The sequence below is a fragment of the Psychroserpens algicola genome (assembly GCF_014526325.1).
GTDB lineage: Bacteria > Bacteroidota > Bacteroidia > Flavobacteriales > Flavobacteriaceae > Psychroserpens > Psychroserpens algicola.
In genome coordinates, this window is sequence record NZ_JACNMJ010000003.1 from 1 (window position 1) to 57671 (window position 57671).

54 protein-coding genes and 2 tRNA genes (1 of these 56 running past the window's edge) are annotated in these 57671 nt (G+C 32.3%); 40 read left to right on the forward strand and 16 right to left on the reverse strand.

The features are described 5' to 3' along the window. From H7350_RS17165 to H7350_RS08620, 8 genes are all read left to right on the forward strand, one after another. The coding region (locus tag H7350_RS17165) for a T9SS type B sorting domain-containing protein (RefSeq protein ID WP_204345722.1) at window positions 1–127 on the forward strand (127 nt) is incomplete at its 5' end. 904 nt (window positions 128–1031) lie between these two features. Then, window positions 1032–1520, forward strand: a complete 489-nt coding sequence (locus tag H7350_RS08590) for a helix-turn-helix domain-containing protein (protein WP_204345504.1) — start codon at window positions 1032–1034, stop codon at window positions 1518–1520. A 104-nt stretch (window positions 1521–1624) separates the two neighbouring features. Next, window positions 1625–2521, forward strand: coding sequence for a hypothetical protein (locus H7350_RS08595; RefSeq protein ID WP_204345505.1), 897 nt, complete (start codon window positions 1625–1627; stop codon window positions 2519–2521). 28 nt (window positions 2522–2549) lie between these two features. Then, complete coding sequence (locus tag H7350_RS08600; protein WP_235989306.1) at window positions 2550–3026, forward strand: hypothetical protein; 477 nt, start codon at window positions 2550–2552, stop codon at window positions 3024–3026. A gap of 162 nt (window positions 3027–3188) precedes the next feature. Further along, window positions 3189–3821, forward strand: a complete 633-nt coding sequence (locus tag H7350_RS08605; RefSeq protein ID WP_204345506.1) for a hypothetical protein — start codon at window positions 3189–3191, stop codon at window positions 3819–3821. Between the two features lie 140 nt (window positions 3822–3961). Next, window positions 3962–4522 carry a porin family protein gene (locus tag H7350_RS08610; RefSeq protein WP_204345507.1) on the forward strand — a complete coding sequence of 187 codons (561 nt, stop codon included), beginning with the start codon at window positions 3962–3964 and terminating at the stop codon, window positions 4520–4522. Window positions 4523–4615: 93 nt separating this feature from the next. Next, entirely contained in the window at window positions 4616–5695 is a 1080-nt protein-coding gene (locus H7350_RS08615) for a serine hydrolase domain-containing protein (RefSeq protein ID WP_204345508.1), read from the forward strand. Window positions 5696–5758: 63 nt separating this feature from the next. Then, window positions 5759–7129: a serine hydrolase domain-containing protein gene (locus H7350_RS08620; RefSeq protein WP_204345509.1), complete on the forward strand. Its 1371-nt coding sequence runs from the start codon at window positions 5759–5761 to the stop codon at window positions 7127–7129. A gap of 204 nt (window positions 7130–7333) precedes the next feature. Here H7350_RS08620 and H7350_RS08625 read toward each other — a convergent pair whose 3' ends face one another. Further along, window positions 7334–8854, reverse strand: a complete 1521-nt coding sequence (locus tag H7350_RS08625; RefSeq protein ID WP_204345510.1) for an OmpP1/FadL family transporter — start codon at window positions 8852–8854, stop codon at window positions 7334–7336. A 32-nt stretch (window positions 8855–8886) separates the two neighbouring features. Next, window positions 8887–9936, reverse strand: a complete 1050-nt coding sequence (locus H7350_RS08630) for a hypothetical protein (RefSeq protein ID WP_204345511.1) — start codon at window positions 9934–9936, stop codon at window positions 8887–8889. A gap of 100 nt (window positions 9937–10036) precedes the next feature. Here H7350_RS08630 and proS point away from each other — a divergent pair, with 100 nt between their 5' ends. From proS to rpsT, 3 genes are all read left to right on the forward strand, one after another. Continuing rightward, window positions 10037–11515: a proline--tRNA ligase gene (gene proS, locus H7350_RS08635; protein WP_204345512.1), complete on the forward strand. Its 1479-nt coding sequence runs from the start codon at window positions 10037–10039 to the stop codon at window positions 11513–11515. 133 nt (window positions 11516–11648) lie between these two features. Then, window positions 11649–11720 (forward strand) — tRNA-Glu (locus H7350_RS08640). A gap of 28 nt (window positions 11721–11748) precedes the next feature. Then, on the forward strand, window positions 11749–12003 hold the full coding sequence (gene rpsT / locus H7350_RS08645; protein WP_204345513.1) for a 30S ribosomal protein S20: 255 nt from the start codon (window positions 11749–11751) through the stop codon (window positions 12001–12003). Window positions 12004–12149: 146 nt separating this feature from the next. Here rpsT and rho read toward each other — a convergent pair whose 3' ends face one another. After that, the gene (gene rho, locus H7350_RS08650; protein ID WP_204345514.1) at window positions 12150–13823 is read right to left on the reverse strand and encodes a transcription termination factor Rho; all 1674 of its coding nucleotides are present in this window, start codon (window positions 13821–13823) and stop codon (window positions 12150–12152) included. A 227-nt stretch (window positions 13824–14050) separates the two neighbouring features. On the opposite strand from rho, the gene H7350_RS08655 reads away from it, so the two are divergent. Beyond that, window positions 14051–14461 carry a DUF4293 domain-containing protein gene (locus tag H7350_RS08655; RefSeq protein WP_204345515.1) on the forward strand — a complete coding sequence of 137 codons (411 nt, stop codon included), beginning with the start codon at window positions 14051–14053 and terminating at the stop codon, window positions 14459–14461. Between the two features lie 76 nt (window positions 14462–14537). On the opposite strand, the gene H7350_RS08660 is transcribed toward H7350_RS08655, so the two are convergent. Beyond that, window positions 14538–15032: a metallophosphoesterase family protein gene (locus H7350_RS08660; protein ID WP_204345516.1), complete on the reverse strand. Its 495-nt coding sequence runs from the start codon at window positions 15030–15032 to the stop codon at window positions 14538–14540. 66 nt (window positions 15033–15098) lie between these two features. Between H7350_RS08660 and truA the strand changes: the two genes are divergently transcribed. Together truA and H7350_RS08670 are read left to right on the forward strand one after the other, a co-directional pair. Beyond that, entirely contained in the window at window positions 15099–15893 is a 795-nt protein-coding gene (truA, locus tag H7350_RS08665; protein ID WP_235989307.1) for a tRNA pseudouridine(38-40) synthase TruA, read from the forward strand. A gap of 8 nt (window positions 15894–15901) precedes the next feature. Beyond that, window positions 15902–17668 (forward strand): ABC transporter ATP-binding protein, encoded by a 1767-nt coding sequence (locus H7350_RS08670; protein ID WP_204345517.1) that lies wholly within the window; start codon window positions 15902–15904, stop codon window positions 17666–17668. A gap of 1 nt (window position 17669) precedes the next feature. On the opposite strand, the gene H7350_RS08675 is transcribed toward H7350_RS08670, so the two are convergent. Genes H7350_RS08675 through folP form a run of 5 tightly spaced genes read right to left on the reverse strand, consistent with a single transcriptional unit; the run spans window position 17670 to window position 21555 of the window. After that, window positions 17670–18470, reverse strand: coding sequence for a DUF3667 domain-containing protein (locus H7350_RS08675; protein ID WP_204345518.1), 801 nt, complete (start codon window positions 18468–18470; stop codon window positions 17670–17672). A 2-nt stretch (window positions 18471–18472) separates the two neighbouring features. After that, on the reverse strand, window positions 18473–19273 hold the full coding sequence (locus H7350_RS08680; protein ID WP_204345519.1) for a DUF3667 domain-containing protein: 801 nt from the start codon (window positions 19271–19273) through the stop codon (window positions 18473–18475). Further along, window positions 19274–20056 carry a diadenylate cyclase CdaA gene (gene cdaA / locus H7350_RS08685; RefSeq protein ID WP_204345520.1) on the reverse strand — a complete coding sequence of 261 codons (783 nt, stop codon included), beginning with the start codon at window positions 20054–20056 and terminating at the stop codon, window positions 19274–19276. 36 nt (window positions 20057–20092) lie between these two features. Next, complete coding sequence (locus tag H7350_RS08690; RefSeq protein ID WP_204345521.1) at window positions 20093–20782, reverse strand: hypothetical protein; 690 nt, start codon at window positions 20780–20782, stop codon at window positions 20093–20095. Beyond that, window positions 20779–21555: a dihydropteroate synthase gene (gene folP, locus H7350_RS08695; RefSeq protein ID WP_204345725.1), complete on the reverse strand. Its 777-nt coding sequence runs from the start codon at window positions 21553–21555 to the stop codon at window positions 20779–20781. The genes H7350_RS08690 and folP overlap by 4 nt, the downstream gene beginning before the upstream one ends. Before the next feature lie 130 nt (window positions 21556–21685). Between folP and H7350_RS08700 the strand changes: the two genes are divergently transcribed. From H7350_RS08700 to H7350_RS08755, 12 genes are all read left to right on the forward strand, one after another. Next, window positions 21686–22222, forward strand: a complete 537-nt coding sequence (locus H7350_RS08700; protein ID WP_204345522.1) for a DUF1599 domain-containing protein — start codon at window positions 21686–21688, stop codon at window positions 22220–22222. Window positions 22223–22273: 51 nt separating this feature from the next. Then, complete coding sequence (locus tag H7350_RS08705) at window positions 22274–23554, forward strand: DoxX family protein (RefSeq protein WP_204345523.1); 1281 nt, start codon at window positions 22274–22276, stop codon at window positions 23552–23554. 17 nt (window positions 23555–23571) lie between these two features. Then, the gene (locus H7350_RS08710; RefSeq protein WP_204345726.1) at window positions 23572–24648 is read left to right on the forward strand and encodes an ABC transporter permease; all 1077 of its coding nucleotides are present in this window, start codon (window positions 23572–23574) and stop codon (window positions 24646–24648) included. A gap of 2 nt (window positions 24649–24650) precedes the next feature. Next, on the forward strand, window positions 24651–25142 hold the full coding sequence (locus H7350_RS08715; protein ID WP_204345524.1) for a TlpA family protein disulfide reductase: 492 nt from the start codon (window positions 24651–24653) through the stop codon (window positions 25140–25142). 39 nt (window positions 25143–25181) lie between these two features. Beyond that, complete coding sequence (tpiA, locus tag H7350_RS08720) at window positions 25182–25931, forward strand: triose-phosphate isomerase (RefSeq protein WP_204345525.1); 750 nt, start codon at window positions 25182–25184, stop codon at window positions 25929–25931. Between the two features lie 129 nt (window positions 25932–26060). Beyond that, entirely contained in the window at window positions 26061–28226 is a 2166-nt protein-coding gene (locus H7350_RS08725; RefSeq protein ID WP_204345526.1) for a T9SS type A sorting domain-containing protein, read from the forward strand. A gap of 33 nt (window positions 28227–28259) precedes the next feature. Continuing rightward, window positions 28260–30215: a tetratricopeptide repeat-containing sensor histidine kinase gene (locus H7350_RS08730; protein ID WP_204345527.1), complete on the forward strand. Its 1956-nt coding sequence runs from the start codon at window positions 28260–28262 to the stop codon at window positions 30213–30215. After that, the gene (locus H7350_RS08735; RefSeq protein ID WP_204345528.1) at window positions 30208–30840 is read left to right on the forward strand and encodes a response regulator; all 633 of its coding nucleotides are present in this window, start codon (window positions 30208–30210) and stop codon (window positions 30838–30840) included. Before H7350_RS08730 ends, H7350_RS08735 begins: the two co-directional genes overlap by 8 nt. A gap of 48 nt (window positions 30841–30888) precedes the next feature. Then, the gene (locus H7350_RS08740) at window positions 30889–32013 is read left to right on the forward strand and encodes an AraC family transcriptional regulator (protein WP_204345529.1); all 1125 of its coding nucleotides are present in this window, start codon (window positions 30889–30891) and stop codon (window positions 32011–32013) included. Between the two features lie 90 nt (window positions 32014–32103). After that, window positions 32104–33702: a T9SS type A sorting domain-containing protein gene (locus H7350_RS08745; protein WP_204345530.1), complete on the forward strand. Its 1599-nt coding sequence runs from the start codon at window positions 32104–32106 to the stop codon at window positions 33700–33702. Between the two features lie 41 nt (window positions 33703–33743). Next, on the forward strand, window positions 33744–34580 hold the full coding sequence (prmA, locus tag H7350_RS08750) for a 50S ribosomal protein L11 methyltransferase (RefSeq protein ID WP_204345531.1): 837 nt from the start codon (window positions 33744–33746) through the stop codon (window positions 34578–34580). Between the two features lie 63 nt (window positions 34581–34643). After that, window positions 34644–34919 (forward strand): ATP-dependent Clp protease adaptor ClpS, encoded by a 276-nt coding sequence (locus H7350_RS08755; protein WP_204345532.1) that lies wholly within the window; start codon window positions 34644–34646, stop codon window positions 34917–34919. Window positions 34920–34959: 40 nt separating this feature from the next. Here H7350_RS08755 and H7350_RS08760 read toward each other — a convergent pair whose 3' ends face one another. The 5 genes from H7350_RS08760 to H7350_RS08780 all read right to left on the reverse strand — a co-directional run bounded on the left by H7350_RS08760 (window position 34960) and on the right by H7350_RS08780 (window position 38928). Continuing rightward, window positions 34960–36366: an MBL fold metallo-hydrolase gene (locus tag H7350_RS08760; protein ID WP_204345533.1), complete on the reverse strand. Its 1407-nt coding sequence runs from the start codon at window positions 36364–36366 to the stop codon at window positions 34960–34962. Window positions 36367–36451: 85 nt separating this feature from the next. Further along, window positions 36452–37258, reverse strand: coding sequence for a sulfite exporter TauE/SafE family protein (locus H7350_RS08765; protein ID WP_204345534.1), 807 nt, complete (start codon window positions 37256–37258; stop codon window positions 36452–36454). Next, window positions 37259–37666 (reverse strand): DUF6691 family protein, encoded by a 408-nt coding sequence (locus tag H7350_RS08770; protein ID WP_204345727.1) that lies wholly within the window; start codon window positions 37664–37666, stop codon window positions 37259–37261. 4 nt (window positions 37667–37670) lie between these two features. Further along, window positions 37671–38231, reverse strand: a complete 561-nt coding sequence (locus H7350_RS08775) for a YeeE/YedE family protein (protein WP_204345535.1) — start codon at window positions 38229–38231, stop codon at window positions 37671–37673. A gap of 61 nt (window positions 38232–38292) precedes the next feature. Further along, window positions 38293–38928, reverse strand: coding sequence for a Crp/Fnr family transcriptional regulator (locus H7350_RS08780; RefSeq protein WP_204345536.1), 636 nt, complete (start codon window positions 38926–38928; stop codon window positions 38293–38295). 85 nt (window positions 38929–39013) lie between these two features. Between H7350_RS08780 and H7350_RS08785 the strand changes: the two genes are divergently transcribed. Beyond that, a tRNA-Arg gene (locus tag H7350_RS08785) sits at window positions 39014–39087 on the forward strand. Between the two features lie 288 nt (window positions 39088–39375). Here H7350_RS08785 and H7350_RS08790 read toward each other — a convergent pair. After that, the gene (locus H7350_RS08790) at window positions 39376–39609 is read right to left on the reverse strand and encodes a helix-turn-helix domain-containing protein (RefSeq protein ID WP_204345537.1); all 234 of its coding nucleotides are present in this window, start codon (window positions 39607–39609) and stop codon (window positions 39376–39378) included. 97 nt (window positions 39610–39706) lie between these two features. On the opposite strand from H7350_RS08790, the gene H7350_RS08795 reads away from it, so the two are divergent. The 13 genes from H7350_RS08795 (at window position 39707) to H7350_RS08855 (ending at window position 56625) form a co-directional block, all read left to right on the forward strand. Continuing rightward, window positions 39707–40210 carry a ubiquitin family protein gene (locus tag H7350_RS08795; protein WP_204345538.1) on the forward strand — a complete coding sequence of 168 codons (504 nt, stop codon included), beginning with the start codon at window positions 39707–39709 and terminating at the stop codon, window positions 40208–40210. 6 nt (window positions 40211–40216) lie between these two features. Further along, the gene (locus H7350_RS08800; protein WP_204345539.1) at window positions 40217–40675 is read left to right on the forward strand and encodes a hypothetical protein; all 459 of its coding nucleotides are present in this window, start codon (window positions 40217–40219) and stop codon (window positions 40673–40675) included. 272 nt (window positions 40676–40947) lie between these two features. Next, the gene (locus H7350_RS08805) at window positions 40948–41205 is read left to right on the forward strand and encodes a hypothetical protein (RefSeq protein ID WP_204345540.1); all 258 of its coding nucleotides are present in this window, start codon (window positions 40948–40950) and stop codon (window positions 41203–41205) included. Between the two features lie 740 nt (window positions 41206–41945). Then, the gene (locus H7350_RS08810; RefSeq protein WP_204345541.1) at window positions 41946–42545 is read left to right on the forward strand and encodes a hypothetical protein; all 600 of its coding nucleotides are present in this window, start codon (window positions 41946–41948) and stop codon (window positions 42543–42545) included. Between the two features lie 27 nt (window positions 42546–42572). Then, window positions 42573–42836, forward strand: a complete 264-nt coding sequence (locus H7350_RS08815) for a hypothetical protein (protein ID WP_204345542.1) — start codon at window positions 42573–42575, stop codon at window positions 42834–42836. Continuing rightward, window positions 42833–43234 carry a GNAT family N-acetyltransferase gene (locus H7350_RS08820; RefSeq protein ID WP_204345543.1) on the forward strand — a complete coding sequence of 134 codons (402 nt, stop codon included), beginning with the start codon at window positions 42833–42835 and terminating at the stop codon, window positions 43232–43234. The genes H7350_RS08815 and H7350_RS08820 overlap by 4 nt, the downstream gene beginning before the upstream one ends. A gap of 179 nt (window positions 43235–43413) precedes the next feature. Continuing rightward, window positions 43414–46260: an N-6 DNA methylase gene (locus tag H7350_RS08825; protein ID WP_204345544.1), complete on the forward strand. Its 2847-nt coding sequence runs from the start codon at window positions 43414–43416 to the stop codon at window positions 46258–46260. Further along, window positions 46248–47630: a restriction endonuclease subunit S gene (locus H7350_RS08830; RefSeq protein ID WP_204345545.1), complete on the forward strand. Its 1383-nt coding sequence runs from the start codon at window positions 46248–46250 to the stop codon at window positions 47628–47630. The genes H7350_RS08825 and H7350_RS08830 overlap by 13 nt, the downstream gene beginning before the upstream one ends. 6 nt (window positions 47631–47636) lie before the next feature. Continuing rightward, a complete protein-coding gene (locus H7350_RS08835) occupies window positions 47637–47822 on the forward strand; it encodes a DNA modification system-associated small protein (RefSeq protein WP_081923463.1) in 186 nt (61 codons plus the stop codon). Then, window positions 47812–49800: a DNA sulfur modification protein DndD gene (gene dndD, locus H7350_RS08840; protein WP_204345546.1), complete on the forward strand. Its 1989-nt coding sequence runs from the start codon at window positions 47812–47814 to the stop codon at window positions 49798–49800. The genes H7350_RS08835 and dndD overlap by 11 nt, the downstream gene beginning before the upstream one ends. Window positions 49801–49810: 10 nt before the next feature. After that, window positions 49811–51337, forward strand: coding sequence for a DndE family protein (locus H7350_RS08845; RefSeq protein ID WP_204345547.1), 1527 nt, complete (start codon window positions 49811–49813; stop codon window positions 51335–51337). Window positions 51338–51342: 5 nt separating this feature from the next. Then, window positions 51343–53097 (forward strand): DUF262 domain-containing protein, encoded by a 1755-nt coding sequence (locus H7350_RS08850; RefSeq protein WP_204345548.1) that lies wholly within the window; start codon window positions 51343–51345, stop codon window positions 53095–53097. Between the two features lie 18 nt (window positions 53098–53115). Then, window positions 53116–56625, forward strand: coding sequence for a cold shock domain-containing protein (locus H7350_RS08855; protein ID WP_204345549.1), 3510 nt, complete (start codon window positions 53116–53118; stop codon window positions 56623–56625). Window positions 56626–56634: 9 nt separating this feature from the next. Here the strand turns inward: H7350_RS08855 and H7350_RS08860 are convergent, their stop codons facing one another. Continuing rightward, on the reverse strand, window positions 56635–57671 hold the 3' portion of the coding sequence (locus H7350_RS08860) for a hypothetical protein (RefSeq protein ID WP_204345550.1). Its footprint extends 151 nt past the window's final position; the window shows 1037 of its 1188 coding nt (coding positions 152–1188); its start codon lies off the right edge, out of view — the gene reads right to left on this strand; the stop codon is at window positions 56635–56637.

A 57671-nucleotide genomic window follows, 5' to 3' on the forward strand; every position in this document is an offset into this window, starting at 1 on the left:
TTGGAATGGTACCTATAATGGTAATGAGATGCCAACCAGCGATTATTGGTTTGTTGTAGAGTACAATGATCCTAATAATTTAGAAAATCGTAAAGAATTTAAAGCCCATTTTACCCTGAAAAGATAAGTTTGAAATTTTATAAGATATTAAAAAGCTATACAGAAATGTATAGCTTTTTTTATCCTTTTCATGAATTAATAAGGTCTTTTAAATTAGTAATTCTGAGTGAAATTTCTTTTACTAATAATTGTTTGCATCAATTGAGTTTCTTGAACAATTGAATATTTATAAGTTTTATATAATTAAAAATCACAATAAATATTTTAAAATATTATAATTTACTTAACTAGGTAGTAATTATACATAAATTATATTAGCGCTTGTATAAAATTAGGCTATTAGTCATTTAACTTTATACATACAACCAAGAATGAATCAAGCCATACTAGACATTGCAATGATAGCAAGTGTAATTATAGGATACTTTATAAGTATCTCATTAATTACAACTTCTTTTTATAAAAGTCGTGCCAATAACTACTTGTCGCTATCACTATTTTTAATATCTAGTTTGACTTTATTAGAATGGCTTAGTAGTACGTCATACTTTATTTTTGAAATCATAAGTAATTTAAAGTTTGAGTTTTTATTTGCGGCTACTTTATTTACTTATTTTTTAATTCAGCTTAAGCACAATCTTCTTAATCATCGTCGATATAAATGGATATATTTTCCTTTTATTATTTCTGTTATTCTTGAAGTATCTATGCTAATCTTAGATCTTTATGGCTCTGTTTATGATGCTCTAATATGGTTGTTCAAAGATTTTGTTGCCATTGGATTTAATGTATTTTTAATTTTTTGGGGTAGATATTTAATTCGGAATTCTAATACAATTTCAGATGATAAAAGGCGCTGGTTGGTAAGATTGAACTTTTTTATTTTGTGCATTATAATGATTTGGGTTCTTACTAGGATAGAGTTTTATATATTCAACTCATTATATAGCTTGTACGTCTTATGGATACTAATGTCTTTATTCTTATGGTGGATTTTGTATTATGGTATATTTAAGTTGCAAGTCATTGTTCAAAAAGAAGAAATACATGAGTATTTAGTGTCTAAAAAGACACATCATACTACTCAAATTAAAAAGAAAGTTAAAAGTACAACAACTTCTAAAATTATTACTCAATTATATAATTTAATGGAAGATGAGGAATTATACAAAAATCCGCTTTTGAGTAGATTAGATTTAGCAACTCGATTAGAGACAAGCGAAGGGTATTTATCCCAAATTATAAATCAGGAAATTAATAAAAGCGTTATCCAGTTTGTGAACGAATATCGAATCGAGACTGCCAAAAAACTATTGCATGATTCTGTATTTAATAAGTATTCAATTGAAGCTATAGGGATGGAAGCTGGTTTTAAATCTAAAAGCGCTTTTTATAACGCATTCAATGCTAGTTTAAAAATGTCTCCTGGAGCCTATAGAAAACTTCAAAAAACGTCCTGATTCGTATAATCCTATTGTTTTAGAACGTCTTCAGCACTAAAATAACTCTTTTATTTTTTTGACAACTATACTTTTGCATGGTATAAATCAAAAAACAAAAAATGATGAAAAGAGTATCCCACAAGATGATAATAATCAATTATTATCGTTCAATTTCAAAATTAATTCTAATTACTTTTCTTACAATTACTACATTCTCCTGTAGTAATGATGATGATCAACCACCTCATACAGATGGCATATCTCAAGAAATTAAAGACTTAATTTACTTCAGAGGAGATGAAAAAGCAGAGACAGTAATGATACTTATACCAGGTGGTCCTAGTACCGAATTTGCTACAGACTTTGTAGACGATTTTGCATCAGATCCTAATCAGGAAGGCATTATAACTGTAACTGTACATCAGGCACAAACATTAAACCCTGATATAGTAGTAGGAAATGATATCACATTAACACAGGCGAATTCATTGAATACAGAAAGTATAGAAATGCTTTCTGAAGTTATTACTTATTTTAAAGATGAAGGTAGAACTGTATATGTACTTGGATACTCGTTTGGTGCCTTTGTAACTCAAGACCTTATTGCAAAAAAAGGGATTAATAGCGCCGATAAATACCTTATTATCTCTGGTAGATTAGATATGAATGATATTATTTGGCAAGCTGCCGCAGAGGGAAAAAAGGGATATTTTGAAAACGGTGTTACTCCAGTTGTAGAACCTGAGCCAGATGTTAAAGAAAGAAACTTCAATAGAATATCTGCTGGTTTTGCAATGAATAAGTATACCCAACTTTTTAATACCATAGAGGATCTATCTAACATAACATATATCTATGGAGAAAATGACGAGGCGGTTGGTCGTCTTACCACTGACGAAGTACAGTTTCTGCAATCAAAAAACACAAATATAATTTCTGGACCTGGAAACCATACTACCACTTTCGAAGCTTTTATATTTCAAGGTTTAGAAGAAGCTTTCGGAATAGTATTACAATAACAAATAATAGCACTACAATTAAAAAAAAATGATAAAAATTAAATTAACAACACTACTCGTGTTTACATTTTTAGCAACTACTGTTTTTGCACAAGAAGAATTAAAGCAGCAGGAATTCGAGGTAAAAGTAATTACAAGCGTAGAATCTATTGTACCTGATGGTTTAGGTCGATCGCGTTTAATTTCTGCAAATGAAAAAAGAGACTATAAAAAATTTACGTCGACTCAGACAGAAGATGACAATACGAGAAATAAGTCTAAAAGAAAAGATATTAGGGTAAAGGATTTTGAAGAAACAAAACTATTAAACTTCTATAATGTCGCTGGCATACGATTCCAGAATATCGCAGCAAATGATGCTGTAATTTCCTCAAAATTAACTGCAATGATTTCTGAAGGCTGGGATTTACTATTCATAACAAGTGCTGTTGAAAGTGATGCAGGCGCAAATGACGGAAACGGTATTTTTATTACACGTTACATATTTAAAAGAAAATTGAATTAAACGCCCTCTATAATAACTCTGTGTGTTAGATAGCGGTTTTTATTACCAAAATGAAGGTCAATAGTTGTATTGATCTTTATGACTGGTTTGTAAAACCGCTATTTTTTTTCTTTACGCATTAGCTGTTAACTATATAGTTTTAGTGTTATAAACCTTATAAGAATGACCACAAACTTTAAATTAAAACTTCTACACGAGCTAAAAAGCAAGCCAAGGCATTTCTTACTCTTATTTGCATTTGTATTGACATTACAGTTTATACACGCTCAAGATACATTCATGGAAGTAGGTGTAGGAATTGGGAATGTTATTGGAAATAAAAACACTCGTGGGAAAGGTGAATTTCATCTCAATATCATGAAATCTTATCCATTTGGACAAATAGGATTAGACTTTTTAACTGGCGGAAATTTTATTCCAGGTTCAACAAATACAGGAGATGAAAATATTGAAATACTATCTTCAAATGACTTTAAATTTGGAGCCATTACATTTTTCTATAGACTGCCCATAAAAAAACACCTGTTCGTTGAACCAAGGTTTGGCTATTCATCATTATTTTCATTTGTGCATACAGATGATGAAACCAAAATAAATCAATCAAATTTTACCGCTGGAATTGGTATTGGTGGACACATCAATAACTTCACCTTATCCTTAAGATATCAATACCTAGGTGTTACTCCCAATTACGAAGGAACGGATAATACAATAACAGTCAAATCAAATTCTGAGTCTTTAGGATTATTGCTGTTCAGAATATCATATCGTTTCAATCTTAAAAAAATATTTTAAACGGAATGCCTATAAAAGGAATTAATAAAACGTCCTGATTCGTGTAATTCCACTGTTTCAGTACGTTTCCAATCTCAAATTTAACTTTTCGTTTTGTTTTGAAAATTACGTTTGCACCAATAAATCAAAAAATATAAAACATGAAAAAATTATTATTAGTTACTGTTATTACAGTTTTAGGATTAACAACCGTCAATGCTCAAGATATTAAATTTGGAGCGAAAGCAGGTTTAAACTTTGCCTTTATTACAGGAGACAATACAGAAGACCTTAAGCCCAATACAGATTTCCACATTGGTGTCATGGCAGAATGGAAAATCACAAACAAATTTTCCTTGCAACCCGAGATTATATATTCCGGACAAGGAGCTGATATAAACGTCGGATCTGAGGGCAGAGTTTCGCTCAACTATTTAAATGTTCCATTAATTGGAAAGTACTATGTTACAGAAAAATTGAGTTTAGAAGCAGGACCTCAAATAGGTTTTTTATTGTCTACTAAAGGCGGTACCTTAGATTATAAAGAACTATTAAAGCCAATAGATTATGGTGTTAATTTTGGATTAGGCTATAAGTTAGATAATGGCCTCAATTTTAACTTAAGATATAATCTAGGACTCTCTAATATTAACGATGTAGATGGTTTTACAGATAAAAATAGAAATGGAGTAGTTCAATTATCTGTTGGCTTCTTTTTCTAAAACTCAATATTCTAAAGCCCAAGTGAATTCACTTGGGTTTCTATTTTTTAAATATTCAAACTTTTACTTTAATCAATTAACAATATAAAAATCATGAAAAAAACGAATACAATCTTATTACTTCTAATAATGTCATTTACATTAATGACTCTTAGTTGTACTAATAGTGATGACGATGTAATAATTGATGATTTTTCTTCCCTTGATGTAGAACTTATGGCAAGAGACTTTTCAGGTGTTGTTTTAGTCGCTCAAAATGACGAGATCTTATTTAACAAAGCATATGGAAGAAAAAATAGTCAAGAAAATGGATTTAATGATATCAATACTGTTTTTGATATGTGTTCTATTACAAAACAATTGACTGCGGCTGGGATTTTAAAATTAGAGATGCAAAATGAGCTTACAGTTAATGATAGTTTATCAAAATACTTTGACGCTGTTCCTAACGACAAAGAGGACATAACAATACATCAGTTGCTCACACACTCTTCTGGTTTATTAAATGGAATAGGTGGAGATTATGACACTATTACAGAGGAAGAATTTTTAGAGCAAGTTTTTAATAGCGCATTAATTAGTCCAGTAGGTGAACAGTTTAACTATTCTAATGTAGGCTATAGCTTACTTGGTTTAATCATTGAAAAAGTTAGTGAAATGGATTATGAAAGCTTTTTAAATTCACAGATTTTTCAACCTTCAAACATGTACCATACTGGTTATGTAATTCCAGATTGGCAAGAAGATGAAGTGGCTAACGGTTATTTGAATAGCGTTGAAAATAATAAGCCAAATGAAGAGAATTGGAGTGACAACGGTCCATATCTCAATCTTAAAGCTAATGGAGGTATTCTAACACGAGCAAATGATTTATTACTCTGGAGCCAATCAATAATGAACAATACAGTACTAGATGAAGCAACTACATCTAAATATCTTTTTCCGCATTTTCAACCTACAAATATATATGATAGCTATGGATATGGCTGGGGAATTGAAAATCATGACTCCGAGAATAAGTTAGTGCTTCATGGAGGCGCGAGTGATTTGTTTTCATCAGATATGTGGATCTACCCAAACAAGGGAATTACAATAATCGTACTCAGTAATGAATTTGATCAATCTGTATACACAATTGCAAGAGAGATATCAAATTTTTTACTAGCGCAGTAAAAGTATCACCACCAGAAATGCTTAAATAAAGTAATAAAATCATATTTAAAATTTAAAAATAAAATGAAAACAACAAACACAATCATATTACTTCTAATGATGTCATTTTCATCTATGGCCTTTAGTTATACAAATAGCAGTGAACAAGAAACTGCTGATAAAAATACTCGTGATTCTTTAAAACAATATGTAGGTGAATATGTGCTTGAAGAAACAGGAATGATAATAGACATTTACACAAAAGTTAATGATACTAAATTATTTTTATTTGTAGACGGACAACCAGAATATGAATTAGTTGCAACTGGTGAACATAAATTTTCTTTTGAGGTATCAGACGATTATAAAATAGAATTTAAAAATCCTGAAAATGGTGTTTTTAATGAATTAGTTGCAACACAACCAGAAGGAATTTACACAGCGATTCGTAATGGTGAGTTGAAAATTTATGATTTAACTACCATTGATAAAAAACTTATGTCGAAAGGTTTTTCAGGAGTTATTTTAGTTGCTCAAAATGACAGCATTATATTTAATAAGGCCTATGGAAAAAAGAATAGTCAAGAAAATGGGCTTAATGACATAAATACCGTTTTTGATATTTGTTCAATTACAAAACAATTTACCGCAGCAGGAATACTAAAATTGTCCATGCAAAATAAAGTAGCTGTTAATGATAAAATATCAAAATACTTTGAAGGAGTTCCTGACGATAAAAAGAATATAACTATTCATCAGTTGCTTACACATTCTTCTGGTTTAACAGATGGAATAGGTGATGATTATGATGCTATTACAGAAGAAAAATTTCTAAAGAAAGTATTCAGAAGCAAACTGATAAGTCCAGTTGGTGAACAGTTTAATTATTCTAATATGGGATATAGCTTACTTGGCTTAATCATCGAAAAAGTTAGCGGAATGGATTATGAAACCTACTTAAATGAAACCATTTTTAAACCTTCAAAAATGTACCATACGGGTTATGTCATTCCTGATTGGAAAACTAATGAAGTCGCTAACGGTTTTTTAGATGGTACTGAAGCTAAAAAACCTAATGAAGAGAATTGGAGCGAAAAAGGTCCGTATCTCAATCTCAAAGGCAATGGAGGTCTTTTAACAAGGGCAAGTGACTTATTACTCTGGAGCCAAGCGATACAAGATCAAACAGTGCTTGATGAAGCAACAACCGATAAATATCTCTATCCTCATTTTGAATTCAATGATTTATATACGCACTATGGATATGGTTGGGGAATTGAAAATAATGATTCAGAGAATAAATTAGTGGTCCACGGTGGAGCAAGTAATCTCTTTGCTTCAGACCTATGGATCTATCCAAATAAAGGAATTACAATAATTATACTCAGTAATACGCAAGAGGAATATGTCTATTCTATTGCAAGAAGATTCTCAGATTTTTTACTCGCAAAATAAAGCTACACATAATACAATTATAAAAAGATAACTAAGTGACTTTTAAGTCTTGTGGTTGCTTGCAGAGTCATCAAAAAGCTCAGTAAGCTATAAATAGATTAACATTAAAGCAAAAAATTATTTTAAAATTGATTTTAATGGTATTATGGTATCAAAAAAAAATGCTGAACAATTTGTTCAGCATTTTTTGATGTGTAATAGGTGTTATAAATTAAAACCTAAGGTCAATGTAATGTTAGAGTTTCTTGTGTCTAATGTAGCGGCATCTGTAAGACCTACAGAAAATAGCTCATTATTAACAGTTCTTTCAGCTTGATCATAAGTTAAATCTAATCTGGTATTACCAAAGTCATAACCTAAACCTAGAGAATATCCTGTTAAATCTCCATAAAAAGAATCATCTTTATAAGGGCTTTCTTCAAATCTGTAACCACCTCTAAAGCTGAATTGTTTGTATTTATATTCTCCTCCAAATCTGTAAGTGTTTGCAATTTTAAAAAGGTCGTCCATTATGGCGTTTTGAGATGCAAAGAAGGCATCAGAAGTTGGGCGAAATTTCGTGTTTTTATAGTTTCTTCTCGAATAATCAAAACTTAATAAACCTCGATCACTAAATACATAAGCTAAACTTCCTGTAATCTTACCAGGAGATTGTAATCTGTATTCAGGAAAAATATTAATTACCTCCGGATTAACAAAGGTGTTGAATGAGCCATCATCATCAGTAGCAGATGTTGCAATATTTTGAGAGGTTTCTTCAAATATGGTGAACCAAGTTGGAGAATTATAAGTAAAACCAGCTCTAAACTCTTTAGTCAGTTTTAAAATTGCTCCTAGTTGAAAAGAGAAACCGTTACCAGTAGTAAGCAGGTTGTTTTCAAAGGCAACATCTGTAACAAGTGAGCCAGCATTAGAATTTGATTCTGTAAAGCGTGTAAAACGCTCATAATTTATAAAGTGACCATTTAAATTAAGTCCTAAATATAATTTGTCATTATATTGTGCAGCGGCATTAAATGTAAATTTTCCATTGTAACCTCTAGCGATATAATCATATTCCTGATTAAAAGTACCAGGTGCTATATTAGATGTGTATGTGGTGTTCTCATCTGTGTTATTTGTAGGTTCTAAAATAAATGATTCATAACCTAAGAAAGCCTGTTGGTTTCCAAAACCATAAAAACGTCCTATTTCTGCATATGCTTCAGATATTGATTCACCTGGAAAAGCAGATATTTCATCTAATCGTTGCCCTTGTGCATAAGCTAAAAAGTAATTGTCAATAGAGTTCGTGTTAGTTCCAGTTGCAAACCACTGATCGTCATAATTAGCGGTTTTGTCATAAGCAATACTCAAAACTAACTTTTTCCATGAAGAATTTTCATTGTTATTGGCAAATACAAAAGCTGCTCCACCTTGATGTAGGTCAACTTTCGAATCTGATGATGAACTCAAACCATTGAAATAAGAAATATCGTTATCAGTATTTAAACTCGATAAAGAAATAGAAGCATGACTTCTACTAAATACAGCAGATCCGGCGGGATTTATACTAACAGCCGACATATCGCCTCCAAGAGCTCCAAAAGCACCACTTAATGCTCTAAATCGAGCAGATCCTTGAATTTCATCTTGTGAAAACCTTAGGGCATCTGAAATGTCCTGAGCCATAATATTAGACATAGAGAGTACTGCTATGGCTAACAGCATAGTTAATTTTTTCATATTAATTTTTTTTGACTTAAACTGAATTTAGATTATCCTCTACCTCCTGAACGACGACTACCGCTTGATGATCTAGATCCTGACGACCTAGAACTTCCACTAGAACTTCTTACAGAAGAAGAACTTCTGCTAGAGCTACTAGAACTTCGTGCGGAAGAAGAGCTTCTACTTGATCTATTAGAACTTCTCATTGAAGATGAACTTGAGTTTCTTCGGCTTGTAGAAGGTCTAGAGAATGATGAATTATTTCTAGTTCTTGATCTGGTTGTTGTTGAACGAGATCTTGTTGTAGTTCTCGGTCTAGAAATAGTTGCATTATTTCTTCCAGATCTGAATGTAGAACTATTTCTGTTTCGTATAGATGTAGCACTTCTTCTTGAGCTAGATACATTACTACGTCTTGATGTCATAGAACTCCTGTTATAAGCAGCATTTGAAGCACCTCGTCGTCCATAATTATAAGCTAAAGTATTTCGGCTTCTGTTCCAATAATTAGCACCTCTGTAGAAATTATTATATCCATAACCATATCCGTAACCTGGAGGGCACCAAAAGCCAGTATTCCAGCCCCAGCCACCATAGCCCCAGCCAACATTCCATCCCCAATTGTTATAGCCCCAACCCCAAGGTCGGTTCCATCCCCAATTGTTCCAACCCCAATAAGCGTTGTACCATCCTACACCATAACCTCCCCAGCCACGATTAAACCAGCTGTTATCATATACATTGATTGTGATATTTTCATTGGAAGCTCCCCAACCAGCATAACCAGTATAGGCTTCTTCATCACTAATTTCATCATCATAAGCTCCTTCATAAGCATCAATATCTGTAAATATTGCATCCTCCTCATCAGAAATGCTACTGTATTGTAAAGATTTTTCAGTGAAATAATCTTTATAAACACTTTGATCTTCAGAAGGGGCGTTAGTTGCTTCTACATTGACAATAGCTTCATCGCTATAAATACCATCACTGTCATAACCAACATATTGGTATGATCCACAAGAAGCAAACAGAAATGTTAAGCTTAGTGCAACAAAAAATGGAAATTTCTTTTGTATGTAATTGTTTAATTGCATATCTCTTGATTTTTATTGTTGAACGTTACAAAAATAGTTAGTTTTGCTGAACTATTTTTTTATTTAACATAATCACAATTTTTGTGCCAAAACACTGAAAATGAGTAAAAATCTTACAACAAGAGCAGAAGACTATTCAAAATGGTATAATGAATTGGTCGTAAAGGCTGATTTAGCTGAGAATTCAGCAGTTAGAGGGTGTATGGTCATTAAACCGTATGGTTATGCGATTTGGGAAAAAATGCAAGCAGAATTAGATAGAATGTTTAAAGAATCTGGACATCAAAATGCATATTTTCCACTTTTTGTGCCTAAAAGTTTGTTTGAAGCCGAAGAAAAGAATGCTGAAGGTTTCGCTAAAGAATGTGCAGTTGTAACACATTACAGACTTCAAAATGATCCTGATAATGAAGGAAAACTTAGAGTAGACCCTGAAGCAAAACTGGAAGAAGAACTTGTTGTAAGACCTACAAGTGAAGCTATTATCTGGAATACCTATAAAGGATGGATTCAAAGTTATAGAGATCTACCTATACTAATTAATCAATGGGCAAATGTGGTACGCTGGGAGATGAGAACACGTTTGTTTTTAAGAACTGCCGAATTTTTATGGCAAGAAGGACATACTGCTCATGCGACTGAAGCCGAAGCTATCGCTGAAGCTGAACAAATGAATGATATCTATGCTGAATTTGCAGAAAATTTTATGGCTATTCCAGTCATTAAAGGAATTAAAACTGAAAGTGAACGTTTTGCTGGAGCCGTTGAAACCTATTGTATTGAAGCCTTAATGCAAGATGGAAAAGCGCTTCAGGCAGGTACATCTCACTTTTTAGGGCAAAATTTCGCTAAGGCCTTTGATGTGAAGTTTACTAATAATGAAGGTAAATTAGATCATGTATGGGCTACTTCTTGGGGCGTTTCTACACGTTTAATGGGAGCATTAATCATGACCCATAGTGATGATAAGGGGTTGGTTTTACCTCCAAATCTAGCACCATCTCAAGTGGTTATTGTTCCTATATATAAAAATGACGAACAATTAGATTTGATTACTGAAAAAGCCAATACTATTATTAAGGACTTAAAAGCTTTGGGTGTATCTTGTAAGTTTGACTCAAGAACAACACATCGACCTGGAGCAAAATTTGCTCAGCATGAATTACAAGGCGTACCTTTACGAATAGCAATTGGTCCAAAAGATTTAGAAAATGGAACCGTAGAATTAGCGCGACGAGATACTTTAACTAAAGAAGTGATTGTAATGAGCGATTTGGTAGCTACTGTTAAAACGTTATTAGAGACGATTCAAAACGAATTATTTAGCAAAGCACTTAGCTATAGAGATGCACACATTACTGAAGTTAATGATTTTGAAACCTTTAAGACTGTTTTAGAAATAAAAACAGGTTTTATTTCTGCGCATTGGGATGGCACTGCTGAAACGGAACAAAAAATAAAAGAGCTTACAAAAGCAACAATTAGGTGTATTCCTATGGATGTTAAAAAAGAGGCTGGAACCTGCGTATTCTCTGGAAAACCTTCAGAAAAAAGAGTTTTATTTGCTAAAGCCTATTAAATTTTTTTTAAAAAAGTTTATCTAGGTGTTGCAACATTTAAAAATAGTTGTATTTTTGCATCCGCAATGAGTAATTGCATGTTCATTTGAAAAGCGGTTTAAATTTTTAATCTGCGACTGAAATAACTCAAATGGCCCGTTCGTCTATCGGCTAGGACGCCAGGTTTTCATCCTGGTAAGAGGGGTTCGATTCCCCTACGGGCTACAATTTTTTAAATAAGAAATAAAATACAATGGCAAATCATAAGTCAGCATTAAAAAGAATAAGAAGTAACGAATCTAAGCGTTTACGTAACAGATACCAGCACAAAACAACTCGTGGTGCTATCAAAAGATTACGTGACATGGAAAAAGCTAAAGAAGCAAGTGAATACTTACCTTCAGTTATTTCAATGATTGATAAGTTAGCTAAAAACAATATTATCCATGATAATAAAGCATCTAACTTAAAGTCTAGCTTAACTAAGCACGTTGCTTCACTAAGCTAACTAGAACTTATAACTTAAAATTATTAAGCTTCTCTTATGAGAAGCTTTTTTTTTATTTTATATTTTTTTAGTTGTTTTAAAAATGAATAATAAAAAAAGCTCTCAATTAATATTGAGAGCTTTTTATGTAAACTTATAAGTTTTAGTTATCCGTTCATAGATACTAAAAACTCTTCATTATTTCTTGTTTGTTTGAATCGGTCGTTAATAAACTCCATCGCTTCAACTGGATTCATATCCGCAAGGTATTTACGCATCACCCACATTCTCTGAATTGTAGTTTCATCTAATAAGATGTCATCACGACGTGTACTCGAAGATGTCAAGTCAATAGCAGGGAAAATTCTACGGTTAGAAATCTTACGATCTAATTGCAGTTCCATATTACCTGTTCCTTTAAACTCTTCAAAGATCACTTCATCCATTTTTGAGCCTGTTTCAGTTAAAGCAGTAGCAATTATAGTTAGTGAACCTCCATTTTCAATATTACGTGCAGCTCCGAAGAAACGTTTTGGCTTATGTAATGCATTCGCATCAACACCACCACTCAATATTTTACCAGAAGCGGGTTGTACGGTGTTATAAGCTCTAGCTAAACGTGTAATAGAATCTAATAAGATTACAACATCGTGACCGCATTCAACTAAGCGTTTTGCTTTTTCTAAAACGATATTAGCAATTTTAACATGCTCATGTGCTTCTTTATCAAAAGTAGAAGCGATAACTTCTCCACGAACATTACGTTGCATATCTGTAACTTCTTCAGGACGCTCATCAATGAGTAAAATCATTTGATAAACTTCAGGATGATTGGCAGCAATGGCGTTTGCAACATCTTTCAATAACATCGTTTTACCTGTTTTAGGTTGTGATACAATCATACCACGTTGCCCTTTTCCGATAGGAGAAAACAAGTCCATTATACGAGTAGAAATTGTGCTTTGCTTCTCTGCGATATTAAATTTTTCCTGCGGAAATAAAGGCGTTAAGTGTTCAAAAGAAACACGGTCTCTAACAACCTCTGGCTTTTGACCATTAATTTTGCTCACCTTTATTAAAGGGAAATATTTTTCTCCTTCCTTTGGAGGTCTTACATGACCGAGTACAGTATCTCCGGTTTTTAATCCGAATAAACGGATTTGCGATTGTGATACATAAATATCATCAGGTGATGATAAATAGTTATAATCTGAAGACCTTAAAAAGCCATAACCATCCTGCATGATATCTAAAACACCTTCACTTTCAATGATAGCGTCAAATTCAAAATCAGGCTCTCTATAGCGGTTACGGTTATCCTTGTTGCCGTTATTTTTGTGTTGGTTACCATTATTATCTTTAGAACGCTGATTATTCTGCTTATTATCATTCTTCTGACGATTGTTTTGTTTATTGTCATTAGAATTTTTTGAACGATTATCAGTGTTCTGATTACTGTTTCTTTGATTACTTCTGGTATCCTTTTTTTCTTTTGATGCAGTATTAGAAGTTTTATCTTCAGCTTTTACATCTTTTTTTGAATCCTTCTGGTCATCCAATTCCATTTTCTGTTGCGAAGGATTTTTTACGTCTTTCTTTTCAACACGAGCTCTAGGTTTACGTTGCTGAGCAGGTTTTTTAGGTTCAGGTTTAGATGTTGGAGTAGATGCAGGCTCAATAACCTCTTTTTTTACAGCATCTGGATTGCTTGCTTGTAAATCTAAGATTTGGTAAACAAGATCTAATTTTTTTAATGTACGGTATTTAGGTACGTTTAATTTTTGAGCTATATCCTGAAGTTCAGGAAGCTTCTTTGCTTTTAATTCGGAAATTTCGAACATGTATGTATATACTAATTAAGTTTATTCTTTGAAATGGATTTAGTTCTTACTTTTCTTTTTCTGTAAAATAAAATAATGGGAAAAATTTGAAAAAAATCTGAAGATTAATCAATTGTTACTCTGAATGTAACAGATTGTTACTGCAATAATACAATTTTATTTTTAAAATTTAATACATCTTTTAAAAAGAAACTATTAATTTTGTGCCTCGTTAAAGATATTGATAAATGATTCAACGTATACAAACTATATATCTATTATTATCAGCTGCTGTTTCTGCTGGTTTGATTTTTGTATTCCATTTATGGACTAATAGTGATGACATACCAGTTTATGCTAAGGACGAATATTTGTATTTAGGTTTGTTTTTAGGATCGGCTTTATTATCTTTAATTTCAATTTTGAATTTTAAAAACAGGAAGTTTCAATTTGTTTTGGGACGACTTAATATCATATTAAACTTTATTTTATTAGGATTTTTTGTGTATCAATTGCTAATACCACCTGGAGAGAGTCATATCTCTGAGAAAGGTGTTGGGATATTCATACCTATTTTATCTATCGTATTATTGGTTTTAGCCAATAAAGCCATAAAAAAGGATGAAGATCTTGTAAAATCTGTCGATCGATTACGATAAACCCTATTATCTTAATTATTTTAGTGCGTAAACCCAAGGTGAAGATCTTGGGTTTTTTTATGCAAAAAATATTGAACTAGCGCTTTGGAAATTCAATAACTTCTAGATTATCAATTTTTTTGCCATCAATAGTAAAACGTAGCATGGTTCTTATTTTATGAAACCCATGTTTTCCAACAGCACCCGGATTCATATGAATTAAATTATAACGTTTATCTGGCATCACTTTTAAAATATGTGAATGTCCGCAGATAAAAATACGTGGCGGATTCGCTTTTATCACATCTCGTGTTCGCATATTATATTTAGGAGGATAACCTCCAATATGTGTTATCCATACATCGACATCTTCACACATAAACCGATTATTCTCAGGAAATTCAACACGTGCTTTAGCATCATCAATATTACCATAAACAGCTCGTAAAGGTTTTATCGCCTTAATAGCATCAGTAACCTCTAGGTTTCCTATATCACCAGCATGCCAAACTTCATCAGCTTGCTTGACATACTTTAAAATGTCATCGTCTATATAGCTGTGCGTATCAGAAAGTAAGAGGATTTTAGTCATATAAGGATTAAGTATTAATGCCGAGAGGCTTTTCAGCTCAAAATATTTTAATTATGTTAATGTAAGATGATAACCATCAAAACTAATTATCTTTGTGCTTTTACAAAAGTAAGGTTTCTATTGCGTTTTTTTATCGAATTATCATATAACGGAAAAGCATATCATGGTTGGCAAAATCAACCAGATGCTATATCTGTACAAGAAGTTTTAGAAAACGCTTTATCGACACTTTTAAAAACAGACATAGCTGTAGTTGGAGCAGGTAGAACAGATGCAGGAGTTCACGCAACACAGTTTTTTGCACATTTTGATTATGATTTAGAGCTCCCAGAAAATCTCATATTTAAGCTCAATTCTTTTCTTCCTAAAGCTATTGCTGTACGTGATGTTTTTAAAGTTAAACCAGATGCACATGCGAGATTTCACGCTATAAGCAGAACGTATCATTATAGAATTTCGACACAAAAAAATGTGTTTAACTTCGCTTTTGCTTACGCTTTGCAAAAAACCTTAGATATTGATGCGATGAATAAAGCTTGTGATATTCTATTGCAGTATAATGATTTTCAATGTTTTTCTAAGGTGAATACAGATGTAAAAACGTATCATTGTAAATTGATGAAAGCCAGTTGGCGATTTGAAAATGATGAATTAATTTTTACAATTAAAGCTGATCGTTTTTTAAGAAATATGGTACGAGCCATAGTAGGAACTCTTGTTAATATTGGTTTAGGTAAACTTCAATTAGAAAGTTTGCATGATATCATCAAGTCTAAAGATAGAAGAGAGGCAGGGTTTTCGGTACCAGCTCATGGTTTGTATCTCGTAAATATAGAATACCCAGAAATTATAAAACAGTAAATAGCTAAATGGAAAACAAAAAGACTAAAGCTTTTGATCTCGAATTGTTCAAGCGATTACTTCAATACATTAAGCCATACAGGTTGGTGTTTTTTGGTTCTTTACTGTGCGTGATTGGTCTTGCTGTATTTGGTGTGTTAAGACCTTTAGTTTTACAGGAAGCCATAGATAATCATGTGAAAGTTCAGGATTATAACGGATTTGTTATGTATATCATAGCCATGCTGGTTTTACTTATACTCGAAGTGGTAAGTCAGTTACTGTTTATCTACTATGCGAGTTGGTTAGGCCAGTCGGTTGTTAAAGATATTCGTGTCAAACTCTATAACCATGTATTGAGGTTTAGAATGAAATATTACGACACATCATCTGTAGGAGTTTTAATAACCAGAACTGTAACAGATATGGAACGTATTGCAGATATTTTTGGTCAAGGCTTATTTATGATATTTAGTGATCTCCTTAAAATGCTGGTGGTTGCTGGTGCGATGGTTTATATCAATTGGAAATTAAGTCTTATTGCGTTTGTGACCATGCCAATTGTATTATTTGCTACGAAAATATTTCAGAAGTATATGAAACGTGCTTTTGAAGAAGTGAGGACAGAAGTGTCTAATCTAAATTCTTTTGTTCAAGAACGTGTCACTGGGATGAAGATTCTTCAATTATTTACAAGAGAAGATACTGAATTCAAAAAATTCAAAGACATTAATGAACGTCATAAAAAAGGCTGGTTAAAAACAGTTTGGTATAACTCTATCTTTTTTCCTATTGCAGATTTATTATCATCTATTACCTTAGGAAGTATTATCTGGGTTGGAGGCTTGATGGTTGTTATTCAAGGTACAGCAACTGAAGGAAATTTATTTGCTTTTATCATGTTTGTACCAATGTTATTCAGACCGTTAAATCAAATTGCCAACAAATTTAATACACTACAAATGGGAATGGTCGCAGCAGACCGTGTTTTTAAAGTATTAGATACAACATCGCAAATCGATGATTCGGGTTCTGAAGTTGCTACAGAGTTTAAAGGTGATATTTCATTTAAGAATGTACATTTTTCTTATGTTCAAGATGAAGAAGTTCTCAAAGGTATTTCGCTGGATGTCAAAGCTGGTCAGACCGTTGCTATTGTTGGAGCAACAGGAGCAGGAAAGTCTACGATTATAAACCTCTTAAATCGTTTTTATGATATCAATGACGGAACTATATGTATTGACGGCACAGATATTAAAAATTTGACCTTGCAGTCACTTAGGTCACAAATAGCAGTAGTACTCCAGGATGTGTTTTTATTTGCTGATACCATACTTAATAATATCACGCTCAAAAATGATGATATTTCCGAAGAACAAGTTGTTCAAGCTGCCAAAGATATAGGGATTCATAATTTTATTTCTAGTTTGCCTAACGGGTATCACTATAATGTAAAAGAACGTGGTGCTATGTTATCTTCTGGTCAGCGTCAGCTTATTTCATTTTTAAGAGCTTATGTTACTAACCCAAGTATTTTAATTTTAGATGAAGCAACGTCTTCAGTCGACTCCTATTCTGAGCAATTGATGCAGGATGCAACCGATAAAATTACTCAGGGTAGAACTTCAATTGTTATTGCACATCGCTTGGCGACGATTCAACAAGCCGATCAGATTATTGTGATGGATGCAGGTGAAATAGTAGAAAAAGGCACGCATGACGAACTTCTTAAAGTTGAGAATGGCTATTATAGAAACCTGTATGAAGTTCAGTTTTTAAAAGCCGAAGCGGTTTAGTTTATGAACCTGCAGCTTCTCTGGCTGCTCTTTGCGCTTCAATCATCTGTTGAAAATCTCCTGTGATTAACATAATTACAACCATTATAATGGTAATGATGACGAAGACAACTCCTAAAACCACAAAAAATAACAGTGTGCGCAATGCCATTTGCCCTAAACTGAGCTTATAGAGTCGTTGTAAAATGTATACGCCATAAATAAACATTATTGGTATAAAGAACATGCTTAGGATGCCATTTGTGATACCAAAAATTGCTCCAATAATAATAGCAACTGCAGATACAAGAGAGAACTGAGATTGCCAATACATAAAAACAACTATTAATTCGGTATAATTGAATTTCCTTGTTCCAATAAAGGTGATATAGGCAATGAATGCATAAACAGGAACATAGAGCATCATAAATATTGACATGTATTCTTGGATGAACGACATGTTTTTTTGCTGAAATTCCTCTTGACCTTTAACTGCAAAATTTGAATAATCTAAGGATTCGGGGAAAAATTTATTGAGAAATAGTAAATATAAACCGCTAACTGTAATTGCTAGTCCGAAGTAACTAATAGGATTCACATAGCGTTTTCGCACACCATCAATATAACCACCTATGACTACTTCAGGTTTTTTAATTAAATCAATAAAGGTTCGTAAAAGTTTATTGTCATAATTAAAAAACGTTTCACTTAAATGCTCAAAAAGATTTCTGAAGGTTAAGCGATTTCTTATAACTTTTCCGCCACATTGATTGCAAAAGTCGCTTTTTGGTGCGAGTTCAATATTACAGTTTTTACAGTTCATAATTAATGCATATCTATTGGTGTAATTTGCCCTGTTGCTCCTAAGTATATACCGTATACTATTCCGAATATAATAAGAATTATTATCATCACCACAAATACCATGATGTAGTATAATACAACTCTGGCAAACGCATCAACAGTTTTGATAGAATACAATCTCTTAAAAACATGGGTCATATATACTAACATTGGAAGCAGAGCTAATTGCGATAATATATTATAATTGATATTTAACGGTAGGGTCAGGAGGGTTACAAAGAACCAAAAGATAAAAAAATGTGCATTAGCGTATATATTAATAACAAAATGCTCAGCAAGATTATACTTTTTTGAATCAAAAAAAAGGAGTTTCGATGCTATGGCGTATAAGGGAATAAACACTATTGTTAATAAGCCCTGGTATTCATAAAATGAATCTACAATAGAGTTATAATCAAAGGTCTCGTTATTAACTTTTATCGGGTTGGTAGGTGAAATGATATCAGCAGATAACAATTCTGGAAAAAAACGGCGTAAGATAAAGAATTGTAAACCAATTAAGGTTATTGCAAGTCCTAAGTAACTAATGACATTGACATATTTTTTTCTGAAGCCATGAACATAATTGTCGATAACAATTTCTGGTTTGACGGTAAGCTCTCTAAAAGTTCGTGCAAATTTGTTGTCGTAACTTAAGAAGTTAGAAAAAAACAATCCAATAATAGATGTTAACTGTAAACGTTTTGCGTTGATGATTTCGCCACAATTTGAACAAAATTTTTGTTCTGGAGTTAGAGATGTTTCACAGTTGTTACAAGTCATCTAAGTTAAATCTTTATAGAGTAAAGTTGTTAATTCTTGCAGGTCTTCAAATATGATAAATTCACCATTTTTTAAATAGGAAATTTGACCTGTTTCTTCACTTACCACCAAGGCAATTGCATCTGTTTTTTCAGTTATACCAACAGCTGCGCGATGGCGTAGCCCAAAGCGTTGCGGAATGTTTTTTTCGTTATTCACCGGAAGAATCACGCGAGTAGCTTTTACGATGTTATTCTCTATAATGACAGCACCATCATGAAGCGGACTATTTTTAAAGAATATACTTTCGATGATAGGCTGTGTGACTTTAATATTCATTTCATCACCAGTATTGGTCAAAAAATCCAGATTATTATTACGTTCTAAAACGATTAAAGCACCAGTTCTGGACTGACTCATTCTATCACATGCATTCACCAGTGCATTGATATCGGTTTCAGTTTCTGCTTCCGTTTTTAAGAATTTCATTTTTTTGAAAAACTTACCACGACCACTCAGGTTTGTAGATCCTACCATAAGCAGGAATTTTCTGATTTCTGGCTGAAACACTACGATAAGCGCTATAATTCCTACTTTAATGAATCCGTCAAAAATACGATGTAACATGTACATGTCCAGAAAATCGGTCACTCTCCATACCAAATAGATGATGATAATGCCAATAAAAATATTAACAGCAACGGTACCTTTAACCAGCTTATAGACGTAATAGAGTAGAATAGCGACAAGAAAGACGTCGATAAAATCTATAATTCCAAAATCCCAAAATTTGAATTTTTCCAAGTTAAAGTGGTTTAGCGTAAATGTAATAATTATTGGTTAATAAATGAATTCGTTACTGTCTATAACCAAACTGCTAATTTTGTTGGTGTCAACAGAACATTTAAATTTGATATAATCCTGAAACGATAGTTTAGTATTAATCATAAGAATAATTTTACTGTAATAACCAGAAGTTAGGTTTTTAAATCGATTATTGCTTAAATCATCCAAGCTATAATCTCCTCTATTGGTTAGTTGTCCTCCAAAAATATCAGAAGCTGTAATTTTTGAATCTTCATTCATTTTTAAAAGTAAAATTGGTTCTTTTTTGATTTGAATTTTGAGAATATCATCGTCGGTTTCTACTGAGTTGTAGACGACATCAGTAAACTCCAAAAAGCCTAAATTTTGAATGCTCGTGTCATTGCAGGTATAGTAATTTTTAGCGTTTTCATTTTTATGCATTTTGGCATTGCGTTTTTTGTCTTGTAAAAACTTGATCTTCGGAATTGCTTGTGCTAAGGTGAGTCGCTTATCGACATTTATGAGCCAGTTGGTAGTTCCGATCAGGTTTTTTCGATTGAGTTCAACACTATCTGTTTGTGTTTCATCATAAAATAAATAGGCATGAGACACATCTGAAACTTCGGTAACTGGAGCGCCATGAACTTCAGGAAGCAATAGTATTTTTTCATTTCCGCAGGACGATAAAATTATAACAGTTAATAGTAAATAAAAGTGTTTCATGTAGCTCGTAATTGTTGGGTTAACTTGATACACTCTATAGCTTCTTTAACATCATGAACTCGTAATATGCTTGCTCCTTTTTGAAGGGCAATAGTATTAAGAATAGTAGTTCCGTTAAGCGCATTATTTGCCGTCGTTTCAAGCGGTTTATAAATCATAGATTTTCTGGAAAGACCTGCTAAAATCGGTAAATCAGTTCTGTTTAAATGCTCTAATTTGTTGAGCAGCTCGTAATTTTGCGCTGTCGTTTTAGCAAACCCAAACCCTGGATCTACAATCAAATCGATGATGCCTAGAGCTCTGGCTTTAGCAATACGTTCAGAAAAGTACAAGAGGATATCCTTGACCAAAACCTTATAGTTGGTAAGTTGTTGCATTGTTTTTGGATTACCTCTCATATGCATCATAATGTACGGAACTTGTAAACCCGCAACCGTTTTTAGCATTTTTTTATCTAAATGTCCTGCCGATATATCATTAACCATACAGGCGCCTGCTTCAACACATGCTTTTGCGACCTCGCTTCTAAAGGTGTCTATCGATAGCAAAACTTCAGGGAAATTTTTGGTAATAAATTCAACTATTGGAAGACTACGCTGCAATTCTTCATCTACAGAAATGTCTTCAGCATCAGGTCGGGAGCTATAGGCACCTAAATCAATAAAAGTAGCACCTTCGTTAAGCATTGTTTCTACTTGACGTATAACTAACGACTTGTTTTTAAAACGTCCGCCATCATAAAATGAATCTGGTGTTACGTTTAAAATCCCCATAACTTTAGGTTCGCTGAGGTCTATTAATTGCCCTTTACAATTGATGGTTTTACTCAAAACTATATAGTGAGGTTAAAGTTTTTTAATCTGATTAATTTATGCGAAATTTACGGAAAATTAAATGTTTTAAATGCAAGATACTTCAAAACAATATGATGAGGTAATTTCGCAATGCCGAAGTCTTTTTATCAATAAAATGAAAGACTACGGAAGTGCATGGCGAATTCTAAGATTACCATCCTTAACAGATCAAATATTTATAAAGGCACAGCGTATAAGAGGTTTACAGCAAAATAGTGAACGCAAAGTTGATGAAGGAGAAGTTAGTGAGTTTATTGGTATTATAAATTACTGTACTATGGCTTTAGTACAATTAGATAAAGGCGTGGTAGAGCAACCCGATTTGTCTTTAGAAGAAGCGACAACATTATATGACGAAAAAATTGCCATCACAAAACAACTCATGATGGATAAAAATCATGATTACGGAGAAGCATGGCGTGATATGCGTGTTAGCAGTTTAACCGATTTGATTTTACAAAAGTTATTACGTGTTAAGCAAATTGAAGATAATGCAGGAAAAACTATAGTAAGCGAAGGTATTGATGCCAACTATCAGGATATGATTAATTATTCGGTATTTGCTTTGATTCATTTAAGTAATTAATGATATTTTTAAATATCATATTTGTGTTGTATTAAAACTATCTCATTCCATATGAAAATATTTATCACCATATCAAGACTCATTGTCGGAAGTTTATTTATCGTTTCTGGTTTAATTAAATGTAATGATACTATAGGGTTTTCATATAAACTAAATGACTATTTTGCTCATGATGTTTTAAACCTTGAGTTTTTAATTCCGTATTCACTGTTACTTGCAGTATGTATTTGTGTGGTTGAAATTGTGCTTGGAGTTGCAGTACTATTCGGCTTAAAAAGTAAACTCTCAACGACATTAATTCTACTCATGATGCTGTTCTTTACCTGGCTCACATGGTATACATCCAGCTGTTTAGAGGCACAAGATGCAGCAGGTAGACTAGGAGAGGAGTTCACAAAAAACTGTGTATCAGATTGTGGATGTTTTGGTGATGCATTAAAATTAAAGCCTAAAGAGTCATTTTATAAAGATCTGTTTTTACTCATATTTACTATACCATTATTCTTTTTTGGTATTAAAAATAAGATACCAAAAAACACTAAAAAGGAAGATTGGTTCTATATGATAACGTCTCTAATATTAATCTTTGCCTTTGGAGTTTTAGTTATAGGATGGTGGTTTACTGTAATATTCTCAATTGCTTTATTCGCCTTAGTATATGTAATAAAAAATAATGTCAAAGGCGATTGGCTGGCACTATTAGGAGCCTATCTGATTTCTCTGGCGTTTACCTACTATTGTTTACAAAATTTACCTCTTAAAGATTTTAGGGCTTATAAAATTGGAGATAATTTTCAGGAAAATATGAAATTACCAGCTGATGCTCAAAAAGCGGTAACCGATTATATATGGACTTATAAATTAAACGGTGAAGAAAAGACATTTACCGACAGAGGTCGTGGGCCAGCTGAATATGATGAAATTATAAGTGTAGAAACTCATGTTATTGAAGAAGGCGATGTGCCTAAAATTCAGGATTTCACCATTGAGTCTGAAGATGAAGATTTAACACAACAATTTTTAGAAACCGATAAATTAGTAATGATTGTGTCTTACAGTTTAGAAAAATCTGAAGCTGAAGGTATGGAGCAATTAAAAGCACTTGCCGATAAAGCAAAAGCGCAAGGGTATACTGTGATAGGTTTAACAGCTTCTGGAGAAGCTAAGAAACAAGAAGTAAAAGCGACTTATAACTTAGATTTCGATTTCTATTTGTGTGATGAAAAAGTCTTAAAAACTGTTGTTAGAGCAAACCCAGGAGTGGTCGTTTTAGAAAAAGGAACTGTTACTCAAAAGGAACACTGGAATAATATTGACGATTTAGAGTTTTAATTTTTAACAATTGACATCTGATAAATTACATTTTAAATAAAGCCTTTTATGCCTTACTCACTCTTTTTGGTGTAGTAACCGTCATCTTCTTCTTATTTAATGTACTGCCAGGAGATCCTGCACAAATGATGTTAGGACAAAATGAAGACAGTGAACAAATCGCTGCTGTTAAAGCAAAATACGGATTTGATAAACCCTTATCAACTCAATATTTATATTATCTTAACGATGTATCTCCAATCTCATTTCACTCTACTAACAGTGAAGATTACACCTTTTTAAGCGAAGGTAAATATAGTGCGATGTCCTTATTCACTCTTGGAAATACGACAATCGTTATCAAAAGTCCTTACCTAAGAGAATCATTTACAAAACAAGGGAAAAAAGTATCTCAGGTCATAGGTGAAACTCTGCCTAATACAGCTGTGTTAGCTGTTTCTGCAATAGTTATAGCGATCATACTCGGCATTATCTTTGGAATCATTTCAGCATTATACAAAGACAAATGGATAGATAAAACCATTCAGGTTTTCAGCACACTTGGGATGAGTGTGCCGTCTTTTTTTAGCGCAATCCTGTTTGCCTGGTTTTTTGGTTTTGTTTTACATGAATACACAAATCTGGAAATGACAGGAAGTTTATATGAACTTGACGATTTTGGTGAGCAAACCCATATCAAATGGAAAAATTTAATTTTACCAGCAATTGTATTAGGTATTCGTCCCTTGGCTGTCGTCATTCAGTTGATGCGAAATTCTTTATTAGAAGTGTTTAATCAAGACTACATTAGAACAGCCAGAGCTAAAGGCTTGAGCGAATTTCAGATTATAAAAAAACACGCGGTTAAAAATGCCTTAAATCCGGTTGTTACTGCAATTTCTGGCTGGTTTGCGTCAATGCTTGCAGGTGCTGTTTTTGTAGAATATATTTTTGGATGGAATGGCCTTGGAAAAGAAATTGTAAATGCCTTAAATACTTTAGATTTACCTGTGATTATGGGTTCGGTTCTCGTGATTGCTTTATTATTTATTATGATTAATATAGCTGTAGATATCATCTACGGATGGCTTGATCCAAAGGTAAAATTAGAATGAGCATGAAAAACAGTATCATAGTTTTATTAATAGCTATTTTTATGTTGAGTTGTAAAGCGCAGCCAGATCCAACACGCTTTTCAGAAGATGCATTAAATGATACTTTTGTCAATTTAGAAGGTGAGTCTGTGAGCTTAAAAACAATCTTAAATAAACATAAAGGAGAAACTATTGTAATTGATATTTGGGCGAGCTGGTGTAGAGATTGTATTGTTGGTATGCCAAATTTAAAAGCTTTACAAAATGAATATGCAGATGCCACATATCTGTTTATATCTATGGATAAATCTCAAAAAAGCTGGAAGAATGGTATTGAAAAGTATAATATTACAGGAGAACATTATTTTATGCCTAAAGGCTGGAAAAGTCAGTTTAGTAAATCTATCGATCTAGATTGGGTTCCGCGATATATGGTAATAAACGCAGAAGGCCAAATTGCCTTATTTAGAGCTATTAAAGCAGAAGATTCAACATTAAAGAACCATTTAAAATAAAAAATTTAGTTTCTTCGGAAACGTTAAAACACAACACAAATGAGAAAACACATCGTAGCAGGAAACTGGAAAATGAATAATGATTTAGCACAAACATCATCTTTAATTTCAGAGTTAAAAAGACAAAGCAAAACCTCAGATGCTGAGGTTATGATTGCACCATCGTTTACAAATCTCTGGCATGCATTTGAATCCACACGAGAAGATGATATTGAAGTGATTGCTCAAAATATGCACTTTGCTGAAAACGGAGCCTATACAGGAGAGGTGAGTGCTAGTATGTTAAAAAGTATTGGAGTTAAAACTGTGATTTTAGGACACTCTGAAAGACGTGCGTACTATAATGAAACCGATGAATCTCTTGCTAAAAAAGTAGATGCTGCTCTAGCAAATGACTTAAGAGTAATTTTCTGTTTCGGAGAAGAATTAGCAGATCGTAAAGCTGGTAATGAAGAAACGGTAGTTGAACGTCAGATAAAAAATGCGTTATTTCACTTAGAAGCATTAGCATTCAAAAACATTGTATTAGCTTATGAGCCAGTTTGGGCTATTGGTACAGGAGAAACTGCCAGCCCTGAGCAAGCTCAGGATATGCATGCGTTTATCAGAAAAACTCTAGAGAGTACTTATGGTAATGCTATCGCTGATGACATGACTATTTTATACGGAGGCAGTGTGAAACCAAACAATGCTAAAGAAATTTTTGGGAAACCTGATGTTGATGGCGGACTTATTGGTGGAGCTTCTTTAAAAGCTGAAGATTTTTATGCTATTGTAAATGCGTTTTAAATAGTATAACCTTGTTCATGGTAACTAAGGGTATTCCCTTAATTTTTAAATCTAGAGAATGCCCTAATAGATTTGATTTTAATTGTAATTAGCTTGCAATGAGTTAATTATTAATTAAAATCAACGCTTATGGTACCTTCAAAACTACTATCGTTTTTATTCTTTTTATCTTGTATGTTGGGTTTTGCCCAAGTCCCAACCAATAATGAGTGTGCAAATGCTGAAATCATTACAGTAACCACGTCTTCAATACTTACTATTTCTGCAGATTTTACAAACGCTACCGAAAGTTTAGACGCTTCTTGTAACACAGTTTCTACCAATAATAAGGATTTGTGGTATCAATTTACGATGCCTGTGGATGGTATTCTACATATAGATGGTCCCTCGTCATTAAATTATTTTACACTATATGAGATCTGTGGTGGAGCAGAAATTGCCTGCAGTAAGGATGATGCAGTTTTTGGAAATTTAATAGCAGGAAATTCATACCTCCTCAGAACATCATATCAGTTTAATGGTTCGGTAAATATTGGCTTTCAGGTTTTTGAGCCAGCAGCTAATGATGACTGTGCTAATCGGGAGATATTAACTGTTACTACAGATGATTTTATACAGCCCAATCCAGATTCAAGAAGCGCAAGTTTTAGTTCTAATTCTAGCTGTGATGTTTCTAATATAAATTATGCTGATTTATGGTATGAATTTGAAATGCCAGTTGATGGAAATTTAGAAATATCTTCTAGTCAATCTTCGCAAATATTCTCGCTTTATGATGCATGCTCAGGAACAGAACTCCAATGTTTTTCTGGCAATGGATTATTTCAAAATTTAAGTTCAAATACCTCTTATGTGCTGCGAGTTGCAGAAAGAGTAACCGATGTTGGTATAATGAATTTTAGACTTAAGGCTTATGCTTATGCGGTCAATAATAATTGTAATGCTTCTCAAACTATAATAGTCGAAACCTCAAATGCCAATGCCTATACAGCCGATTTGAGAACAGCTAGTGAAAGTTTGGTGTCTTCTTGTGAAACGACGAGTACTACTAATTTCGACTTATGGTTTAATTTTACCATGCCTGTAACTGGAAACTTAAAAATTGATCAATTAATAGGATTAGATACCATAACCATTTATGATACATGTGGTGGTGTTGAATTATCCTGTCAAAAAGGCTTACAATTTATTTCCGGATTAGTAGAGAATACAAATTATATAGTTAGAATCTCCTCTGTTAGTCAAGTCAATAAAGTGCCCAGATTTCAGGCATTTGAACAGGCTTTGAATGATGAGTGCGCAAATAGTGAAACGATTTCGGTTGCCACAGAAAATGCATTGTCTTACCAGGCAGATACTAGAAAAGCTAGTCAGAGTTTACTGTCGTCCTGCGATAATACTAATGATAATAGTCTAGATTTATGGTATGATTTCGTAATGCCAGTCACAGGAAATATCCAGATTTCAGGTGTGAGTTTCACATTTAGAACATCTTTATATGATGCCTGCTCTGGAGTGGAGTTGGATTGTATTAATGGAAATGGTACGTATTTTAATCTGGGTATAAACACTAATTATAAACTTCGAGTTTCACAACTCACAACTTCAGCAGCTGCAGTTAATTTTAATATTCAAGCCTTTGAAAATTTATTTAATGATGAATGTGTTACACCGCTTGATTTGACATTAATTGAGAATGAATTTACGACATATACTACTAATAATGCTGCAGCAACTAATAGTACGCTTTCGGCATGTGAACCTTCTAGTGAGAATATAACTATTCAAGATGTTTGGTATCGCTTTACTATGCCAAGTGATACTGATGTTGAAATAGATCATTTGACTTCAAGTATAAATGGATACTATGCCTTGTATGATTCCTGCGGAAATAATGAATTACAATGCTTTACAAATGATGGTTATTTTAATGATTTGATCGGTGGAAATGAGTACTACTTGAAAGTTGGGAAATTATCATCTCAAGCGGGAATTTTGAGTTTTAATATTTCAGCAAAATCTAAAACCTTATCTGTTGAAGAATCTTTAACAGAAGGACTTTCGGTATATCCAAATCCGGTTGAAAATGTGGTGCATATTTCTACAGGTAATGATCAGATAATTGATCGTGTTTCAATTTATGATATCACAGGACAATTAATTAAGAGCGTCTTATATACCCAATTAAGCAACCCTATTGATGTTGATATTAGTGATTTGGCAAGTGCGCATTACTTTATGATTATAAGCTTAAACGATCATAAACAAATGATACATAGAATGATAAAGAAATAAACAGATTTGTATCTTTAGATGATGAAGTATCACATGGCACATTATAAACATATTTGGTTTGCTTTTATTCTGATGTCTCAAATGCTCTTTGCGTTTCAAAAAGATGCTGTAGTTCAATTTAAGGATAGCATACGTGTTGAGGTTGCACAATTATCAGATAGCTTAAGAGCGCAGCGCTATTATAATGCCTCATTTTATGCATTGCGACACCTTAATGATTTAAGTTTAAGTCGGTCCTATGCTGATAGTGCTATGTTTTATGCCAGAACATCTGGATTTAAAGATTCTGAAGCTAAATCTCATTTTCAATATGGCCTCCTTGACCGCATTGAAGGACATTATGATTCTGCCCTTGAGCATTTAGATACAAACATTCAATATTTCAAAACCGATTCAACTCTGGTCGCTTATTCATTGTTTCAAATAGGAGTTATTCATCGTGCTTTAGGGAACTATGATAAAAGCTTAGAGACGTATCTGGACATTCTGAATATTTTCGAAAAAAAGAAGGATTCTTTTGCTATTGCTTCAACTTTAAACAGTATTGGAAATATTTACGGTGAAATGAAGAAACCCGACGAAGCCATTAGTAATTTTTCGGATGCTTTAACAATTTTTGAATCTAAAAAATCACTACGTGATATTGGTAATGCACATGAAAATATTTCAAAAATGTATCTCTTAAAAAATGATACACTGGCTGCCAAAATGCATGTAGATAAAGCACTAGAGATTGCAAGAACTTCTCAGGAAGACTATCAGATTGCTCGTGTTTTATCTACTTTAGGAAAGCTTAATCTCAGTTCAGATATCGAGGCGGCATATCAATATCTTCTTGAAGCAAAACAAATTTTCGAGGATAAAGATTTCCGAAGAGATTTAATTCCTATTTACAGAGATTTAGGAACATATTATCAGAAAAAAGCGAATTATAAACAGGCTTTTGAGGCCTATCAAACATCCTTGAATATCGCTGAAGATTACAATGAGCAACCTTATTTGAGGGATGTGTATTTCAGGCTATCAGAGTTACACCATGCTTTAGGAGATTACAAACAGGCATTTGACTATCAAAAGCAATATGTGGTCATTAAGGATTCGTTGTTTAATTCTGAAAGTTTAGAAACGATAAATCGCCTTCAAAAGCAGTTTGAAGTGAAAAAAAAAGATAATGAGATATATAAACAGCAATTGCTTTTAGAAACTCAAAAAAATGAAATCCAAAAGAAGAATATGTGGTTTAATTACACATTAGGACTCGTATTTTTATTAGTATTAATCTCTGTATCAATTTGGCTGGTTTATAAACAAAGGCAAAAGCGGAAAGACCAAGAATTAGTAATGCTAAAGAATGAAGCGCAAATTAATTCGTTAGAATCACTAATCGAAGGTGAAGAAAAAGAGCGTCTCAGAATAGCTAAAGAATTGCATGATGGCGTTAATGGAGATCTTTCGGCAATCAAACACAAGCTTAATACGCTTTTAGAACTCAATAATACAACCATTAAAGAGGCTGTTGTTATGATCGATAAATCCTGTGAACAGGTACGAGCCATTTCACATAATCTGGTGCCACCTGCTCTTGAAAATTTTGATTTGCAATCGGCAATTTCAGATTATTGTACAAATATGAATAACATTCATAAGCCACTAATACAGTTTGATTATTTGGGAGATGATGTCACTCTGCCCAAGTTAATGGAAGTTAATATTTACAGAATTACTCAAGAACTGGTAATTAATAGTATAAAACATGCAGAAGCAAGTGAGATAAATGTACAATTAAGTGTTAGAAATAATACTGTTCAATTAGCGGTTGATGATGATGGGAAAGGCTTTGATACGGCTCATGTTCAAACTGATGGAATCGGAATTTCTAATATAAAAAGTAGAGTTGCATTCTTAAATGGAGAGATTGATTTTGTATCTTCGGAAAAAGGCACATCAGTTAATATTTTTATAGATAAATCTAAATATAATCATGATTAAGGTTGCAATAACAGATGATCACTATGTTGTACTTAAAGGTATTGAATCACTTTTAAAAGACGAAAAGCACATTCGTGTGATATCTATTCATGAGAATAGTCAGCAAACTCTCGAATCCTTAAAAAAAGAGCAGCCAGATATATTATTCTTAGATATTAATTTGCCCGATATTAATGGGATCGTACTTACAAAAACGATTACCAAATCCTTTCCTGAAGTCCGTGTCATTGCCTTAACCAATCACGAGGATGTCTCTTTTGTTAAGCGTATTTTAGATAATGGTGCATATGGATATTTGCTTAAAAATGCACATAAAGAAGAGTTGCTTGAAGCTATAAGTGTAGTTGCTAAAGGTGAAAAATATTTGCAAAAGGATATCGAGAAAAAAATACTGAATCAGTCGTTAGGACGAACAAAAGTCAGTGCTTTTCAGCCTAAGTTAACACGACGAGAAACAGAAGTCTTACATGCTATTTTTGAAGAATTAACTACTCAGGAAATTTCAGATAAGCTTTTTATTAGCCCGAAAACAGTAGAAGCTCACCGCACAAATATTATGAGCAAACTTGGTGCTAAAAATAGTGTTGGAATGATTAAAATAGCCATTGAGAAGCAATTATTGTAACTGTATTTTTAAATTTTACTTATCTTTTATTTTCAAAATAGAAGTTTTTTGAATTTCAATATATATAATAGTATCATCTTAGCAGGCGTTATTCAAGGCTTCATTTTTGGTGCTGTTGTATTACTGTCAAAAAAATATAGAAGTCGGAGTGTTTTTTTTCTCGCTTTGCTTATAGTGGTTTACTCGCTAAGCAATTTTCAGTTTTATCTTCAGGATATTGGCCTAATCACCTATGAGGAATTGTTTAGTACGATTTATATGCCTTGGGCAGATATAACACCAGCGTTATTATTTCTATATGTTACCCTTTATTTATATCCAGATTATAAGATAAAGCGAAAAACATATTTGGTAATTGTTCCATTTGTTTTTACTCTAATCCTGAGTATACTGTATAAGGTTTTTGTACGACTGGAACTTAAAAACGATTTTCTAATTAATCTAACCAGCTTTATAAGAGATTATATTGCTTATTACACCGATTTAATCGCTGCATTACTTTATATCGTTGTCTTGATTGTACTATTTAAAAAAATCAAGAATTACAGTCAAAGTCATAACAAATTTGAGGTCAATCATATTAAACTTCAAATACAATGGCTTAAAATAACGCTCTTAATACTCTTTTTTCTTGTATTGATTTGGATAACACTTGTGGTCTTAGATATCTATATTGAAGGCATTTCATTTTACCCAATCTGGTTGGGTGTTGCGTTCTTAATTTACTGGTTAGGTCACATAGGTGTCTATAAATTTGGTGTCGATAAGGAACGAAAACAAATTAGATTAAAACGTCAGCAAAAGGAAATTGTAGTTATTGAAAGTAAGTCGAAACATCTAATTATCGAAAGATTAAAACAATACCTTATTAATGATAAACGGTTTTTAGATCCTAGTTTAACATTAGAAAAAACTGCTGAAGATTTAGATTTAAGCCGAGGGCATTTATCAAAAACAATTAATACTGAATTAGGTTTGAGTTTTAAAGATTTTCTCAATGCATTGCGTGTAGAAGAAGCAAAATCATATTTGCTTGATGACGATTTCTCTAATTATACCTTAGTGGCTATTGGTCTAGAAGCTGGGTTTAATTCTAAATCTACTTTTAATGCGTCCTTTAAAAAAATCACAGGTGAAACACCTTCACAGTTTAAACAACGCCGTATAAATTAGTCCAGTTTTGTCATAATCTTACAAAATGACACATCTAAATTAGGTGTATTGATAGCTTTGATTACTTATTAATCAATATATCAAATCACCATGAATAGAATATTACTCGTCATACTTTCATTACTTTTTATAAATACAGGAGCTGCACAAGGTTGGGGACAGACTCAAAAAATTGTCGCAAGTGACCGAGCTTCTGCAGATGTGTTTGGCTGGGCAGTCGCTATCCAAGGCGATATTGCCATCGTTAGTGCCAGAGATGAGGAAGAACAAGCAAGTGATGGTGGAGCCGTTTACATTTACTTTAAAGACAATTCAGGTAATTGGAATCAAACACAAAAGCTATTTAGTTTAAACCAAAATCAGTTTGATAGATTTGGACAATCTCTTGCTATTGACGGAAACTACTTAATTGTAGGAGCAAGAGGTCAAGATTACGATGAAAATAATGCCAATTTTCAAAATGCAGCTGGAGCGGCTTATATTTTTGAAAAAGATGGTTCGGGAAATTGGAGCCAAATTCAGAAGATAGTCGCATCAGACAGAGGTGAAACATTTCAGCCTGTTTTTGGTGAAACCGTTGCTATAAGCGGTAACTACATTGTCGTTAATAAGCCCACTGAAATGACAGGGCTTGAGGGGCAACCAAATTTAGCTGGAGCTGGTGCTTGTTATGTTTTTGAGCGAAACACAATTGGTAGTTGGGAAGAAGTACAAAAACTAGTATCTCCAGATAGAGATCAAGGCGAGCGTTGGGGCGATTTTTCTACTGCAATTTCTGGTAATACTATAGTTGTTGGTTGTAGTTTAGAAACTTTAGATGCTTCTGGCGGAAATGAATTAGCATCTGCTGGAGCAGCTTATATTTTCGAACGTAATAGCAATGGAGTATGGAACGAAGTTCAAAAGCTGGTCGCATCAGATAGAGAGGTTGGAGATACCTTTGGAAGGTCTGTTGCTATCGATGGCGATTATTTAGTTGTTGGTGCCGATTTCGAAGATGCAATTGCAAATGCAGCTGGAGCAGCTTATGTGTTTAAAAGGGATTCGAATGGCAATTGGAATGAAATGCAAAAAATTACGGCATCTAATGGTGCAACTTCAGATCGGTTTGGGTTTTCTATTGATATAGAAGGAAACAGAATTATTGTAGGATGCCCTTTCAGGAGTTTCATGGTTGGAAGTACTAACGTTCCTTCTGGTGGTGGTGCTTATATATTTGAAAGAAATGACGCTGACGTATGGAATGAAGTACAATATAATTATGCAATGGATAGAGCACAGGGTGATAAATTCGGAAATTCGGTAGCCATAAGTAACGGATTTGCTTTGGTAGGAGCTTTTGAGGAAGATGAAGATGAAAATGGTGAAAACACTTTGAACCAAGCAGGTTCAGCTTATATTTTTGATGCCAATGAACCTAATACTTTAAGTGTTACAAGCCTTAATTCTAAGTCTAGGATACAAGCCTACCCAAATCCCGTGGATAATATGCTGTATATCAATTTAGGTCTACTTGCAGAGACTACAACAGTAACTGTCCAATCCATCTTAGGTCAGAAAATAAACTCTCATGACTATCAAAATGTTGAGGTCATTGCATTACCATTTCATTTGTCAAAAGGGATGTATTTGGTCGAAATAAAAATTAATCATGAAATCACTTCAGTTTTAAAACTAGTAAAGCAGTAAATCACCAAATATCACGTAACTTTGTAGTCTAAATAAGTGACATGTCAAACACGATTTATATAGGCTACTATTTCAAGGTGCAGCCGTTACAACCTGCTGTAGAAATCCTCATTGCAGAATTAGGTTACGCAGGTTTTGAGAGTTTTGTTGAAACCGAAGATGGTGTGACAGCCTATATTCAGAAAGACGAATGGCATGATGCTATACTCGAAGATGTTCAAATATTGAAGTCAGATGAATTTGAAATCACCTACACTTCCGAAGAGATTGAACAAACCAATTGGAATGCCGAATGGGAGAAAAATTTTAACCCTATTGTTGTAAATGACCGATGTTCGGTTCGAGCACCTTTCCACGAAAAACCAGATACGCAATACGATATTATTATTGAACCCAAAATGAGTTTTGGCACAGGACATCATGAAACAACACATATGATGATTGCGTATATTCTGAAAAATGAGTTTACAAATAAATCGGTTCTGGATATGGGTTGCGGTACAGGTGTTCTCGCTATTTTAGCTGAAATGAAAGGTGCACAGCCAATAGATGCCATCGATTATGATAATTGGTGTTACCTCAATAGTCTTGAAAATGTCGAACGTAATAATTGTAAGCATATTACAGTTTTAGAAGGCGATGCGAGTTTGCTACCTGGCAGACACTACGATGTTGTTATTGCAAATATCAATAGGAATATTTTACTGAATGATTTGGAAACGTATAATGCTGCGCTGAAGGCTGGCGGACAATTATTCTTAAGCGGATTTTATAATGATGATATTCCTGTTATTGTAGCCGAATGTAATAAACACCACCTTAAGCACGTTGAAACTTTAGAAAGAAACCAATGGGTCGCTTTAAAGTTTCAGAAATAATTTTTAAATTTATACTAACAGAATACAACCAACCTCATTAAGTTAATTGCTATGCACCAAATAATGAGCACCAAAGAAAAAGTAAAAGAAGAACTTCTCGTTGATACCTTAGAGCAGCCTCTAAATGAGATTGTATTGTATAATGATGAGGTCAATACCTTTGATCATGTTATAGATACCTTAATCTATGCTTGTGATCACACTCCTGAACAAGCTGAACAGTGTTCTATAATTGTTCACTACAAAGGACAATGTACTGTAAAAACAGGGGAGTACAAAGAGCTAGAGCCACGTTGTACCATGCTTTTAGAGGCAGGTTTAAGTGCCGAAATTATCTAAAAACAGTTCTGTTTTTTATTCTAGAAAGTAAGTCTGAGTTTTATAAGGTTGTTGGGCACACAAAATCGGTCATTGGTAAATCCGTCTTTTTAATAGCTCCAAAACCACCAGCAATATCTACCAGATTATGAAATCCACGTGCTTTTAAAATGGAAGCAGCAATCACACTTCGGTAGCCGCCAGCACAATGAATATGATACGTTTTGTCTTTAGAAATCGCATTCATATTTTCATTGATATAATCTAAGGCAAAATGTTGCGCGTCTTCTAAATGCATGCTTGCATATTCGCCATCTTTTCTTACATCTAAGATGTTAACGTTTCCATTTTCAACGCGATTTGCAAATGTTTCTGCTGAAATAGACTCCAGTGTGTCAATCTCTTTTCCTGCTGAAATCCAGGCATCAATTCCACCTTTTAAATACCCTAAAGTATTGTCGTAACCAACACGCGATAAACGCGTCACAGCTTCTTTACTTTTACCTTCAGGAACGACCAGTAAAATAGGTTGTTTGATATCAGTGATTAAAGCACCAACCCAAGGGGCAAATCCGCCATTCAATCCTATAAAAATCGAATTAGGAATATGGCCTTTTATATAATCGCTTTGTGGTCTTACATCTAATACCAAAGCGTCTTCACTATTCGCCATAGCTTCAAAATCTTCGGGAGACAACGGAATGTCACCAGTTTCTAAAACCGTTTCAAAATTGTCATAGCCCATTTTGTTAAGCATCGCATTTTTTGCAAAATACTGAGGTGGAGGTGCAATACCATCTAGAACTTCTTTTACAAATTCATCTTTAGACATATCAGCTCGAAGTGCATAGTTGGTCTTTTTTTGGTCGCCAATCGTACCGACTGTTTCTTTGCTGAGGTTTTTTCCACAAGCCGATCCAGCACCATGAGCAGGATAAACAATAACATCGTCGGCTAAAGTCATGATTTTAGTTCTTAAGGACTCAAAAAGCATTTTTGCTAAATCTTCTTTCGTTAAATCCGATTTTATTGCTAAGTCTGGTCGACCAACATCGCCTAAAAACAAAGTGTCACCAGAGAATATAGCATGATCTTTTCCATTTTCATCAATCAGTAAATAGGTAGTTGATTCTAAAGTATGACCAGGTGTATGCAATGCTTTAATGGTTAAATTTCCTATTTTAAATTCTTCATTGTCACTTGCTGAGTAAATGTCATATGAGGTTTCAGCTCCAGGTCCGTAAACAATTGTAGCGCCTGTTTTCTTAGCTAAATCCACATGACCAGAAACAAAATCGGCATGAAAATGCGTTTCAAAAATGTACTTGATTTTTGCCTTGTTTTTATTGGCTTTATCAATATAAGGTTGTGTTTCGCGAAGTGGATCAATAATTGCAACTTCGCCTTGAGATTCTATATAATAAGCACCTTGTGCTAAGCAGTTTGTATATATTTGTTCGATAATCATAACATGAATATTTTAATTTATTCTCTTTTCATTTGTATATAAAGATACAGAATATTGGATTTTTGATTTGTGATTTTTGTTACATTTAACTTAGTACTTCTTTGTAGATGATGTAAAATGCCATTATTAAAGTGAAGTAGCCAAACCATTTTTTTAGCCTTTTATCACTCACTAATTTTGAGGCATAAACACCAATTATAATTCCTACAATTGAAAACGTGGTAAAAGTAATCAGGAATGACCAATCTACCGTTATATTTTGAAGATCTCCTAAAAAACCTATTAATGATTTTATTGCAATAATTAGTAAAGATGTACCTACAGCTCGTTTCATGGGTAGTTTTGCCAAAAGAACAAGAGCAGGAATAATTAAAAACCCTCCACCTGCACCAACAAGTCCTGTTAAAACTCCAACGACAATACCTTCTATAGCAATAAGAGGGTAATTGTAGTTAATGAGTTTATTTTCAATAATATCTACCTCCTTCTTCTTAGAAATAATCATGGAAAAACTTGCTAGAAGCATGATTATTGCAAATAGCATCATGATAAAGACATTGTTAGTCACCTCAAAATTATTGATCTTAAAAAGTACTTCTGGAATTTTTGGTACTATAAAAAGGCGTGTTAGGTAAACCGCAATTAATGCAGGCGTAGCAAATATTACAGCAGTTTTAAAATCGATTAAGCCTTTTCTAAAATTTTGAAATGCTCCAATGATAGATGTTATTCCAACAACAAAAAGCGAATAACCAGTTGCTATAATTGGATTGATACCCAAAATATAAACTAAAATAGGTACCGTTAATATAGAACCGCCTCCACCAATAAGACCTAAGATTACACCAACAAGTAGTGCGCCTATGTATCCTAATATTTCGATAGTGTCCATTTAATGTGGTAATTTGTCTTTAAGAATACCATATACGTAGGTTCCTAAAATTGCAGCAAGAATAACTATGAGCATTGAAAATACACCTGTTCCAACCAATATATACATTGGTCCTGGGCAAGCTCCAGATAAAGCCCAACCTAAGCCAAAAATAGTGCCGCCAATAATATAGCGTTTAAACCCTTGGTCTTTTTTTGGGACTGTCATAAGTCCACCATTGATATTCTTAAAATTCTTACTCAATAAAAGTAAAATGACTCCGGTAGCAATAGCCGTTCCTATGATGCCATACATATGAAAGGATTCAAATTTGAACATCTCGTAAATACGATACCAGGAAACCGCTTCAGATTTTACAAGGACAATTCCGAAGATTATTCCAACCACTAAAAATTTTAAATACTTTATCATCTTAACCAAAAATTAAAGGGAATAGTAAATGAATCATAATTAAACCACCTAAAAAGAAACCAATTACTGCAATTAAAGATGGTAGTTGTAAGCTACTTAAACCAGTAATAGCATGGCCTGAAGTGCAACCTCCAGCATATCGTGTTCCAAATCCGACGAGAAATCCGCCAATAATCAAGATGGCTAAGCCTTTGAATGTGAAAACATATTCCCAACTATATAATTCGGCTGGTAATAAGGTTTGTCCGGCATTTTCAAACCCCAAGGTATTGAGGTCTTGAACTGTTTGCGGATTTAAATCAATATTTGTAGGTACCGATAAATAATGATGCGCTATAAATCCACCAATAATAGCTCCTAAAACAACAGTTAGGTTCCAGCGTTGGGATTTCCAATCGAAATCAAAGAATTTTACTTTTTTTCCTGCGCCACTAATAGCACAAAGTGTTCTTAGATTAGAGGACATGCCAAATGTTTTGCCAAAATAGATAAGGAGAAACATGATTATGGCAATAAGCGGACCAGAAACATACCATGGCCAAGGTTGTAAAATGTATTCCATGTGGTAGTAATTTATTACAAATGTAAACCGACTAAATGAATCTGAATGTGATAATTGTTACTTAAAACTGTAAGACTTCAATTTTATTCCTCATCAGTTTAATTTTATCCTCATTTTCTAATTGCTTTAAAATGCGAGATACCACGACTCTGGAGGTGTTTAAATCTTCTGCAATATTTTGATGCGTTTTACTAATTGTAGTCGAAGCATTTAATTTAACATGATCAATTAAATATTTGTAGAGCCGTTCGTCCATTTTCATAAACGCTAAAGTATCTATGGTATCGAGCATTTCGTCAAAACGAATCTGATAGCTTTGAAGAATGAAATTGCGCCAGCTTTTATTATTGTCAAACCATTCGACCATTTTATGGTTAGGAATCATTAAAACGGTAGAATCCTTATCGGCAACAGCTCTGATTTTACTTTTCAATTTTGAAATGCAACATGTTAAGGACATTGAGCAGGTGTCTCCACTCTCTAAGACATATAACAGTAATTCGCTGTCATCGTGATTCAGTCTTAATACTTTGATGTTACCTTTTAAAAGTAGAGGGATATGGGAGAGTTCTTGTCCGATATCAATAATGATATCATTTGCTTTAAATGTTTTAAGAATACCGTTTTTAGCAATGTCATTGATAATAACATCATCAAATTGAGAATAAAATTGACTGAGTAGTTCTTTAATTATCATGCTTCAAAAATAAACATTTACAATTTTGAATTAAATTGTTTGGTAGTTTTTTAATTAATGTAGTATATTTGCATCCCAATTAAAAGGCCTCGTGGCGCAACTGAATAGCGCACTTGATTACGGCTCAAGAGGTTACAGGTTTGAATCCTGTCGAGGTCACGAATATAATTCCCAGCTAATTGATATACAGTTAGTTGGGTTTTTTGTTTGGATATTTGTGTCACTTTACGTGTCTCTTTTTTACAAGACTGCTTATCCAATAGCACCATTCTACCTGAGGACTTCTTAAAAACTTAATCGTATTGTTTAAAAAAGTTATTCGTTTGAAAAGTTCATTTTTGCGACATGGGCGTATCCGAAAATATTGAAAGTAACCCATCTTCTTACACGGGGGTACTTCGAGAATCTGATAAATGAAGATTAAAGCAAGTTGACATAGAAAAAAAATCATTTTATTTTTTTGAAATCAATTATTTCTGAGATATCAACTTCTAGTGCTTTGGCAATTTTAATAATGGAAATAATATTAGGTATATGTTCCCCTCTTTCAATCCTTCCTATTTGGTTTTTTGCTACGTCAGCATCTACCTGCAACTGAAATTGGCTTAAATGTCTTTCAAGTCTTAGTTTGCGAATATTGTCGCCTATTTGCTTGATTATTTTCTTTTCAGACATTTCCATGTCCAAAAGTCCATCTATCTCATAAAAATATTAACCCCATGTTTGTGGTATTTGATTTTAATTGTTATCTCTGCAATTAATTCAAAAAGAGTATGGTATGTTTTCGAATGATTTAGATATTCCAAGGGTTATTAATACATTTTACAAACAACCAAATTCATTTGCTACTCTCGAATTCGGGTTTGAGGAGCAAGCAATGCTAGTAAAGTCGGGGTTAGATAAAAATGAATCAACAAGTAAAGGGTTGTTTAGGTTGTTTATTCAGAAAGTTCCAAAGGATTATAATAACTCAAAATTGATATTTCACATTACAGATAATCCAATTGGCTACTTCTACTTTGAGCCTCTATATTATTCATCTCAATTAAATTTTAAAGAAAGGATACTTGAACCAAAACCAAATTTAGTTACTAATGGTTTTATTGAAATTGGAATACCACATTCAATAGAACTTAATTTTATTAAGAATGCTCTACCCAATGAAAGTTCAAGACCTAAAATAGTTACTCTTAAATACAACAATCTGATTTCAGTAAAAAATCATGTAGACGATAGCTCTATATCTGGATTTAACCGAATAGCTTTAATAATCAATAAATAAAATCATATGAGAAAGTCAATTGTCTATAATTCAATATTATTGTTCATATTTTTTCTGTCCTTAAATTCGTATTCTCAAAAGAACAGCGATTACTTAGATGTAAAAAATGGCTTCATAATATTTACGTTTGGAGATTTATATAGCACTTACAGTAACCGTTTAATTAAGGAGAAAAAAAGACTGAACATTACTGGAACTACTTTTTATAAATACAATGGAGTTGAGCCGAGTGATTTATTTGGGGTGGCATGGGATAAAATTTCATTGGGATTCACAAAGAATAAATTGACAGATGTAGAGGTGCGTTGGAATTATAACTCGAATCATTTCAAAACGATTAGGAATGATTTAGAAAATGTTTTTGGAAAACCACAGATTTCAGATACAGGATACACAGTAACATACTTTTGGAAATCCAAAAAAAATTATTATGAAGTTCACAGGAAAAAGTTCAAGGTACCCTGAAGACTACGGTAAATATGAGTACTTTACCTTGAAAATCGAAAGCATTTTTTTGAAGAATGAGCTGAAGTATAATAAGAAGAAGGATTTTTGAGTTAATAAGCGATATGAATACAGAATTAATAAAGCTTAAAGTTAGACCAAAGTCAGATTCATCATATGTTAAAGAAATCTTCTTAAAAGCTTGTCAAAACCTCGATACATCTATATTTGAACCTCTTATTGATGAGAATGAGTATTTTGAGAGTCTTGACAAGTACAGGTTCCTGCAATCTATGAAGGAGCAGTTTGATTATCTCAAAGAAAATGGTGTCGAGAAAGTATATATGGCTATAGGAACTTGTAAAATGTGCTATACTGGGGAGAAGGTCTATGAGTTTTATAAGGAACTCAAAAATGGTAAACCAGCTTTTGCATATAACATCCAAGAAGAAAACGGAAATATAAAGGACATTTTCAGGTGTAACTTTAGTGATGGTTATCAGAGAGCTTCCAGAGACAATAAGAACCCAGATATAACGTATCTATTCTAAGCGATTAACTAGAATTTAATCTATTTACTAATATTTAATAGTAGCTTGAGGAAAGTTGTTTTATACATGCTGTTATTTCTATTACCAATCTTAATAATAGTTTTAGTCAATGAGGCATCAAGATATACTAGAACTGAAACTGGTGTTAAGGTTAAAGATGTGGTTGCTATTAATTCCGATTCTATATTGATAGACAGATGTACTTGGGCATGTTACTATAATACTAAAAGCCATTGCAAGATAAACCACGCTAACTTTGCTAAACCCTATTTTAAATACATAGACCCATTATATTTTGGCATTATTGAATTTATGCATAAAGGCAATAATTATAAATTAATGAATGTTCTTTTTTTAGTATTACTGGTGCCTGTTCTTATGTATACACTTCTAATAGCTAATATTGAGTTGTATTTAAGAATTAAAAAAAATCAAAAAGCAAGTAAATGAAAGTCATAGATGAAATATTTGTTTACTGCACTGATTTTATAATCAACTTAGCCAATTTATTCGAATTCTCATATTACGAAGTCAATACAATTATTTTTTGCATACTTTTTCCTTTAATCATAGTTATTCTTTCACTTAATTATTTTCGATTGAGGTTAATTTTGAAGAAATCAAATTAAATCGATTTTGTAATACGTGTATACTGTAAGGTATTTTTTCGGTGAAAATGAGTCAAAAATGAGGGGTTTGGAGGTAGGCTTTGTTTATTGTAAATAAAAAAATCAAATATTATGAAAAGGCGATTTTCAATTAAACGAGCATTTTTGGATTTACTTTTTATTAAGGTTCAATTAAAAGATCTGTTTTCAAAGAATGATAAATACAAACAATTAATTGAGTTTATGTTGTCAAAAGACTTCATCGATTCAGATGAATATTTACCTTCTTTAAAACAAATAGGAATTGAGTTAAATATAAAACCCTATACATTGAGTAAGCTAATAAAGGATTTATATAATGAAGTATTTGATTTAGAAAAGGAGAATTATCTAGAATTTAATAAGCCAGAAATTTATTTTGACTTGAACTATTTTGAAAATGATAGAGGCTATTTTCTGTGTAAGAACTTGGCTTATATTCCTAGGGTTGGAGAAAATATTGACATTCCATTTTTAAAAGCTCAAGTAGGAACTGATTATTTTTATGTAGATAGTATTCGTCATAGTCTTGATACAAATGTTCAAAGAATATTTATTAGCTTAAAATCTGGTTTATATAATAAGTATTTCCATTATGAGAAATATAAAGCCTATGAACAAGGAAGAATCGATAGTAGTGATTTGTTTTATAAGCACGATCTATCAATAAAAAAAAAGATGAAAACTAATTAAATATTATATCTTTAAACTAAATATACCGTGAAAAAAGAAGATTATAGACACATTATTGTTGAAAGCTTTATCCCTGCCGATGCATCATCTAGACATGGTTTAGTTCACATTAAACCAGTTGCTAATCAAGAGCCATTTTTAGAATCTATGTTTGTGCAATGTTCCAAAGAACTCTCAACAGATTATCCAATAGGTACGAAGTTTAGAATTAAAGCTAAAATTACTAGTAGAGAAGGTGGTACTCCTTTTGTTTCTAGCCATTATACATGGAAATATGAAGTTTTGAAATGAACATAAAAGTAAAAAAAGTCAATTCTGAACTAATAATTAAATTAAAAAAGTGGTATCAACAATTTACTAATGAAGACAATAATAATTTGCGATTTAGGTTCGAAGAAGATACTTTTTATGTTGCCAAAATTGATGATGAAATAGTTGGAATATTAGGTTATGAAGATCATAATTCATTTTGTTGTGATTTCAAGAGGTTCGTTGTTCGTGAGTATAGAAATAAAAACATTGCTGAATTATTGCTAGATTTTTTAATTGTTGATGCAAGAATAAATAACAAAAGAGCTATTGATTGTACATTAAATTCTCATAACGAAAAAGGAATTAACTTCTTAACAAAAAAAGGATTTGATATTTCTAAAGGAGAGTTGAAGTGCTATGCTAAACTCAATCTTTAATTTTCCTAAATTGTATTAGGTCCAAAGCATGTGTTTTCTTAACTTTATTGACCCTAAGATTCCCCTTACTATTTTAATCAGCATTAATTGATAAGTTCACAACTTAATTACGGTGTGAATTATTATGATAATGAATGTTATTTATCGAAATTTGAGAATTATTTTAATTAAATAAAACAATGAACACCCAACAAGTAATAGATAAAATATTTAAGGACCCAGCAGTAAAATATGAGCTTTCAGAATTTGAAGGATTGGGTACTCCTATACATGAAATGATTAATATCTATTCAAAGGATGGTACAGGAAGACAAACAGGAAAAAAGATTTATTACATCAAACCGTTAGCTCCCATGTATTCTGAAAAAGAAGAATTACAGGTTTATGTAGAAAACGGAAAATCTGCCCCAGAAGAAATTATTAGACAGTTATGGTTATTCAAACTTCTCAATTTCTATGGGTATAATAAAGATCAGATAGTTTGTGAAATCCCTGTGCGATATGGAACTGAAGTAAATCCAAAAGGTGCTGATATTGCAGTTTATAGAGATAACTCTAAGGAGACAGTTAAGATTCTATTCGAAATTAAAAAACCTAAACGTAAAGATGGAATTGCTCAATTAAAGTCTTATTTGGGTGCTAATGGTAACCCAATTGGGGTTTGGTCTAATGGTACAGATCGTTTGATTCTATATAAGCCAAAAAATAAAGATTTTGATACACTTTCAGAAATACCTAAAGTTAATGAAGAAGAAAAAGATGTTTTAGAAATAAAAAGAACATTAACCCAACTTAAGACATCGTTCAATTTCAAAAAAATCATTCAAGATTTGGAAGAATTGGTTTTAGCTGATAGTGGTGTTGATGAATTCAATGAAATTTTTAAAATCATTTTTGCCAAAATATGGGATGAAAAAGAAGCAAATGAAAATAAACGCACTAGACCGAATAAAGAGGTTGAGTTTAAGAAGTTTGAGGACCCAGAATTAACCTATGATAAAATAAATGGTTTATTTAAAAAAGCTTGTAATGAATGGCAAGGTGTATTTGAAGATAACGAAAATATAAAATTAAGAAAAGACCACTTGCAAGTTTGTATTGGACCTGTTGAGCCTGTTCGATTAATGGGATCTAATTTAAGAATAATGGATGATGCTTTTGAGTACTTATTACCAACAGAAGCGAAGAAAAAGAAAGGTCAGTTTTTTACACCAAGACATGTCATAGAAATGTGTGTTCGTATGCTTAACCCACAGGATGATGAATACGTAATGGATCCAAGTTGTGGTTCAGCAGGGTTCTTGCTTCATGCTATGGAATGGGCAGTTCCAGCAGATACAGTACAAGAGCAAGAGCTTCGCAAGCATAGATATGCAGGCAAATACCTTTGGGGTATTGATTTCGAGGCGAGAGCAGCTAAAACTTCTCGTGCCTTAATGCTAATTGCTGGTGATGGACATACCAATATTTTCGGTCCTGATGTGAGCAGTATAGATCCGAGAACATGGTATACCACTAAATCAGGTCAATATTTAATGACTGAGTTAAGTAAAACTAAATTATTAAAAGCCAAAATTCCAGAAGGAGAAACTTTTAAAGATGATGATAAGGCTTGGGAATATTTTGGAGAAATGAATTTTGATGTCATTTTGGCAAATCCACCATTTGCTGGAGAAATGAAGAACAAAAAAATGCTCTCTCAATACGATTTGGCAAAACCTGCCATTAAAAGAGCAAAAGATAAGACCCCTAAAGAAGAACGAGATGTTTTGTTTATTGAGCGTATTGTAAAAATGCTTCGTCCTGGTGGTAGAGCTGCAATTGTATTACCTCAAGGTAAATTTAACAACTCTTCTCTGGCATTTATTAGAGAATGGATATTGCGCAAAGCACGGTTGTTAGGTGTAGTTGGTTTACATGGTAATTCTTTCAAGCCTCATACTGGAACAAAAACCTCAGTATTATTCATTCAGAAATATACAGATGAAGAATTAGCGGATATTATCAAGGTGCAAAAAGAAGTAGAAAGCAAATGCCCTGATTATGCTAAACAAATAGAAGATGTATTAGCACAGTTTGAAGAAGAAATTGACATACCAGAAGATAAAATTGCAGAAGAGATTTTTGAATTGTTGCTGGAAGAATATCCAGAACCTGAAATTGAAGACGAGACTACCGACGTTGATTCTGAAGAAGAGGAAGATGATGAAAGTAATGAGCCACTATCATTAGAGGATAAATTAGAAATCATTGATGAAAAAATAGATGATTTAAAGAATGGTTTGCTCAAGGCAAAAACAAAATTAGCTGGTTTAGATGACGAGTTAGAAGCATTAAAACATACAAGAGATGCCGAATTAGAAATTGCTAAAGAGCGTTTTGATAAAGAAATAACATCACTTAATGAACAAAAGAAAAGTATTTCACTTTCTGGATTAAGTACAGACGAAAAAACTAAAGCGAAAGAATTTAAAGATAAGTTAACGGAAGATATTAAAACTCAAAGAGCAGCTAAAACACAAGAGCAAAAAGATATAAAAGCAAAGTATAAACTGAAAGAAAAAGAGCTAAAGGACAGCAGAATAAACCCTATTAAAAAGACTTTAAAAGCAGAAATAAAATTATTCGAAAAACAAATTCCTTTAGCAGAAGAAGAAAAACTATTGCTTACCAATAAGGGAAAATTACAACTGTTATTGAATAATGAGGATAGCATAGAAAAAATAAGAAACCGCTATATAGATGCAGAAGTAGCTAAACAATTAGACTATCCTATTTTCATGGCAGTGAGCGAAAGAGGTGGTAAAAATAATAGTGGTGATTACGAATATATGCTAGATGATGATGGTAACCTCATAGAAGATGATTTTGGTAACCCAGAAATAGACCAAGATTTAGTAAATCACAGCATTACAAGAGACGATTTATTAACCCCAGACTTTGATTTTGAAAAGGCAGACTTAAACATTGCGGAAGCGTTTGTACAGTTTTCTAAAGAGCAAGGTTTTGATTTTTGGAAAAATTAGAAGAAGCTATGGCAGTTTGGAATACAGTAAATCTCACAGAAATTAAACCTGATAGGTTTGATGCAGAATATTTTAGAAAAGATTATCAGGATAATCTTTCATATCTAAATAAAACGGGTGGTACTTATAATTTAGGTCGTTTATTTAACCATATTAATAGAGGTTCTCAACCTTCATATGCTATTGATGGTACTATAAAAGCATTGCGTAGTGTTAATGTTGGATTTATGAACTTTAATGAAACCAGACAAGAATATGTAACTGATTCTTTTTTTGAAGCTAATAATAGAGGTCAAGTGCAAAGAGACGATGTTTTAATTACATCTACTGGAGTAGGAACATTAGGTAGAACAAGCGTTTGGTTTTATAATGATAAGGCATACTGTGATGGGCATATTACCATCTTGCGTAATGGAAGTGTTGATCCTTATTTTATTACAGCTTTTTTAAATTCTAAATATGGCTTACTTCAGTTCGACCAAAACTATAGAGGTTCAAGCGGGCAAATTGAAATCTATCCTTACGACATTTCCAAATTTGTAATACCTGAATGCTTATTCCCGTATCAACAAGAAACAGGAGATTATTTAAGAAAAGCATTTGAACTTCAACAAGAGTCTCAATCACTTTACCAAAAGGCTACAGAGTTACTAGAAACAGAATTGGGTTTGGATAAAATTACTTTTGAAAAGCCAAAAAGCTATACCGCAAGTTTTAGTGAGGTGGCATGTACAAGGCGTTTAGATTCTAATCACTTTCAACCTCAATTTAAACAATTGATTAATCATTTACAAGCAAATTTTGAATGTAAAAAAATTGGCTATATCACATCTTTAAATTCTAGAGGAGTTCAACCAACATATGTAGAAAATGGAGAATCTTTAGTCATTAATAGTAAACATCTTTCGGCTACCCATATAAAATATGATATTCTTGAAAGAACTTCAAAGGGTGAATTTGAGGCAAATTCTAAAGCACATATTTTCAAAGGAGATATTCTAATTTATACAACAGGAGCTTATGTAGGATTAACTAATGTTTATTTAGGTGAGGAAAAAGCTTTAGCAAGTAATCACGTTAATATTTTAAGACTCAACGATTATAGTATAGATACCACTTATCTAGCATTAGTATTGAATACTACAATAGGTAAACTTCAAACCAGTCAACACATTAGAGGAAGTGCACAAGCAGAGTTGTACCCTAATGATATTGCGAAGTTTATTGTTCCAATTATTAGTGAAGATAAAATGGAAGCCATTGGAAATCTTGTTAGAAGTAGTTTAGAAAATAGTCAATCGGCTAAAATTCTTTTAAAGAAAGCCAAAAATAGAGTGGAAGAAATAATAGAAGAAGCTGCAAAAAAATAAAATGATATGGCACAAACAGACAAGGAGTTATTGCAAGAACTCTGCACTCAATATAATGTAGGGTTTGACAAGGTAGAAAAATTGTTAGCTACAGTTAAAGAGTATCAATTTAAAGACAACCGCAGAGGAGTTTATGATGCTTTAAAAGAAATTATTAAGTCAGACCTTAAAAAAGCAAGTAATGAAGTTTAATAAACTAACCATTGAAAACTACAAGTCGTTTCAATACCCAACTTCTATTGAGTTTCCTCAAAGTAGTGAGGGTAAAAGTATCTTTTTAGTAGGTGGTATGAATGGGGCTGGGAAAACGTCTATTATGGAAGCCGTAAATATTTGTCTGTATGGTACTAAAACAGATTTTTTATACAAGTATATCAACCGAAAAGAATTAGCCAAAGGCAATGCTTTTGTTTCTTTTGAATTAGAATTAGAAACAGACGAGCAAGAAACTATATTAATCAATAGGTCTTGGAGTGCTGGTGCTACAGAAAATCCAAGGCATAAAGATTTATCCGAAAAATTAGTAGTTGTTAAAAATGGTAAACGTGTAAGTGTTCAAAACAAAGAAATGTGGCAAGATTATATCAATGCTACAATACCGCAAGGCATTACACAATTCTTCTTTTTTGATGGAGAAAAAATACAAGAAATTGCAGCAGACGACCATTCAGAAGTACGTCTTAAATCGTCTTTAGAAGCAGCATTGGGTATTCAGTATATTTCTCGCTTATCAAGTGATGTATTGTACTTGAAACAAGAAGAACGCAAAGGATTTGTAGAGATTACAGATGAAGATATTACGTTTAAGGAAAGTGAGTTAAAAAAAGAACAACGTAAGCTCACTAACAAAAAACAAGAAAGAGATGACCTATCGTTAGAATTAGAGCGTTTTAAAACAGATAAGGAAGAAGCACAAGCAAGGTTTAAAGCTATTTTTAACTTAGATCCTGAATCTTCAGAAGTAATAAAGCAAAAAGAAAAAAAACGCATTCAATTATCTAATAAAAGCAATCAGTTAGATAATCAAATAAAGATCCTCACAGAACGATATTTACCTTGGGCATTAGCAGGAAAACTATTTGATGATGTAAAAAAACAAATAAATATAGAAAGTCAAAGTAAAAAACAAGATGTTATTTCAGAGAATGCTGATGCATTGGCTCAAAAAATTGTAGAGAACTTTGATGTACCAGAACCTATAACAGCAGAGCCACTTACCTCAAGTCAAAAAGAAAAATTACACCAAAGAGTTTTAAGTTTATTACAAGAAAATAAGTCGACAGATGAAGTGGTTAAAATATTGAACTTATCAGACAGAGACACCGCAAAGATTTTGAATAAGATAGAAGAGATAGAACAAAGTGATGTTTTATTACTAGAGGACTTAATAAAAGAGAAATCAGAATTAGATTTCGAAATTCGCTCTATTCAAGCCAGTTTAGAAACCTCTGGCACATCTGATAGTGAAAAAGAGTTGTTTGAAGAGTTACAAAGCACCATTGAAGGCTCTAATACCCAAATAGGAAGGCTATCTGTACGTTTGTCTAATTTAAATGAAGAATTAGTTCAGATTGAGAATAAAATCAAGGAAATTGAATTAGAGATTGGTAAACTATATGAAAGACATAATTTCTCTAAAGAGAAGGTTGATTTCATTGAGGAATGTGATGCGATTGCAAATTTAATGATGAGCTATAAAGCAAAACTAAGAAGGCAGAAAGTAAAGTTGCTTGAAGAAAAAACTTTCGAAATGTACAAAATGCTTTCAAGTAAATCAGGTTTAATAAAGGACCTGGAAATTAACAACAAAACCTATGAAATTAAGATACGAGATAAGAGCGGTCACGAAATGAAAAAATCTGGTTTATCTGCAGGTGAAAAAGAAGTATTTGCTTTGTCTTTACTTTGGGGCTTAGCTCAAACGTCTCAACTTAATTTACCTATTGTTATAGATACACCATTATCCAGATTAGATAGCGTTCATAGAGATAATATTGTAAATCATTACTTCCCTAATGCAGCAACCCAAGTGGTTATATTATCAACAGATACCGAAGTGGATAACAATTACTTTAAGAATTTGGAGCCACATCTCACAGGTGCTGCACGTTTAGAGTTTAGTCAAAACAATGAATTAACCACCGTAAAAGAAGGTTACTTCTGGAATTAAAGAATAGATTATGGCTGATAGATTATATACATCACTAAGAACAGACGAAATTATAAGTACACTCAGAGCAAACACCAAATTGGATAAAGCAATTTTGGCTCGTATGGCATTTTCCTATTCTTTGGTGAACACTGGTAAGAATGTTGCACGTAGCACAAATTTTTCAGGGGGTGAGATGAAAAGGTCAACGTTTGTAGCATCAGATGAAGTTTTTTTGAAAGCATTGATAAATCAAGTTCATAGACCCGAAGACTTAGATGAGCCTCTTTTTTACAGTAATAAGAGTATAATCAAGAACCATATAGACGATGGGGCTGAACTCTTATGGGATTTATTTAAGAAAAACGGGGAAGATGTCTCAAGATGGTACTCAGATGTTGTGTCTAGTATTAACCTGTCAGGAGCTAAAAAATTAAAAACAAAAGACTTAGATATATTTATTGGCAGAGATATTCTGCACAATAACGATTTGATTATGGCATTAAATGATACTGCTATTCACGCTAATTCTCATTTGGCAATCATGGGAAAACCTGGTGTAGGAAAAACACAGTTTTTATTAAAAATTTTAGCGGATATTAGGGTCCAATCAGATTATCAAACCAATTTTATATTTTTTGATTACAAGGGCGATGTTGTTGATAATGAAGCTTTTATAGATGTCTCACGAGCAAGAACATATAAGCTATTGCAAAACAATGAGTACTTACCTATTAGTCCTTTCATTCTATCAGATTACAATGAACAAGATATACAATTATCTGCAAGAGAAAAAGCAGAGAGCTTTGCTTCTATCAACTCAAAACTTGGTGTAGTACAAAAGGGAGCTTTGACAGAAGCTATTATAGGAGGCTATGCAGCGAGAGCATCATCCGATAGGTCTTTTCCTGACTTCAATGATGTATTAGAATTAGCATTAGCAGCCTATGAAGAAGAAGGGAAGAGAGATGATTCATTAATTGAAGTATTGAGAGATTTAGCAAATTTCAATTTGTTCTGGTCTCACGGTTCTAGTTTGCCACCAATGGAAAAAATTAGTAATCGCACAATGATTATTGATGTCCATAAAATGCCTGTACTAAAAGAATTGATAGGGTATTTGGTAATTGAGCGTTTGTATAAAGAAATGGCTTCATTACCTGATAGTCCAATTAAAGATGGCAGAAGGACATTGAGAACTCTTCTAGTAATTGACGAGGCTCATAATTATTTGGGACAAAAAAATATCTTTTTGGAGAAAATTATACGTGAAGGTCGCTCAAAAGGAATCGTGGTATTCTTTGCTTCACAATCACCATCAGATTATCAGCAGAAGTTTTTCAACTTTCAAGAGCTTTTGGAGTTCTCATATATTTTCCAAAGTGAGGGAGCATCAGCAAAAGCTATTCAAGATATTTTAGGTTGTAGCAACAAAACAGCAAAGGATTTGCAGTCGGAAATTGCAAAACTCGAACCTTTTCAAGTAATAAGCAGAAGCAACATAAAAACAGATGAATTTATGAAGTTTACAGCGGAACCATTTTATAAAAATTATTAAAGCATATGTTAAGCGCAAATAAAGAAAAACTAAATTCATTTTTTACAGGAACAGCTCAATATCAAATACCTTACTTCCAAAGATCTTATGTTTGGAATATTGATAATTGGGTGCAGCTATGGGAAAACCTGAGAGAAGAATTAAAAGCTTACCAGGATGAGAATATAGAAAACAGTGAGCATTTCATCGGCACTATCATAGTTAAGCAAAAAAACAGCGAAAGATTGGGAGCACTTGAATATGACCTAATTGATGGACAGCAAAGACTCACTACAATCTGTCTTGTTTTACGATCTATTCATGATGCTACAAAAGATGATAAATTAAGTAAATATATAAAGTCGCTGTTAAGTTTTCAAGATTCATATGGAGAGGACAACATACGGGTTGTTCATAGTAAAATAGACAAACAATATTTTCAAGAAATCTTACTATCATTAGATTCTAATAGCTCTCTTAATGAGCATTTTCAAGAGGAAAACTCAAACTTTGAAAAATTTAATAATATTGAAGGGTCATACCTCTTTTTTAAATCAAAAATAGAAGAAGAACTAGAGGAAAAAGACTTAAGAGACTTGGTAAATGTCGTTCTATCAAAGCTGCCAGTTATCCATATGGCTCTATCTAAAGATGATGATGTTCAACAAATATTTGATACAATCAACTCTCTTGGTGTTAAGCTTACCACAGCTGAATTACTGAAAAATCATTTGTTTGCTTTTGAAGCGGTACAACCATATTATAAAGAGTATTGGGAAGATATTTTTGAAGCGGATGAGGATGCTATTAGTTTTTGGAGTAGAGAAAGAACGGCAGGTCGAAATAGAAGAAGTGCAGTAGAGCTGTTTTTGTATAGTTACCTAGTTATTAAGACAGCTGGAGTAATTAGAATTGATTCATTATTTAAAGAATATAAATCCTATCTAAAAAACTTATCGGATAAAGAAAAAATTGCTTTTTCTAAAGATCTAAGTGAATATGCTGTTATCTATGCACTATTTCCAGATGGAGAAAACTTGTCTCAAATGAGTTATTCTGAAAATGAAAAACGTTTTATGCATATTCTCAGGGAATTGGAAATTTCAACAGCTTTTCCTTTAATTTTATTCATATACAAAGAGGTAACGGATATAAAAGAAAGAATATCCATTTTAAAATTTTTAGAAAGCTATTTAGTACGCAGAACAATCTGTAGATTAACAACTAAAAATTATAACAATCTTTTTATATCATTACTTAGAGAATTAAAAAGTAAAGACTCAATAACGTTATCTGTACTTAGAGATAAAGTAATGTCTTATGATGATGATTCATCTCGTTTCCCTAATAATCAAACATTAGAACACGCCTTAAATAACAAGTACCTAATAAATAAGTTTAGTCGAGAAGTATTGTACTGTATAGCTTTATACCATTTGAATAATGATTTTCAAGATACTAATAAATTAAGTTTTGATGGATTTAGTGTTGAACACATTATGCCCAAAAAATGGAGAAATAATTGGAGTAATCCAGTCGGTTTATCAGATGAAGAAAGGGACTATAAACTTCTCACATTAGGAAATCTTACATTACTTCAAGGGAAATTAAACAGCTCTCTTCGAGATGCTAATTGGACTATTAAAAAAGGGGCTCTACAAACCTATTCCACTCTTCGCATCACTACTGATTATTTAAATAATGATGAATGGAATGAATCTATTATTACGGCAAGAACTAATGACTTGTATAAGGATATAATCAAAATATGGAATGATTAGTATATGAGTTAAAAAAATATGAATGTAGGACTAATTAAATGGTTTGATAAAGAGAAAGGGTTCGGGATGATAGGAACCTTCAAAAGAAAGGAATGTTTTCTTCATGTAAATAATTTTGAAGATGTTCTAGATAAATTATTAATAGGTACTGCAGTAATATTTAATGAAAGGTTTGATAAAAAAAAGAACAGAAGCTCAGCATCAAAATGCAGGATAATAAACACAATTGATGATTGGTACATTTTATTCGATAATATTAATTTATTTGATGTTGTTGAATATGAAGTGAAATACAAAAACACTTCTCGTTGGAAAACTTATTATACAAAAGAAAAAAGATCAAGAAATATTCTTAAGTCAGGTGCATACCAATTATTCTCTAAGCAGATCGAAATTGGTGATAAGGTAACAGATCTGTGGTTGGATTATTACGAGGGTAGGCTAAAAGAAAATCATTATTATAAATTTATTTCAATTATTGACTATGCCTTAGATTGTCTCAAGGATAAGGACTTAAGAGATGGTATAAAGACAAGGTTGTTTTTACAATTTGGCAGAAATAAAACCAATAAACTTATTCTTAACTGTTGGCAAAATAATAATATGCAATTCATAGGTCTGGATAATGATGATGAATTGAATGAAGCGTTTTTCTCAAAGGTATCTGATGATCTTAGTTTGGAAGATTTAAAAAAAATATATGAATTAAGTTTTGGACCTGAATTTTGCAAAGAATATTCTATTAATAAGATCAATAGTCTTAGCCATGACAATGACTTTGATTTGAAAGCTTTATTTTTTGAAAAAAACTATAATTATTTGGAATTTATTGGGGACGAGAAAAAAGGTGAATATAGGACTAAAATTGATGATATTTATTTTGACTTAAAAAGGGATCTCATTTTGTCCAATGCTGAAGAATTGAATGAAATCAATGACCTATCAGGCTATAATAAATATAGAGATCTTTTTTATTTGATACCTGACGAAATAAACAATATTAAGAAAACTGAATTAGAAAATATTGTCAAAAATATAATGTTAAAAAAATGTTCAAAATCTTTCTTACCTGAATTATGGTTTAAAGGAATGGTTGAAGACATAACCTTTAACGAAATTGAAGAATTATTTTTTAAAAAAGAAAATTCATCAGCTAACAGAATAAAAATATTAAAAAGGCTTGATGAAGAAGAGGTTGAAAATCTATTTTCAAGTTATATTCAAAATAATGATATTGAAAATTCATTTACTTTTTTAAAGAATCTTATTAAAGGGAGTAATTCCTTCCCATATGAATTTAATTACGAAAATTCCTTTCATGAAAGTGAATTTTGGCTTGACAAAAAGTTTGGTTTTTTAATACCCATTTTAAAAAAATACATTTTTGAAACCACTAGTGAAAATGAAAAGTATGAATTGTTTTTCAAGAATATCGTTAAAGATATTCCACAGCAAATCGTTTTAAAAAGAATAAAAGAATTAGAAATCAGTGATCTATATAAGATATTAGATAGCTTAAATGACCAAGATCAAGAATTTATTCATAAAGTCATTTCTATAAAACATAGTGAAATGGATTTGTACGATTTGGATAGAATTTTAAAACACACTTGTGAAGAAGAGTTCATTTTAGATTTGATAATTAAAAAAATAGGATTATTAAATGATGATAAATATGAATATTTATATGATATCGCAATTAAATATTTAGGAGATAGCAGATTCAAGAAATTTGATAAACAAGTTAAAATTGAAATAAATCCTGAAACCTATTTTAAATTATGGGAAGCTGGAAGAGGAAAAATATATCCCTTAAATTATTTAAAGGGGATATTAGCAGATGATAAAATAATCTATGATCAAATTGAAATTTGGATAAAGGATGAAATAATATCACAAGAAGAGATTAATAAGTTCATAGAATCACTTTTAGTCGTACAAAAACCTATTACTGATAGAACGATATTCTACACCTACTATAACCAAATATCTTATTTACTGGGCGTTGATCACAACCATGTAAACATTATACGTGACTTTAAAAATGAATTTTATAATATCATTATATGGTTTTTAGGGTTTGAAGAAAAATTAAATTTTGAATTACTTAAATCGAAGTTTGTTTATTTTTCACCACATGATCAGGTTATAATCATTAAAAGACTCTTTTATCTTAAGCGTAAAAATGAATTTGATCTTACACTTGATAAATTAGATGATCTAACAAAAATCGATCTAGATCTATATAAGCTTAATTTTAAGTTTAATCCATCTATTCCACTAGATATTTCAACAGATGTTGTTATTCAATCATTAAAATCATTTAGAGATAAAAAAAGTTTCATTTTAGAGGGAGAAGTATTGAAAATCGTGCTTGAAGACATAAGCAATGCTAAAAAAACAAAATTTAAATTAGATAATTATTTTGAAAATTGTTTTGGTCGCACACAAGTGAAATATGATTGGAAAACTAACGGGAAAATTTCAAAACAGAAATATGATAATAACCGTTTTTATTTTAAAATTCAATTTGAATATAGCGAGAGTTTAGTTGAAAAAATACGAAAACTACCTGGTAGAAAATGGAACGGAGATGAAAGTCATTGGGGAGTTCCCTCTAAATACGAAAAAGAAGTTTTAGAATTCGCAAAAGAAAATAAATTCTTTCTAGATTTAGAAGGCAGCAACTATATCAATAATCCACATTTAGCAGACTTTGAATTAGGCTCAATTCCAAATGGGATAAAATTTTGTGAAGGTAGATTAGCAAACAAAAAGGACAATTTATTTAATAAAGAGTTTTGGTGGTGCAAAGGAGATAAATGTTATGATAATTGTAAAAGCATTAACCCAATTACTGAAAATGAATTAACTCTATTAAACTTCTGTGAAATATTAGGATTTAATACAGATGAAGTAAATGGTATGGGAGATTTAATACCAAATGGATTTTATTATAGATTTTTAGGTCAAATAAATCGATTTAATAGACTTTTGGACAAAATGTATTGTTCTGATTGTGATGAAATTTTGCATCCTGTAGAAACCTCTCATTTTGCCGCACATACTGTTGTTAGATTTTGCTGTATGAATGAGATGTGCACTAAGCATGAAGAGCAAGTGTATTTAAATCATTGTTTAAATGGTAAGTGTAATAATGTTATAGATAGTCGTATTTCTAAAAAATGTAAGAATGGGTTATATATATGTGATAACTGTGGAAGTTGTTGTTCTCACAATATGTTTCAAAGGAGGTTGTCTAGTTTAAAATCAACAGGAGGGTATATACATCCAAGCCTAGCAAAAATCATTGATAACAAATTAGGACACTTAGAAAGAGCTGAATATTTTTGTCATAAATGTAGTTTAGTAATGAAGGAGATCCAACATGATGTATTTCATTGTTCTGACTGCGATATAACTTATAATACTATTAAGTATAGATTAAAAAGACCCCATAGAGATTTAAGACGTCAAGGATCATCAAATATTGAAGAAATTGGAGATGATTTTGATTTACCATATTAATTCAAACAGCTAATATTTATTAGTAAATTCTATATTTAATCTTTGGATCTCTGATTTATAAAGATGATAGTATTTTTTTATAGTATTAAGGCTTTGATTTGTTATTGATTGAATGCCTTTTTGAGTAATTTTCCCCATAGTTTCAAAATCCCAATCATAAATTGTCCTTTCAATTATCATTTTTGATTTCTCAATTCTACCCTTATTAATAAGCTTCATCATCTCACTCTTCCTCTGAGAAACACTTAGTTGGTAATCTTTACTATAAACATACCTTCGAGTTTTATTCATAATAGCAGGGATGTTTTTTATTTTCATGACACTTTCAGTTATTTTCCTTATTTTAAAATTATGCAGTGGTGGATGGCATTGTTCCTGATTTACAATCTTTAATAAATTGTATAGTGTCTTAAGATTTACTTTAGGGTTTAGTGCTCTTACTTGATAAGCATATCCGCACAAGCCATTATTTCTATATCCCTCTTGGTAACCTCCAAATGGGATATACGCATCTGCATACTTAATTTTCTGTTTAAAATCATAAATGACCTCCCCATCAAATTCGACATTCTCGATAAGCTCGTCTATATTGTCAAATCTTAGATTATGATATTCAGAGCCCATTACAGTCCCTATAGTATTTTTAGTTTTTTTAATACTGTAATGGTCTTTTTTTGAAATAGCTATAAATGTATCCGAATTATTATTTAAATACAGATAAGGGTCATAGGATAATACATTTACTTGAGTAGTTTTTCTCGCCCCCTTATCGCTATTAATGTTTAATTCACTACTTATATCATTATAGGTATTAGAGAAATTAGCTTTATTCAATCCATCTACTTTTACCAGAACACCTCTCCCATGACCTGATAAGGATAACCAAGATGCAAATATCAAGGGGTTGCCTAATTCAATTTCTACGTTATCATCAATATCTATATAGATATAACCTGAAGCTCTTTTAATTGTATCATTACTCCTGATTTTGTTAAAGGTGAAGTTTAAAGAGTAACAAGGAAGATTCGTTAACTTAAATGAGGTAT

What these genes read in the sequence shown, in the direction of transcription:
- H7350_RS08590 (WP_204345504.1), top strand. Translation starts at nt 1,032, where the DNA reads ATGTCTTTATTCTTATGGTGGATTTTGTATTATGGTATATTTAAGTTG.
- H7350_RS08595 (WP_204345505.1), top strand. Translation starts at nt 1,625, where the DNA reads ATGAAAAGAGTATCCCACAAGATGATAATAATCAATTATTATCGTTCA.
- H7350_RS08600 (WP_235989306.1), top strand. Translation starts at nt 2,550, where the DNA reads ATGATAAAAATTAAATTAACAACACTACTCGTGTTTACATTTTTAGCA.
- H7350_RS08605 (WP_204345506.1), top strand. Translation starts at nt 3,189, where the DNA reads ATGACCACAAACTTTAAATTAAAACTTCTACACGAGCTAAAAAGCAAG.
- H7350_RS08610 (WP_204345507.1), top strand. Translation starts at nt 3,962, where the DNA reads ATGAAAAAATTATTATTAGTTACTGTTATTACAGTTTTAGGATTAACA.
- H7350_RS08615 (WP_204345508.1), top strand. Translation starts at nt 4,616, where the DNA reads ATGAAAAAAACGAATACAATCTTATTACTTCTAATAATGTCATTTACA.
- H7350_RS08620 (WP_204345509.1), top strand. Translation starts at nt 5,759, where the DNA reads ATGAAAACAACAAACACAATCATATTACTTCTAATGATGTCATTTTCA.
- H7350_RS08625 (WP_204345510.1), bottom strand. Translation starts at nt 8,854, where the DNA reads ATGAAAAAATTAACTATGCTGTTAGCCATAGCAGTACTCTCTATGTCT.
- H7350_RS08630 (WP_204345511.1), bottom strand. Translation starts at nt 9,936, where the DNA reads ATGCAATTAAACAATTACATACAAAAGAAATTTCCATTTTTTGTTGCA.
- proS (WP_204345512.1), top strand. Translation starts at nt 10,037, where the DNA reads ATGAGTAAAAATCTTACAACAAGAGCAGAAGACTATTCAAAATGGTAT.
- rpsT (WP_204345513.1), top strand. Translation starts at nt 11,749, where the DNA reads ATGGCAAATCATAAGTCAGCATTAAAAAGAATAAGAAGTAACGAATCT.
- rho (WP_204345514.1), bottom strand. Translation starts at nt 13,823, where the DNA reads ATGTTCGAAATTTCCGAATTAAAAGCAAAGAAGCTTCCTGAACTTCAG.
- H7350_RS08655 (WP_204345515.1), top strand. Translation starts at nt 14,051, where the DNA reads ATGATTCAACGTATACAAACTATATATCTATTATTATCAGCTGCTGTT.
- H7350_RS08660 (WP_204345516.1), bottom strand. Translation starts at nt 15,032, where the DNA reads ATGACTAAAATCCTCTTACTTTCTGATACGCACAGCTATATAGACGAT.
- truA (WP_235989307.1), top strand. Translation starts at nt 15,099, where the DNA reads ATGATAACCATCAAAACTAATTATCTTTGTGCTTTTACAAAAGTAAGG.
- H7350_RS08670 (WP_204345517.1), top strand. Translation starts at nt 15,902, where the DNA reads ATGGAAAACAAAAAGACTAAAGCTTTTGATCTCGAATTGTTCAAGCGA.
- H7350_RS08675 (WP_204345518.1), bottom strand. Translation starts at nt 18,470, where the DNA reads ATGAACTGTAAAAACTGTAATATTGAACTCGCACCAAAAAGCGACTTT.
- H7350_RS08680 (WP_204345519.1), bottom strand. Translation starts at nt 19,273, where the DNA reads ATGACTTGTAACAACTGTGAAACATCTCTAACTCCAGAACAAAAATTT.
- H7350_RS08690 (WP_204345521.1), bottom strand. Translation starts at nt 20,782, where the DNA reads ATGAAACACTTTTATTTACTATTAACTGTTATAATTTTATCGTCCTGC.
- folP (WP_204345725.1), bottom strand. Translation starts at nt 21,555, where the DNA reads ATGGGGATTTTAAACGTAACACCAGATTCATTTTATGATGGCGGACGT.
- H7350_RS08700 (WP_204345522.1), top strand. Translation starts at nt 21,686, where the DNA reads ATGCAAGATACTTCAAAACAATATGATGAGGTAATTTCGCAATGCCGA.
- H7350_RS08705 (WP_204345523.1), top strand. Translation starts at nt 22,274, where the DNA reads ATGAAAATATTTATCACCATATCAAGACTCATTGTCGGAAGTTTATTT.
- H7350_RS08715 (WP_204345524.1), top strand. Translation starts at nt 24,651, where the DNA reads ATGAAAAACAGTATCATAGTTTTATTAATAGCTATTTTTATGTTGAGT.
- tpiA (WP_204345525.1), top strand. Translation starts at nt 25,182, where the DNA reads ATGAGAAAACACATCGTAGCAGGAAACTGGAAAATGAATAATGATTTA.
- H7350_RS08725 (WP_204345526.1), top strand. Translation starts at nt 26,061, where the DNA reads ATGGTACCTTCAAAACTACTATCGTTTTTATTCTTTTTATCTTGTATG.
- H7350_RS08730 (WP_204345527.1), top strand. Translation starts at nt 28,260, where the DNA reads ATGGCACATTATAAACATATTTGGTTTGCTTTTATTCTGATGTCTCAA.
- H7350_RS08735 (WP_204345528.1), top strand. Translation starts at nt 30,208, where the DNA reads ATGATTAAGGTTGCAATAACAGATGATCACTATGTTGTACTTAAAGGT.
- H7350_RS08745 (WP_204345530.1), top strand. Translation starts at nt 32,104, where the DNA reads ATGAATAGAATATTACTCGTCATACTTTCATTACTTTTTATAAATACA.
- prmA (WP_204345531.1), top strand. Translation starts at nt 33,744, where the DNA reads ATGTCAAACACGATTTATATAGGCTACTATTTCAAGGTGCAGCCGTTA.
- H7350_RS08755 (WP_204345532.1), top strand. Translation starts at nt 34,644, where the DNA reads ATGAGCACCAAAGAAAAAGTAAAAGAAGAACTTCTCGTTGATACCTTA.
- H7350_RS08760 (WP_204345533.1), bottom strand. Translation starts at nt 36,366, where the DNA reads ATGATTATCGAACAAATATATACAAACTGCTTAGCACAAGGTGCTTAT.
- H7350_RS08765 (WP_204345534.1), bottom strand. Translation starts at nt 37,258, where the DNA reads ATGGACACTATCGAAATATTAGGATACATAGGCGCACTACTTGTTGGT.
- H7350_RS08775 (WP_204345535.1), bottom strand. Translation starts at nt 38,231, where the DNA reads ATGGAATACATTTTACAACCTTGGCCATGGTATGTTTCTGGTCCGCTT.
- H7350_RS08780 (WP_204345536.1), bottom strand. Translation starts at nt 38,928, where the DNA reads ATGATAATTAAAGAACTACTCAGTCAATTTTATTCTCAATTTGATGAT.
- H7350_RS08790 (WP_204345537.1), bottom strand. Translation starts at nt 39,609, where the DNA reads ATGGAAATGTCTGAAAAGAAAATAATCAAGCAAATAGGCGACAATATT.
- H7350_RS08795 (WP_204345538.1), top strand. Translation starts at nt 39,707, where the DNA reads ATGTTTTCGAATGATTTAGATATTCCAAGGGTTATTAATACATTTTAC.
- H7350_RS08800 (WP_204345539.1), top strand. Translation starts at nt 40,217, where the DNA reads ATGAGAAAGTCAATTGTCTATAATTCAATATTATTGTTCATATTTTTT.
- H7350_RS08805 (WP_204345540.1), top strand. Translation starts at nt 40,948, where the DNA reads ATGAAGGAGCAGTTTGATTATCTCAAAGAAAATGGTGTCGAGAAAGTA.
- H7350_RS08810 (WP_204345541.1), top strand. Translation starts at nt 41,946, where the DNA reads ATGAAAAGGCGATTTTCAATTAAACGAGCATTTTTGGATTTACTTTTT.
- H7350_RS08820 (WP_204345543.1), top strand. Translation starts at nt 42,833, where the DNA reads ATGAACATAAAAGTAAAAAAAGTCAATTCTGAACTAATAATTAAATTA.
- H7350_RS08825 (WP_204345544.1), top strand. Translation starts at nt 43,414, where the DNA reads ATGAACACCCAACAAGTAATAGATAAAATATTTAAGGACCCAGCAGTA.
- H7350_RS08835 (WP_081923463.1), top strand. Translation starts at nt 47,637, where the DNA reads ATGGCACAAACAGACAAGGAGTTATTGCAAGAACTCTGCACTCAATAT.
- dndD (WP_204345546.1), top strand. Translation starts at nt 47,812, where the DNA reads ATGAAGTTTAATAAACTAACCATTGAAAACTACAAGTCGTTTCAATAC.
- H7350_RS08845 (WP_204345547.1), top strand. Translation starts at nt 49,811, where the DNA reads ATGGCTGATAGATTATATACATCACTAAGAACAGACGAAATTATAAGT.
- H7350_RS08850 (WP_204345548.1), top strand. Translation starts at nt 51,343, where the DNA reads ATGTTAAGCGCAAATAAAGAAAAACTAAATTCATTTTTTACAGGAACA.
- H7350_RS08855 (WP_204345549.1), top strand. Translation starts at nt 53,116, where the DNA reads ATGAATGTAGGACTAATTAAATGGTTTGATAAAGAGAAAGGGTTCGGG.